The organism is Kaistia granuli DSM 23481 (genome assembly GCF_000380505.1).
Taxonomy (GTDB): Bacteria; Pseudomonadota; Alphaproteobacteria; order Rhizobiales; family Kaistiaceae; genus Kaistia; species Kaistia granuli.
The window spans coordinates 336,349-393,074 of the sequence record NZ_AQYH01000006.1 but is presented as its reverse complement, the minus strand read 5'-3'; the positions used below and the strand labels follow the sequence as shown (position 1 = coordinate 393,074).

Genomic DNA, 56,726 nt, shown 5'->3' with positions numbered 1-56,726 from the left:
ACTTCATCTACGTCTTCAACTCTTTCCCGCTGATCTGGGTGATGACGCAGGGCGACCCCGCCAACAGCACCGACATCCTGGTCACCTGGCTCTACAAGCTCGCCTTCCGCTATGGCGAACTGGGCATCGCCTCGGCGCTGTCGATCGTGATGTTCGTGATCCTGCTGGCCCTGACGATCACCTACGCAGCGCTTGCGATGCGCAATGAGCGGAGCCAAGCCTGATGGAAAAGCCCGTCCGCAAATCCCTGCTCATGTGGCTGCTGCTCTCGCCGCTGGTGATCGTCATCCTGTTCCCGTTCGCCGTCATGGTGTCGACGGCGGTGAAGCCACGGGTCGAGGTGCTGATGTATCCGCCGAGTTGGCTGCCGTCGGAAATCCGGCTGCAGAACTTCGCCGACATGTGGGAGGCGACACGCCTCGGGCCGGCCGTGCTCAACAGCCTCGTCGTCAGCATCGTCGCCACGGTGCTCTGCCTGCTCGTCGCCATTCCGGCCGCCTATGCCGCGGCGCGCATGGAGTTCACCGGGCGCAAGCTATTCCGCCAGTTCCTGCTCGTCACCCAGATGCTGTCGCCGATCGTGCTGGTGCTGGGCATCTTCCGCCTGATGGCGAAGATGGGCTTTGTCGACCAGTTGCCGGCGCTGGTGCTCGCCTATGTCGCGTTCAACCTCGCCTTCTCGGTCTGGATGCTGCAGGCCTATTTCCAGACCATTCCGAAGGAGTTGGAGGAGGCGGCGACGCTGGATGGCGCTTCGACCGTGCAACGGCTCCGCCTGATCTTCCTGCCGCTGGCAGCACCGGCGATCGGCATCAGCGCCGTGTTCATCTTCATCTATTGCTGGAACGAATTCGTCCTGGCGATGACGCTGCTGCGATCGCCGGAGAAGAGCACGCTGACGCTGCAGACCTTCTCGCTGGTCGGCGGGCGCTATCAGGTCGAATGGGATCACGTCATGGCGGCGACGCTGGTGGCCAGCGTTCCCGTCGCCGTCATCTTCGCGCTCCTGCAACGCTCGCTCGTCAGCGGGCTGACGGTCGGCGCCGTGAAATAATCGCCCGAAGGGCTTCCAATGCGCGGCGGGCGCCCAGCCCGCCGCTTCAACCACGCCAAGATCATCGGAGACCGAAATGGGACTGAAGGATTGGTTCGGGCTTGAGGGCAAGCGGGCGCTGGTAACCGGCGCGAGCCGCGGCCTCGGCCGCGAGATGGCGCTGGCGCTGGCGGAAGCGGGCGCTGACATCATCATCACCGGCCGCACGCAGGAGACCCTCGACGCCACGGCGGCCGACATCCGCGCGCTCGGCCGCCAAGCCTGGACCGTGAAGGCTGACATGTCCAAGGCCGATCTCTGCGAGGCAGCCTGCCAGGCGATCCTCGCGCAGCATGGTCCGGTCGACATCCTGATCAACAATGTCGGCAACCGCATCGCCAGCATGCCGATCGTCGAGGAGACGCTCGCGACCTGGCAGGAATCGCTCGACATGAACCTGACCAGTTGTTTCCTCGGCACCAAGATCTTCGGCGCCGCCATGCTGGAGCGCGGGCAGGGCGGCCGTATCATCAACATCGCCTCGATGAGCGGCCTGATTGCCAATCGCGGTATCGGCGGGCGCGATTACGAGACCGGCAAGGCGGCCGTCATCCATTTCACCCGCTGCGCCGCCGCCGACTGGGCGCCGCATGGCGTCACCGTCAATGCGATCTGCCCCGGCCTGTTCATGACCGATACCAACCGCAGTTGGAACGAGCGCCGACCCGATGTGATCGAGGCGATCGTCGCGCATATCCCGATGGGCCGGCCCGGTAATCCGCCGGAGATCGGCCCGCTCGCGGTCTATCTCGCCAGCCCCGCGGCGGCATATGTGACGGGCGCCGCCTATCTCATCGATGGCGGCTATACGCTCTGGTAAGCTCAACGGCTGGAAGAGGAGTTCGCCCCTCCCTCAGGGAAGGGGGCCGCGTTTTGCTCCGCGCCTCGATCGGGCGCGACATTTCTTTTAGGGAGACACCGTGTCGATCCATTTCTTCGGCCGCCTGCCAGACGGCACGACCATCTCGGAGATCCGGCTATCCAACGCCGCCGGGGCGACGGCCTCGATCCTGACCTTCGGCGCCGCGCTGCGCGATCTCGTCGTGCCGGTCGAGGGTGCCGCACCGCGCCGCGTCGTGCTAGGTTTCGAGACGCTCGACGGCTATCTCGAGAACAACCGCTATCTGGGCGTGACGGCGGGCCGGCATGCCAGCCGCATCGATCGCGGCCGGCTGGTGATTGACGGTGTCGAGCATCAGCTGTCGTTGAACGATGCCGGCGTGCATCTGCATGGCGGCGTTGTCGGCTTCTCGCGCAAGCCGTGGCGGATCGTCGAGTCGGATGAAAGCTCGGTGACGCTTGGTCTGGTATCGCCGGATGGCGATGATGGCTATCCGGGCGAGCTCGACGTGCGTTGCACCTATCGCCTGTTGGGACCGGGCACGCTTTCCGTCACCATGACCGCCACGACCGACGCCGCGACCATCGTCAACCTCGCCCATCATTCCTATTTCACGCTGCTGCCGGGCGAGTCGCTACGCCAGCACAGCCTGAAGGTGGACGCAGTCGGCTATACGCCGTTCGGATCTGATCTCGTGCCGACCGGTGAGATCGCCGATGTCGCCGGCACGCCCTATGATTTCCGCGCGTCGCGCCCGGTTGCCAATCCGTTCGGTGACCCCGACTTCTTTTATGACTGCGCTTTCGTCATCGACCGTGCCGGCCACGAGGACGGCAAGGGACTGGTGCGCGCCGCCCGCCTCGAGGCGCCGGACGGCAGCCTCGCGATGGAGGTGCACACCACCGAGCCCTGCCTTATCGTCTATGACGGCGCCGGGCTCGAGCCGGGCTGGCCCCCAACCGGTGGCATCACGCATGTCGCGCATGCCGGCATGTGCTTCGAGCCCATGCGCTATCCCGACAATCCCAACCAGCCGGCCTTTCCCTCGGCGGTATTGCGGCCCGGCGAGATCTACCGGCAGGTGACGGAGTACCGCTTCCTCTGACGGCGAACCTAGCGCGCCAGACCGGCTGCGATGGCCGCCATCGGATGGGCGGCCGTCGTCTCCGACAGGCGATTTACCTGGCAGCGACAGGAGAAGCCGGTGGCGAGGACCTCGGCTTCGCCCGAGATCACCGGGGCCCAGGAGGCGTCGAACAGGGCCCGGCTGACCGTCTGGTTGCGCGCCTCGTGGCCGAACAGGCCGGCCATGCCGCAGCAGCCGGTCGGATGAGGCTGGACCGGCAGGCCGAGCGCCGCGAAGATCTCCTGCCAGTGCCGCAGTGACTGCGGCGCTGCCGACGCCTCGGTGCAATGGACCATCAGCTTGCGCGATGCTGTGCCCTCAGCCACGACTTTCGGCCAGGGATCGCCGGCCACCAGGCGCTGGCGCAGGAATTCCTGCACCAGCAGGACCTTCGGCATGCGGCGTTCCACTTCGAGGAATTCCTGGCGCGTCATCAGCACGAAGGCGGGATCGACGCCGACCATCGGGTGTCCCGTCTGTTCCAGCTGGGCGAGGGCGGCGATCTGGCGGCGCGCCAGTCTCTCGAACCGGCGGCGCATTCCCTTGACGTGGCTCGCTTTCGAGCCGGCCGGCAGGGTGACGATGACCGGCCGGTAGCCGAGCCCGGCGAGCCCGTCGCAGACCGCGCCGATGGCGCCCGTATCGAAGGAGGCGGTAAAGGCGTCCTGCAGCACCAGCACGGTGTTGTCGCCGGCAATGGCCTTCTGCACCTTCGTGAAGCCGACGACCGGGTGGCCGAGTTCGCGCAGGCCCAGCCGTGCGATCGCCGGCAGATCGACGAAGCCCAGAAGCGGCATGGCGAGACGATAGGCCAATGGTGCCAGCCGGCGCGCCAGCGGCCGCAGCGCCTCGATGGCGGGCGCCATGACCTCGACGGCGATAGCCGCATAGTCGCCCAGCGGCCGGCGATGCGTCGCATGATAGGCGTCGAGGAACCGCGATTTCAGCGAGGGAACGCTGACATGCACCGGGCAGGCGCTGCTGCAGGCATTGCAGCCGAGGCAGCTGGCGAGCGCCGCATAGGTGTCGCGCCCGATTGCCTCCTGCTCCGGCGCGCCGGCAGCGACGGCCTGCCGCCACTGCCGGACAGCGTCGGCGCGGCCCTTCGGCGACTGGGTGAGATCGCGCGTCGCCTTGAAGGACGGGCAGATCGGTACGGCTTTGCTGTAGTTCAGGCAGGAGGCATTGCCGTTGCAGTGATACGCCTTCTCGAAGGCAGGATCGCCGGGAGCATTGCCCTGGCGGAACGGCATCTCGACGATGCCGATCGGTTGGCGGCGAACGGCGACCAGCTTGCCGGGATTGAAACGTTCGTCCGGATCGAAAGCGGCCTTCACCCTTTGCAGCGCGGCATAGGCGACCTGGCCGACATAATCGGGCAGATAGGCGCCGCGAATGCCCTTGCCATGCTCGCCCCAGAAGATGCCGCCATGCGTGTTGCAGAGCGCATAGACCGCGTCGGAAACGGCCTTGAAGGTCGCCCGATCGGCGGTGTCGTCGAGATCGAGCGCCGGGCGGACATGCAGGCAGCCGACGTCGATATGACCGTAGATGCCGTAGCGCAGGCCATGGCGCTTCATGATGGCGTCGAAGCCTTCGACGAAGGCGACGAGGCTCTCGACCGGCACGACGCAGTCCTCGACGAAGGCGACCGGGCGTTTGGCGCCATCGCGCTTGCCGAGCAGGCCGACGGCGGCCGCGCGGGTCGACCATAGGCGCGCGCTGTCGGCCTCGTCGACCGCGCAATAGGTGCCAATGGCGCCCGGCAGGCCTGCGGCATCCTCGATCAACCGCTGCACAGACGCATCCAGGCTGGCTTCGTCCACGCCGACGAACTCGACGAAGAGATAGGAAATCCGCGCTTCCGCCTCGCCTCGGATCGCCAGCGGCAGGCTGTCCATCAGGCCCGCCTCGCGGGCGAGGCGCTGCACCCAGTCGTCCATGATCTCGATCGCCAGCGGCTCGTGCCGGAGGATCGGCTCGCCTGCCGCCAGTGCATCGGCGAAGCGCTCGAAGGCGACGACGACGAGACGCTTATGGGCGGGCTTGCGGGTCAGCTTCAGGCGAATCCGCGTCACGAGGCCGAGCGTGCCTTCGGCGCCGAGCAGCAGCCGCCACCATTCGAGCCGGTCCGGCGCGGGGCGGGCGCGCTCGAGGTCGTAGCCGGTGAAGCGTCGCGAGATCCGTGGCGTGTTCTCGATCAGCGCCGTCCTTCCCGTGTCGCAAGCGGAGGCGATCTCCGCGAGCAGCGGCGCGGCCCAGTCCGGCTCGGGGGCAAGGCTCGAGAGCGTCCGGCCGCCGGCTAGGATCAGATCGAGGCCGAGCACGTTGTCGCTGGTCTTGCCATAGAGGCGCGAGCCCTTGCCGGAGGCGTCCGTGCTCACCATGCCGCCGATGGTGCAGCGGTTCGACGTCGATGTGTTCGGCGCGAAGAACAGGCCGGTATGACCGATCAGGCCGTTCAGCTCGTCGAGCACGATCCCCGGCTCGACGTCGACCCAGCCCTCGGCCGCGTTCAGTTCGAGGATCCGCGTCATGAAGCGCTGGAAATTGACGATGACGCCGCGATTGAGGCTCTGGCCGTTGGTGCCGGTGCCGCCGCCGCGCGCCGTCAGCGTCAAGCCGCGAAAGGCCTCCGCCTCCGTGACGCGCAGGAGGAGCGCGACATCCGCCGCATCCTTCGGCGCGACGATGAGGTCCGGCGTGATCTCGTAGACGCTGTTGTCGGTCGACATCGCCGCCCGCGCGGCATGGTCGGAAGCGATGTCGCCGGCAAATCCCGCGACGTGTAGCGCCTCGGCGAAAGCGGCAAGGGAGGGGCCGGCGAGCGGCGTCGCGGATTTCGATGGGAGCATGGGAGACCTCGGCAGGGGCCCCATTGAAGCATGCTGCGTTCGTTCGTAACATTGGAATGAAATGAACATACATTCGAAAAATACGAATATCGGCATTCGCCATTTCCGCGCCGCCCTGGCGCTGGCGGCGGAGCAGACGTTTGCCCGCGCCGCCGAAGCCTTGGGCGTGGTTCCCTCGGCACTGACCGAGACCATCCGGCAACTGGAGACGGAATGCGGACTGCGTCTCTTCGATCGCCAATCCCGCCCGGTGATGCCGACCGAGGCAGGAATGGAATTCCTGGTGGTGGCGCGGCGGGTCGTTTCGGATTTCGATGCCTCGTTGCACGAGCTCCGGCGCGTCGGTGGCGTCGAGCGCGGCTCGGTCAGGGTCGCGGCGGCGCCGTCCGTCGTCCTCTTTCACCTGGCACCGGCGTTGAAGGCGTTCCGCGCCGCCCATCCGGCCGTCGAAGTCACCGTCCATGACGACATCGCCGCGCGGGTTGGTGGGCTGGTGCTCGAACGGGAGGTCGATTTCGGCATCGCCGAGCGCTGGCACGAGGGCGACCAGCTCGCTTACGAGCCGTTCCATGCCGATCCCTTCGTGTTCGTCTGCCACCGGGACCATCCGTTGGCCGGTCGGCAGGCGATCCAGCTCGCGGATATTCCGGCCGATCAGGTCATCGCCCTCGATCAGGGCACCGGAACGGGCAAGCAGATCGCGGCGGCGCCCGGCATTCCGCCGAGCTTCCTAGCCGGCCGGCTCCGGGCGCATGGCACGATCGCGCAATTGACGATGATCGCGCAGGGCATGGGCGTCGGGCTGATGCCAGAGCTCGCGGCCTCCGTTGTCCAAAGCCCGGACATTCGCTGCATTCCGCTTCGCGATCTCTCACTGCAGCGAACGCTTTGCATCGTGACGAGGGCCCGCACCGGCCTGTCGCCGGCGGCCGAGTCCCTGCTCGCGCATCTGCGGCCGCTCGGGTCGCTGGCGACCTCCTGACAGCCGGACGCCTAGCGTGCCGTGACCTGGATCCTCTGGCCACCGCGTCGCCGTATCGTGGCGCCCCGATCGAAGGCGAAGGGGAGGGCATCCGTCACCGGATCGCGCCCTGCATTGTGTCCCGACCGCCGGGCTCGTTCGCGGGTCATTACGCGCTATTGCCGGGTGGTGGGCGTGGGCAGGGGACGATTCCGGGTTTCCGTCCGTCCACGCTTGAGTTTCAATCCATGAAACACTGTCAAGAATGGCGATTCGTCCGGCATTATTGTTTGAACTCATATGAGTTTGAGTGTAGTGGACGAGAGGTGCCTGACTATTGCACGCATGGAGAAGCGCGATGTCCCACGATCCCGTCTCGGCGCAGCCGAAGGGCAAACTCGTCATTCGCAACATCGGGATGGTGCTCAGCGGCGCCATGGAAAACCCGATCCTCGAGGCGGATACGGTTGTCGTGGTGGATGGCAAGATCGCAGCCATCGGGCGTTTCAAGGACGTCGATACCGACCATCCCGACCAGGTGATCGACGCCAACCAGGCGGTATTGGCACCCGGCCTGATCGACAGCCATGTCCATCCCGTCGCCGGTGACTGGACGCCTCGCCAGAGCCAGCTCGGCTGGATCGACAGCACCATGCATGGCGGCGTCACCACCATGATCTCGGCCGGCGAGGTGCATACGCCGGGCCGCCCGACCGACATCGTCGGCCTGAAGGCTCTGGCGATCGCCGCCCAGCGCACCTTCACCGCTTTCCGTCCGGGCGGCGTCAAGATCCATGCCGGCGCGCCGATCATCGAGCAGGGCATGGTCGAGCAGGACTTCAAGGACCTCGCCGACGCCGGCGTGCGCCTGCTTGGCGAAATCGGCCTCGGCAGCGTCAAGGACGGCGAGACGGCCGGCAAGATGGTGGCCTGGGCGCGGAAATACGGCATCCAGTCGACGATCCACACTGGCGGCCCTTCGGTTCCCGGTTCCGGCCTGATCGGCGCCGACGTGGTTCTGGCGGCCGGCACCGATGTTGTCGGCCATATCAATGGCGGCCACACCGCGCTGCCCGACCGTGAGATCCGTTGCATCTGCGAAGGCTGCAAGGCGGGCCTGGAGATCGTCCATAACGGCAATGAGCGCGCCGCGCTCTTCGCCCTGCGCACGGCGCGCGAGATGGGCGAGATGGAGCGCGTCATCCTCGGCACCGACGGTCCGGCAGGTTCTGGCGTGCAGCCGCTCGGCATCCTGCGCATGGTCTCGCTGCTGTCGTCGCTCGGCGACGTGCCCGCCGAGATCGCCATCTGCTTCGCCACCGGCAACACGGCCCGCATGCGCAGCCTCGACAGCGGTTTGATCGAGGTCGGCCGTCCCGCCGATTTCGTCTTCCTCGCCAAGGCGATGCATTCCGCCGGTCGCGACATGCTCGACAGCATCCAGCTTGGCGATCTGCCGGGCGTCGGCATGATCGTCATCGACGGCATCGTCCGCTCGGGCCGCAGCCGCAACACGCCGCCGGCCGAGCGCCTGCCCTTCGTCTGCAACTAGTCACCGCGTCCAATCTCTTTCAGGAGCTTGATATGACCGACGTCGTCGTCCGGAAGTTCGTCATCCGCATCGAGGAAATCTTTCACGAAGGCGGCCCCGTTGTCGCCAATCCCCCCCGCCGGGGCACGATCATGGCGGTCGTCAAGAACCCCTATGCCGGTCGCTATGTCGAAGACATTACCGGCATGATGGAAGACATGAAGCCGCTCGGCCTGCAGATGTCGACGCGCCTGCTCGAAGCGCTCGGCGGCGACGCGTCGGCGATCGAGGGCTACGGCAAGGGCGCGATCGTCGGCGAGGGCGGCGAGCTCGAGCATGGTGCGCTCTGGCACGTCCCCGGCGGCTACGCGATGCGCGAGCTGCTCGGCGAGGCCAAGGCCATTGTTCCGTCGACCAAGAAGGTCGGCGGCGTCGGCGCCACCATTGATATCCCGATCACCCATGTGAACGCTTCGTATGTGCGCAGCCATTTCGACGCGATCGAGGTCAACATCCCCGACGCGCCGCGCGCTGACGAGATGGTCGTCATCCTGTCGATGACCACCGGCTCGCGCGTCCATGCCCGCGTCGGCGGCCTGGCGGTTGCCGACATCAAGGGCGAGGACGGCCTTCGATGAGCCGCGTGATCCGCAAGATCGTCACCACGCTCGAAGAGACGTTGATCGAGGGTGATACGGTCCTGCCGGCGCCGGTGCGCAAGGTGTCGGCCGCCGCGGTGGTCTCGAATAGCGGCTCCGGCCGCTATGTCGAGGATCTGGCCGAGCTGATCGACCTCGGCGAGCAGCTGGGCGATTTGCTGCCGCGCCACGCCGTGGCGCTGCTCGGCATCCCGGGCGACCAGGTCGAGAGCTTCGGCAAGGCGGTCATCGTCGGCGCCGAGGGCGAGTTCGAGCACGCGGCGGCGATCATGCATCCGAAGCTCGGCGCACCGTTCCGCGCCGTGCTTGGCAAGGGCGATGCGCTGATCCCGTCGGCGAAGAAGCGCGCCAAGATCGGCGCCGTCATTGACGTGCCGCTCGGCCACAAGGACCATGCGCGCGTGCGCAGCCATTTCGATGCCATGGAAATCCGCATTCCGGATGCTCCCAAGGCGCATGAGATGGTCGTGGCGATCGCCATCACCGATTCCGGCCGGCCGCTCGCCCGCGTCGGCGGCATGCGCAAGGAAGATATCGGCAAGGCCTAGACCGTCTGAGCCTCGTCGAGAAAGAAAAGGGCCGCTGCTCGCGCAGCGGCCCTTTTTGTTTGCGGCTATGGGAGCCCTCAGGCCCTGGCGGCGATCTCGGCGCGGATCTCGTCGCCATGCTCGCCAAGACGGGGCGCGCGCTTGTCGAGCGACAATTCCGCGCCCGACAGGGTGATCGGCGTGCGGACGCCCGGCACGCCGTCGAGATCGAGCCGCATGGCGCGCGCGACGACCTGCGGGTCGGCGAAGACGTCTTCCAGCGTGTTGATCGGTCCGGCCGGCACATGCGCCACTTCGAGCTTGGCCAGCAGCGCATCGCGCTGCCAGTTGGCCAGTTCGCCGGCGATCAATTCCGTCAGCGCGACGCGGTTGGCGACGCGGCTGGAATTGGTCAGGAAACGGGCGTCGGCGGCGAGTTCCGGCTTGCCGATGACCGTGGCGAAACGGGAAAACTGGCCGTCATTGCCCACCGCGAGGATCAGGTGGCCGTCGGAGACCGCGAAGGTCTGGTAGGGCGCGATGTTCGGATGCGCGTTGCCGAGCCGGCGCGGCGGCGTGCCGGTGGCGAGGAAGTTCATCGCCTGGTTTGCAAGTACGCCGACCGAGGTGTCTAGCAGCGCCATGTCGATGTGCTGGCCGACGCCGGTGCGCGCACGCTGGGCGAGGGCGGCCTGGATGGCGATGACGCTGTAGAGGCCGGTGAAGATGTCGGAGAAGGCGACGCCGATCTTCTGCGGTTCGCCGGCGGGATCGCCGGTCAAATCCATGATCCCGGCCATGCCCTGGATGAGAAAGTCGTAGCCGGCGCGCTCGCGATAGGGCCCGGTCTGACCGAAGCCAGTGATCGAGCAATAGACGAGGCGCGGGTTGATCGCCTTCAGGCTCTCATAGTCGAGGCCGTATTTGGCGAGGCCGCCGACCTTGAAGTTCTCGATCACCACGTCCGCGTCGCGGATCAGCGCGCGCACGAGCTCGACACCCTCCGGCGTGCGGAAATCGGCGACGATCGAGCGCTTTCCCCGGTTGCAGGCGTGGAAATAGGCGGCGGATTTCTCGCCGCCATCCTCGATGAAGGGAGGTCCCCAGGTGCGGGTGTCGTCGCCCTCGGGGCTTTCGACCTTGATGACGTCGGCGCCGAGATCGGCCAGCGTCTGACCGGCCCAGGGGCCGGCCAGAATGCGCGCCAGCTCGATGACCTTCAGTTCCTCGAGCGGCTGCATCAGAAGAACGCCTGGAGGCCGGTCTGGGCGCGGCCGAGGATCAGCGCGTGCACGTCGTGCGTGCCCTCATAGGTGTTGACCGTCTCGAGGTTCTGCGCGTGGCGCATGACGTGGTACTCGATCTGGATGCCGTTGCCGCCATGCATGTCGCGGGCCTGGCGGGCGATATCGAGCGCCTTGCCGCAATTGTTGCGCTTGACCAGCGAGACCATTTCCGGCGCCGCCTGGCCCTCGTCGAACAGGCGGCCGACGCGCAGCGACGCCTGCAGGCCGAGCGCGATCTCGGTCTGCATGTCGGCGAGCTTCTTCTGGTAGAGCTGCATGCCGGCGAGCGGCTTGCCGAACTGCTTGCGGTCGAGGCCATACTGGCGAGCGCGGAACCAGCAATCCTCGGCGGCTCCCAGCACGCCCCAGGAAATGCCGTAGCGGGCGCGGTTCAGGCAGCCGAACGGACCCTTGAGGCCCGACACGTTCGGAAGCAGGGCGTCCTCGGGGACCTCGACGTCGTCCATCACGATCTCGCCGGTGATCGAGGCGCGCAGCGACAGCTTGCCGCCGATCTTGGGGGCGGAGAGACCCTTCATGCCCTTTTCCAGCACGAAGCCGCGGATGGCGCCGTCATGCGCCTCGGACTTGGCCCAGACGATGAACACGTCGGCGATCGGCGAGTTGGAGATCCAGGTCTTGGCGCCATTCAGGACGTAGCCGCCCTCGGTCTTCTTGGCATTGGTCAGCATGCCGCCGGGATCGGAGCCGGCGTCGGGCTCGGTCAGGCCGAAGCAGCCGATCCATTCACCGGTGGCAAGCTTCGGCAGATACTTCTGGCGCTGTGCCTCGCTGCCATAGGCGTAGATCGGATACATCACCAGCGACGACTGCACGCTCATCATCGACCGGTAGCCCGAATCGATCCGCTCGACCTCGCGCGCCACCAGGCCGTAGGCGACATAGGAGGCGCCGACGCCGCCATATTCGGCCGGCACGGTGACACCGAGCAGGCCGGTCTCGCCCATTTCGCGAAAAATCTCGGGATCGGTCAGCTCGTCCAGATAGGCCTTTTCCACGCGGGGAAGCAGGCGGTCGGCGGCGAAGGCCTTGGCCGTGTCGCGGATCATGCGCTCTTCATCGGTGAGCTGCGTTTCGAAGTGGAACGGATCCTCCCAGACGAAGCGCGAGAGCGCCGGCTGATCCTTCGGCTTCAGGGTCGGGTTCTGAGCGGACATCGATCTCACCTTGCAGTTCTGATGGGGCAGGGCGCCGGCGGGCGCCCTCGTGGCGGAAGCCTGCGCAATTTCGTCTGAAACTAGCAAATCGAGCCGGGTCGGGATAACAAGGGTTTCAGCGAAGTTGATGAGTATTAGTTATAGACTGGCGGGGCGGCGGGCCGATGCGCGAAGGCTACATACCCACGATCACCGAGCTCCAGGCCTTCTCGGCCTGCGCCCGCCTTGGCGCGACGACGCGCGCTGCCCAGGCCCTCAATCTGACCCAGAGCGCCGTCAGCCGTTCGGTCGGCACGCTGGAGGAGCGGCTCGGCGTCCGGCTGTTCCATCGCGTCAAGCAGCGCCTGATTCTCTCGGACGCCGGACGCGCCCTCCATCGCGACGCCGATCGCCTGCTCGACGATCTCAGGCAGGCGGCGATGACGGTGATGGCGTTCGGCGGCCACGCCGATGTGCTGCGGCTGGCGGTGCTGCCGACCTTCGGCAGCTCCTGGCTGGTGCCGCGCCTGGCGCAGTACCGCGCCATCGCGCCGAACCTCACCTTCGACATCTCGGCGCGGCTCGACGTCGTCGATTTCGAGACCGAGGGCTTCGACGCCGCAATCCAGCGCGGTGACCATCGGCCGGGCGGCGCCTATGCCGACGTGCTGATGGCGGAGGAACTCGTGGTCCTGGCGGCGCCATCGCTGCTCGGCGGGCGACGCGTGCTGCCGGACGAGGAACTGGCCCGCTTGCCGCTGCTGCAGCAATCGACCCGGCCGACGCTCTGGCTCGACTGGTTCCGCGATGCCGGGCTCGACAGCCGCACCATCCTGCGCGGCGCGCGCTTCCAGCATTTCGACATGGTGGTCAACGCGGCGATCGCCGGGCTCGGCGTCGCGCTGGTGCCGGAGGTGGTGGCTCGAACGGCGCTGGCGTCGGGCGACCTCTGCCCGGCCTCCGAACGCCGGCTCGTCGGCGACCAGCCCTATACGCTGATCTATCCGGCGCGCAGCCGCCAGATGGACGGCTTCCTGCGCTTTCGGGCCTGGCTGCTCGAGCAGGTCAAGGCTCGGCCAGAGGAGGGTGGGGCGTCGGCAGGCTGATCCGGTCGATCGGGTCGCGCGCCGGAGCCGGCTGTCTATTCGTCGCCGATCCGGCGCAGCAGTTCGAGCAGCATCGCCTGCTCGGCCGCAGAGAGCGGCGCGAGCAGCAAGTCGCCCACTTCCTTGCTTTTCGCCAGGCGATCGAGCGTGTAGTCGACGCCCTTGTTGGTCAGAGTGATGATCACCATCCGCTGGTCGGTGCTGGAGGCGCCGCGCGTCACCAGGCCGAGCTTGCGCAGTTTTCGCACGACGAGGCTGATGGTGGACGGGTCCATCGCGGTCAGCCGGCCGAGATGGTTCTGCGAGACATCGCCGTGGCGAAGTATCGTCGCCAACGCAGCGAACTGCGTCGGCGTCAGATCCTCGCCGGTCATTACATGCTGGAAGCAAGTCGTCGCGCGCTGATGGACCTTCCGGATGATGTGGGCTGGATGCAGGTCGAGGTCATATCCGACCGCGGCGAGCCTCGCGTCGATCTGCGCCCGCGTGTATCGGGCGCTTTCGACTTGGGCGTCGTCTGTCCGGATATTTCCGCTGCTATCATCAGTCAAAGGATTGGTGTCCCATTCATCCGGCTTGCCGCAAAGACAAGCCTCAAACTTGTTGCAGCGCAAGGCCGTTCGTAAGCGAAGCCACAACATCCGCTGCGTTGGTGACGACGCCGAAATGCGTGGCGATGTCGTACAGCGAGCTTTCCTGTTCGCGGGCGCCGGTGGCAGCGCAGCAATCCTGCGGGACGACGACGTCATAGCCAATGAAGAAGGCGTCGTGCACGGTCGAGCGGACACAGATGTTGGTCACCACGCCGAATACGACGAGCTGCGTGATCTGCATGTCCTTCAGCGTCAGGTCGAGATCGGTCTGGAAGAATGCCGAATAGCGCCGCTTGATGATGTGGATCTCGTCGTCGCGCGCGCCGAGATCCTCGATGATCTCGGTGCCCCAGGTGCCCTCGACGCAATGCGGCGTTCGCTTCACCCATTCGCGGTCGCGGCGCATGTTGGCGCGGTGCACGTCATGCACCCAGAGGACTGGCGCTCCGACGGCGCGGGCGGCATCGATGACGGCCAGCTGCTGTGGCACCAGCGTCTCATAGCCCGGCAGGACCATGGCGCCGCCCGGCTTGCAGAAATCGTTGATCATGTCGACGACGATCACCGCCGTGCGGGTCTTGTCGAGCGACATGGTTTCGCCATGACGGTGCGACGAGAAAACGTCTGAACTCATATGATCCTCCATGCCGGCCGCGACACGCGATCACGAATGTCTGGCCTTCAATGTGCCCTACTGCATTTGGCTAATAGGTATATTGTCTATCCAAGTCAATCACGGCCAGTTGCACAAAAATCGTTCACCATTCTGCCGGAAATCCTGGCCTTCCGGGCCTGTTCCGAAACCCGGACCGGCGCGTGACCGCGCATTGACAATGGTCGAGATTCGATCGAATTATCGTATGACCATCAATGAATGAACTGGCCTTGGCATGGGGCATCCTCACTCCGGATCTTGTCGCGTCGCGCGCTGTCCGGGAAGAATGCCTCAACCATCCGGGGCCGACGCAGACTATCATCCAGGCGCAGTCGTCGCGCCCGAAGGAGCTTTTTATGCGGATCGTCATCACCGGCTCCAGCGGTCTGCTCGGTCGCCACGTCGCATCTGCCGCGGTCGCCGCGGGCCATGACGTGCTCGGCATCGACACGGCGCCGCCGCCGGAGGGCGGCTGGCAGCATGTCAGCGCCGATCTGACCGATCTCGGCGTGGCGCTGCAGCTGGTGCGAGACGCCGACGCGGTCTTTCACATCGCCGCCATTCCGCGCCCGACCGGCCGTGCCGCGGCGGAGGTCTTCCGGACCAACATGGCGCTCGCCTACAACGTCATCGAGGCGGCGGCGCTGTCCGGCGCGCGCCGCTTCGTCTACGCCTCGTCCTTCAGCATCTTCGGCTATCCGTTCTTCACCAAGCGGCCGGAGCAGCAGTATCTGCCGATCGACGACAATCATCCGGCCGGGCCGCAGGATGCCTATGGCGTCTCGAAATGGCTCGGCGAAGAGATGGTCGACGCGGCGGTGCGCCGTGGCGCCTTCACCGCCGTCAGCCTGCGCATGCCCTGGGTCCAGACGCCGGAAAGCTTCGCTCGCGATATCCTCCCGCGCCGTGCTTCCGGCGAGGCCTGGAAGGATCTCTGGGCCTATGTCGACGCGCGCGACGCGGCGGCGGCCTTCCTGCTGGCGCTAGAAGCGCCGGTCGAGGGACACGCCCGCGTCATGATCAGCGCCGCCGACAGCTATGCCGACGAGCCGTCGGCGGAGCTCGCGGCGCGCCATTTCCCGAAGGCGCGGCAGGGCGCGCTGTCCGGCTTCGCCAGCACCTTTGATCTCGACAATGCCCGGCGGACGCTGGGCTACGAGCCCCGCCATTCCTGGCGCGAATACCCTGCAAACTGATTGGAGACCGTCGATGACGAGGTTCGTGGACAAGATCGTTGTGGTGACGGGCGGTGCCGGTGCGATCGGCCAGGCGTCGGTGCGCCGCTTTCTCGATGAGGGCGCGAAAGGCGTCGCCATCCTCGACCAGAACGTCGACCAGGCGGCCGCGCTGGCGACGGAACTGGGCGAACGCGCCTTCGCGGTCGCTGCCGACGTGACCGATCCGGCGGCGGTCGACAAGGCGCTCGCCGCCGTCGTCGAGCGTTTCGGCCGGATCGACGTCCTGTTCAACAATGCCGGCATCTCCGGCACGCCGGCGCCGATCTACGATCTGCCGCTGGAAGAATGGGACCGCGTCATCCGCATCAACCTGCGCGGCATCTTCATCGTCCAGCAGGCCGTGGTCCGCATCATGATCGCGCAGAAGCAGGGCGGCGCCATCGTCAATATGGGCTCGTCCATGGCCGGCTGGGACGTCCTGTCGGGCGGCTCGCCCTACACCTCCAGCAAGCACGCGGTGGTCGGCCTGACCAAGGTCGCGGCGCTCGACTGCGCCGGCTACGGCATTCGTATCAATGCGATCTGCCCCGGCGTCATCCAGACGCGGCTCGGCGTGCCCGCCGCCGACGAGACGGGCTTCGAGGAAAGCACCAAGCGCTTCTCCGATCGCATTCCGCTGCGCCGCATCGGCCAGCCGGAGGATGTCGCGGCGACGGTCGCGTTCCTCGCCAGCGACGATGCCAGGCACATCACCGGCTCGGAGCTTCTGATCGATGGCGGCCAGACGCTGATGAGCTGGGCCAACGCGCCCGATGCCGACGCCTATCCGCGCTACATCTGAGGCGTGGAGTAAACGCCAGGCAAGAAAAAGGGGCAGTCATCGACTGCCCCTTTTTGATTCAGCCCGATGGCAGGAGTGGCTGATCAGCCCTTCTTGGCGATCGCGATGCACTCCACCTCGTAACGCAAAGCCGCGCCGAGGCAGTTGGTGATCGTCGTGCGGGCCGGGAAGGGCTCGCTGAAATACTCGCGATAGAGCCTGTTGAAGAGTGGGATGTCGGCTGGATCCTGCACGTAGTTGCGGGTCTGCAGCACATGCTTGAAGTCGCTGCCGGCCGTCTCCAGCACCTTGCGCATGTTTTCCATGGAGCGGCGCATCTCGCCCTCGAAATCCTCCGAGATGATCTGGCCGGTGGCGTCGACCGACGCCTGGCCCGACACGAAGATCAGGTCGCCGAACTTGGTCGACGGGCTGAACGGCAGGTGCGAGCGGGGGGTGTCCGGTTCGCTCGGATATTCGATCATCTTGGGTCTCCTTGGGTGGGTGTATTTCAACCTCTCCCAGAGGGGAGAGGGCGGGGCGCTTGCCGGGCGTGGTCGCTACGAGCTGATCGGGAAGACGGGCGCGCGCAGCCGGCGATAGGGCAGCGAGGTGATGACGCTCGTGCACGGTCCGGGGGTCGCCACCGTGTAGCTCTTCACGGTGATCGGGTCGTAGGCGCGGCGGTGGGCGACGGCCGCCTTGACGCCGATCGCCTTCAGCTCTTCCGGCACGATGCCCTGCGAGCGCAGCTGGCCAAGGTCGAAGGGCGGCGTCTTGCGACTGTTGACGAGAATTTTTACCCCCTCGGCTTCCAGGACGACCGAGGCACCCATGCTGATATGGACCCCCTGCATGGCGGCGAGATGGCTGTTGCGATCCTCGAGCTCGAACTCGCCGTCGCTGCGGCTGACGAAGGTCGCCTCGATCTCGACCGGGCCGGCGCCGAGCCGGCTGCCCTTGCCGCCGAGCGAGACCTTGCGCGTCTCGCCGGGCCTGGCGTCGGCAAAGAGGTGCACCGCCTCAGCATCAGCGATGGCGACGGCGGCATTGCGGATGCCATGGCGCAGGAAGCCGCGCAGCACGGCCGTGTCGTCGCCCGGCGCGCCGCCGCCGATATTGTCGGCCGGCTCAACGACGATGTAAGGGCCGCCCTCGGCGGTCTGGATCTCAGCGAGTGCCGCGTCGAGGTCCCATTCCTTCGGCTGGCCGAGTTCGCGCAGTTCCCAGGCGAGCGCCTCCAGCCGGTCGAGCGCGGCTTTCGCCCGCTCGGCGCTGCCGGTGGTGATCAGCGAGAAGGCGACGCCAGCGTCCGGCACATCGGAGAAGGAGTAGCCGCCGATGATGTTGACGGTCCAGATTTCGGCGTCCTCGGCCTCGATCTCACGGGCGAGCGCCTCGAGGTCGCGCATCGGTCGGTCGGCCGTGCCGGTGCCGGGTGGCGCCCAGAGAATGGCCGCGTTGCGGGTATGCATGACCGGCGAGGCCTTTTCGCGCAGCGCCCGTGCGAGGTGCTGAGCGGAAAGGACGGCGGAATCGCGCGCGTCGGTATGCGGGTTCTCGCGATAGGCGACGAGGCCGTTGGCGTTCTTCGCCATGGCGGCGGTGAAGGTCGCGTGCAGGTCGAACACGCCGTAGAGCGGCAGCGCCTCGGCGCCGGGAACCGCGCGGATGCGGGCGAGCAACTCGCCCTCGGGATCGACGGATCCGGTCGTCACCATGGCGCCGTGCAGCGCCAGCCAGATACCGTCCAGTCCTCCGTCCGCCAGCGCCTGCCGAAGCCCGGCTTCCAGTTCCTGCCAGAACTGCTCGAACACGGCATGGTCGGTCGTGCCGGAGGGCAGGGCGGAATACTCGACGACGGGAACGACGTCCCAGCCTTCGGCCTCCGCCACTTCGAGGAAGCCGTCGACCGTCGAGCCGTCGCCGGTCCGGGCGGTCAGTTCCACTCCACGCAGGATCTCGTAGTCGGCGAGGGTGGTGATCTCATCCACGAAGGTGTGGGTCTCGTGATAAAGCCCGGCCAGCAGGATGCGGGGACGCTTGTTCATAAGGGACTACCTGTTGCGTGACATGTTCGCCGTGATCTCGGCGAGGGTGGCGACGAGAAGCCGGCCGAGCCGCTCGATGGCGTCCGGCTCGAAGCGGGCCGAGGGACCGGCGATGGAGACGGCGGCAATGGCCTCGCCGCCGGGTGCGAAGATCGGCGCGGCGACGCAGGCGCCGCCGATCTCGTTTTCCTCATATTCGGTGGTCCAGCCGACGCTGCGGCATCGCTCCAGCACTTCTTCGAGTGCCTGCGGATCGGTGATGGTGCGGTCGGTCGCGGCGGGCAGCGAGCCTAGATTGTAGATGATGCGCCGGAAGGTCAGCGGCTGGTAGGCGAGGAGCGCGCGGCCGCAAGCGGTCGAATGATAGGCGGCGCGGGTGCCCGAATAGGAGGAGACGCGCAAAGTCTGGCTGCCTTCGAGGCTTTCGACGATGACGGCGTCTGTCGGCCCCGGCAGCGCCAGATTGACGGTCTCGCGCGTCTCGGCGCAGAGGCGCACCAGATAGGGCTGCGCCAGTGCCGCGATGTCGAGCCGCCGTTCGACGGCCTTGCCGTAGACGAGATGCTGCAGGCTGAGCCGATAGGCGCCCGCCTTGGCATCGCGCTCGGCCAGGCCGACATCGACTAGCGCCGTGACGAGATTGAACGCCGTCGTCTTGGCCAGTCCCGTCCGGGTCGCCAGGTCGCGCAGCGAAACCCAATCGCCGGTCGCCATGGCGTCGAGAAGGGCCTTGGCCCTGGCGACGGACTGGATGCGCGCGGCGACGGCGCTACCGGCCGGTTCGCTTTCTCGCTTCGTCATGCTGGTTCCGACCTGCTCCTGAATGAGGGGGAGAACATCATTCCATATTGTAGGATGTTTTTCGGCGCGACTTCGCCACATTTAGACAGGAAGTCGGGAAAACGTGCAAGGTGAACATCACGTTTCCTAGGAGTAGGCTCTGGCTGGTGTTGACAGCGCGACCTCGCATCCCTTTAACTTTGCGCAAGCGATCAAATCATTGTTCCATAATGTAGAATAAAGCTGGCGATGAGCGGATCATCGCGGCGGGGGAAGCGGAATGCGGGTTTTTGTGGCGTCGCTGGCGACGGAGACGAACACGTTTGCACCACTTTTCGTGGATCGCAGCGCCTTCGAAGGGGCGTTCTATTGCCCGCCCGGCACCCATCCGGAGACGCCGACGCTCTGCTCCGGTCCGATGGTGGCGGCGCGTCGCCGCGCTCGTAGCGATGGCTTCACCCTGTTCGAAGGTACGGCGACGTGGGCCGAGCCGGCTGGGCTGGTGTCGCGCGACGCCTATGAGAGCCTGCGCGACGAGATCCTCGACCAGTTGAAGGCGGCGATGCCGGTCGACGTGGTGCTGTTCGGTCTCCATGGCTCGATGGTGGCGCGCGGTTATGACGACTGCGAGGGTGACCTGCTGGCGCACGCGCGCGCCATCGCCGGGCCGAAGGCCATTGTCGGCGCAGAACTCGACATGCATTGCCATCTGACCGACCAGATGGTCGAGGCGGCGGACGTTATCGTCGCCTTCAAGGAATTTCCGCACACGGATTTCCTTGAGCGCGCCGAAGATCTGGTCGAGCTCTGTCTCCAGGCGGCGCGTCGCGAGATCGCGCCGGTGAGCGCCGTCTTCGACTGCCGCGCCATCACCGGCTTCATGACCAGTCGCGAGCCCGGTCGCAGCTTCGTCGATCGGATGCTGGCGCTGGAAGGGCAGGACGGCATTCTCTCGATCTCCGTCGCGCATGGCTTCCAGGCGGCGGACGTCTATGACGTCGGCACCAAGGTCCTGGTCGTCGCCGATGGCGAGGCCAATCGCGACAAGGCAGCGGCGCTGGCCGAAAGCCTGGGCCGCGAGATCCTCGGCTGGGGCGCCTATGGCGGCGGCCCCTATCACTTCAAGCCGGAAGAGGCGATCGATCAGGCGATGGCCGAGCTCGGCCAGCCGGTCGTGCTGGCGGACCGCTGGGACAATCCCGGCGGCGGCGTGGCCGGCGATTCGACCGTCATGGTCGAAGCGCTGCTGCGCCATCCCGAAATTCCGGCCGCGATTGGTGCGCTCTGGGATCCCGTCGCCGTCGCCTTCTGCCGCGCCGCCGGTGTCGGCGCCGAGATCGACTTGCGCTTCGGCGGCAAGGCGGCACCGACCTCGGGCAAGCCGATCGATGCTCGCGTGGTCGTGCGCGGCATTACCGATGACCTGCTGGTGCCGTTCGAGCAGAGCTGGGTCTCGCTCGGGCCGGCCGCCGCCGTCACCATCGGCAATCTCGACGTCGTGCTGGCCTCGACCCGCGCCCAGACCTTCAGTCCCCCCGTCTTCACCGATCTCGGCATTGACCTCGCCGCCAAGAAGATCGTCGTCGTGAAGTCGTCCAACCATTTCCACGCCGCCTTCGCCCCGATCGCCCACAAGGTGCATTACCTCGATACGGGCGGGCCTTATCCGAGCGACACAGCCAAGATCCCCTATACCAAGACCCGTCGCCCCCTCGCACCGATGGACCCCAATCCATGGCTCTGATCCCCCGCCTCGACATCGCATCGCTTGATGCCCTCGAACTCGATCCTTCCACCAAGGGGCTGCCCTTCGATGCGCCGCGCCTGACTGTCGGCGATGTCGCGAGCCAGGGCTGGAGCCTGCTCGACGGCGACCTGCCGCTGCCCGTCGCCGTCATCCGGCAGGACATTGTCGCCGCCAACAGCGCCTGGATGAGCGCCTTCACGGCCGAGAACGACCTCGTCATCGCGCCGCACGGCAAGACGACGATGTCGCCGCATCTGTTCGATCTGCAGATCGCCGACGGCGCCTGGGCCATCACCGCCGCCACCGTGCAGCAGGTCGAGGTCTGCCGGCGCTTCGGCGTCAAGCGCGTGCTGATGGCCAACCAGCCGGTCGGCAACCAGGCGATCGATGCCTGCTTCCGGGCTCTCGCCGGTGACGATGCGATCGAGCTCTATTGCCTGGCCGACAGCCTCGATGGCGTTGCTCTGCTGGTCGAGGGTGCCCGCCGCAATCCGCCGCCAGCCGGCAATCCGCTGCGGGTGCTGGTCGAGATGGGCTTTGCCGGCGGCCGCACCGGCGTCCGTTCCCGCGAAGGCGCCATCGAGCTTGCCCGCGCCATCGCGGCGGCGCCGGGCTTGGAGCTGGCCGGATTCGAATGCTTCGAGGGCATGTTGCCGACGCCGGAGACGGCCGACGTCCTGATCGACGACGTCGCCGCCATGGCATTGCTGGCGCTTAACGAAGGGCTGTTCCAGTCCGATGCGCCCGTGGTGATCAGCGCCGGCGGTTCGGCCTTCTTCGACCGCGTCGTCGAGCGGTTCGATCTTGTCGCCTTCCCCCGCCCGGTGCTGCGCGTGCTGCGATCCGGCTGCTATCTCACCCATGATTCGATCGCCTATGCGGCGGCGTTCAAGCGCATCGTCAGCGAGACCTCGCTCAAGCTGCCGCAAGGCGGACTGGAGCCGGCGCTCGAAGTCTGGGCGATGGTGCAGTCGCGCCCCGAGGCAGGGCGGACCATGCTCACCATGGGCAAGCGCGACGTCAGCCACGATGCCGGCCTGCCGGTGCCGCTGCGCTGGTATCGCCCCGACGGCAGCATGGCCGCGCCGGCCGAAATGCTGCCGGGCCACGAGGTCGTCGCCCTCAACGATCAGCATTGCCATCTCGTCACGCCGGAGGGCAGCCCGTTGAAGCCCGGTGACATGGTCGGCTTCGGCATCAGCCATCCCTGCACCACCTTCGACAAGTGGTCGGTGCTGATGCTGGTCGACGAGGATTATCGCGTCACCCGCGCACTGAAGACCTTCTTCTGATCAAGCTTGCGCCGCCACGCTCCGCGCGTGGCGGCGTTTGAAATGCCGGGAGTGTAGAAGTTATTCCGCCTGACGAAACGTCACGACATTGACGCGAAATTTGACGGTTTATAGCCTTCTCGACGACTGGGCGCCCTGTTCTGTTCTGCCCGATAGCTCATTGAGCTTCAGCCTATACCGGCCAAACGCGGCGGATTTCATCCGCGCAGACGTCGGCGCGGTAAATCTATTCGTTCGCATCGAATACAAATTCTCATGGAGACTGACTTGCGTATCGCCGTCATCCACGTCGCGCAGGAAACCAACGACTTCAATCCGGTGCTGACCACGCTGGACGATTATCGTTCCTTCGGCATTTTCGAAGGCGCCGAGATGATCGAGAAGCAGCGCGGCTATGGCCAGGTCGGCGGCCATATCCAGGCGATCGAGGAGAGCGGTCTCGACATCGAGTCGGTCCCGATCATCCGTGGTTATGCTGTCGCTGGCGGCCGTATCTCGACCGAGGCGTTCCAGTTCTTCCAGGACAAGATCCGCGACGGCCTGCTGGCGGCGGGCAAGATCGACGGGCTGGCGCTGCAACTGCATGGCGCCTGCTCTGCCGAGGGCATCGACGATGTCGAGGGCGAGCAGATCGCGCTTTGCCGAGAGATTCTCGGACCCGACGTGCCGATCGTGCTCGGCCTCGATCATCATGCCAACGTCACGCAGAAGATCATCGACAACGCCACCGCCATCGTCGGCCATCGCACGCAGCCGCATGATCCCTATGACACCGGCCTGATCGGCACCAGGCTGCTGCTGCGGATCCTTACCGAGGGCCTCAAGCCGGTGACGGCCTGGCGGAAGATCCCGCTCGTCTCGCATCAGGAGCAGTTCCTGACCTCGCAGGGGCCGATGAAAGTCTGGTTCGACGCGGCGCGGGCCGTCGAGGCGGATACCCGCGTGTTGCAGGCTTCGAACTATCCGATGCAGCCCTGGCTCGACGTCGCCGAGGGCGGCTGGTCGGTCATCGTCGTCACCGACAACGACCCGGATCTGGCGGAAAAGCTGGCCGACGACCTCGCCGATCTCTGCTGGTCGCTGCGCGATGATTTCCAGATCCGCGAGGCGGTCCCCGTCGACGAGGCGGTCCGGCTCGCGGACGCCTCACCGGGCCGGGTGGTGCTGAGCGACACCGGCGACACCGTGTTCGGCGGCGCTGCCGGCGACAGCAATCTGCTGCTCGAAGCCATGCTGCGGCTGGGAATCAGCAAGCGCGCCCTGGTGCCGCTGATCTCGCCGCAAGCGGCGGCGACCCTGGTCGCGGCGGGCGAGGGCGCCACGGTGACGCTGCCGCTCGGCGGCGACGCGGCGACGGAGTTCTTCACCCCGCTCGAGGTGACCGGCACGGTGCGCACGGTCGGCGGTGGCGTCGTAATCGTTGCCGACTACAACCAGCAGTCCGAGGTCGACCTCGGCCCGTCCGTCATCTTCGACGTTGGCCCCGTCACGCTGATGATCACGACCTTGCGCGGCGTCGCCGGCAATGTCCCCGGTATCTACCGGGCGATGGGCGTCGATCCGGAGGACTACGGCATCGCGGTTCTGAAGACCGCGTCGAACTTCCAGTATTTCGCGCCGATCGCGCCGACGGTGGTCCGTGCCGATACGCGCGGGCCCGGCCAGTCGGACGTGTTCACGCTGCCGTGGAAGCGGATCCCGCGCCCGATCTACCCGATCGAGCAGTTCGACGACTGGCGCGCGCACTCGTCGCAGCCGGGCGGGCGCGTCGACGCCTGAGCGGTCGCGGCCCCGGCCGCGACGGACACCTTGTTAACCAATCGTTAGCCATAAAGCGCAACAGCGGGGACCCCAGCATGAAGACCCAATTCCTCCGGACACTCAGGCGGCTGGGGTTCCTCTTTCTCGCCGCGACGGCACCCGTTGCCATCGGCGGCGCCGGCTGGAGCGCTCCGGCGCAGGCCGAGGAGGCGGCGCTGAAGGGCGGCACCCTCCGCGTCGCCGTGCTGAGCGACCTGACCAATTTCGATCCGCAGCAGTTCTCGACGGTGAACTTCCACCTGATCAAGAACCTCTATGACAGCCTGATCGAATACACGCCGGAGGGCGAGGCGGTGCCGAGCCTGGCGACCGCCTGGACGATCGCCCCCGACAACCAGTCGGTCACGGTGACGCTGCGCGACGACGTGACCTTCCACAGCGGCGCCAAGCTGACCTCGGCCGATGTCGCGGCGACGCTCGCCAAGGCGGCCGATCCCGAGCGCGGCAAGAACGTCTACGCCACCATGTCGATCGTCAAGGACTGGGCGACCCCGGACGACCAGACCATCGCCATCAACTTCAAGGCGCCGGTGCCGCAGCGCCAGATCACCGACCTCCTGCAGTTCACGATCCCGATCGAAGCCAAGGGCATCGATACCGTCGAGACGGTGCCGGCCGGCACCGGAGCCTACCTGCTCGAGAGCCGCGCCGTCGGCCAGGGCCTGACGCTGAAGGCCAATCCGAACTACTGGCGCAAGGGCCAGCCGATCGCCGAGAAGGTCGATTTCACCATCTTCAGCGAAGACTCGTCCGCCAGCGCCGCGCTCGAATCCGGCGCCATCGACCTCGTCTATGGCGGTTCCTCGCGCAGCGCTGTCCGCCTGCAGGACGCCGGCTTCCAGGTCCTGCGTGGCCCCGGTCCCCTCGTCCAGGTGTTCCGGATGAATTCGACCCGCGGTCCGTTCCAGAACGCCAAGTTCCGCCAGGCCTTCAACTATCTGATGGATCGCGAGGGCATGCTGCGCGTCGGCTATGCCGGCCTCGGCGAGGTCGTCGCCCTGCCATGGGCGCCGGCGAGCCCGGCCTATGACGCCGCCTATGGGGCCGAGTTCGGCTACGATCTCGACAAGGCCAAGGAGCTCTTCGCCGCTTCGGGCCTGACGCCGGAAGAGCAGAGCAACTGGAAGATGCTGGTCTGGGGCAATGACGAGCCCAGCGTCGTGCTGAGCCAGATCGCCCAGAGCGCGCTGGCCGAGATCGGCATCAACATCGAGCTCGATGTCCGGCAGGGCGCCGAATACACCGAGGCGCAGCTCGCCGGCGACTATGACGCCACCTTCGGCGCCGTCGGCAATGTGCAGAAGTTCCCGTCCCGCGTCGCCACCAACAGCATCTACCGCGTCGTCAAGAACCCGGTGCTGAAGGACCCGCATCCGCATCCCGAATATGTCGACGCCATCAATCGGGTGAACACCACCTCGGGGCCGGACGCCGATGTGAAGGCTGCCTACGACCATCTGAACCGCGTGCTGGTCGAGACCTCGTTCGCCGTGCCGATCAATTCCTACGACACCGGCCTCGTCGTCGCCGCGCCGAACCTCGGCGGCCTCTCGCTCGACATTGACAATCTGTTCGTCGCGCGCACGGTGGGCTTCCAGTGATGCAGGCGGGCACCGCAGTTCCAGTCGTCGGGTCCGCCCATGGTTGACCCGGTTCTCTCCGTCCGGGGACTGAAGGTGGATTTCGGCGGCGAGGGGCGTTCGGTGCCCGTCGTCCGCGGCGTCGATTTCGACGTCTATCCGAATGAGGTTCTCTGCATCGTCGGCGAGTCCGGCTCGGGCAAGAGCGTCACCTCCCTCGCGGTCACCGGCCTTCTGTCGGAAACCGCGCGGGTCGATGGGTCAATCCGGCTTTGCGGTATCGACGTCACCACGGCCGCGCCGGAAACGCTGCGCCAGATGCGAGGCCGCGATGTCGGGTTCATCTTCCAGGACCCGACGACGACGCTCAATCCGGTGCTTACCGTCGGCCGCCAGATCACCGAGGGCGAAGTCGCGCATGGCCGGCTGAAGAAGGCCGACGCGCACGCCCGCGCGGCGGAACTGCTGCGCGAGGTCGATATCGCCGATCCGCAAGGGCGGGCGGGGCAATATCCGCACCAATTCTCCGGCGGCATGCGCCAGCGCGCCGTCATCGCCATGGCGATGGCCGGCCAGCCGAAGCTGATCATCGCCGATGAGCCGACGACGGCGCTCGACGTCACCGTGCAGGCGCAGGTGCTCGCCGTTCTGGCGCGCCGCCAGGCGGAGCTCGGCTCGGCGGTCATCCTGATCACGCATGATCTCGGCGTGGTCGCCGAAGTCGCCGACCGCGTCGCCGTCATGTATGGCGGCCGCATCGTCGAGACCGCGCCGGTCGCCGAGATCTTTGCCAGCCCGCGCCATCCCTATACGAGGGCGTTGCTGCGCAGCGTTCCGCGCATCGACACGTCGGACTCGCGGCTCGATCCCATCCCGGGCCAGCCGCCTATTCCCGGCGCGCTGCCGAAAGGCTGCGCCTTCCAACCGCGCTGCGCCGTCGGCCGCGATCAGCCGCTCTGCGTAGCGGAGGAGCCGTCGCTCAGCGCCGTCGGCGACAACCGCCAGTCGGCCTGCCATTTCGCCGAGAAGCTTCCGGCCGAGACGATGGCGGCCGAGCCGCGCATCCATGCCGAAGCGCCCCCGTCTAAGCCCGAACCGCTGCTCGCCGTCGAAGGGTTGAAGGTGCATTTTCCGGTCAAGACCGGCGTGCTCCGGCGCACGACCGGCTGGGTCAAGGCGGTCGACGGCGTCAGCCTCTCCGTCAATCCGGGCGAAACGGTCAGTCTGGTCGGCGAGTCCGGCTGCGGCAAGACCACGACCGGCCGCGCCATCATGGGGCTGATCAAGGCGACCGGCGGCAGCATCCGCTTCGCTGGCCGCTCGATCCGCGATCTCGACGGCGGCGCCATGCGCAAGGCGCGGCGCGAGATGCAATATGTCTTCCAGGATCCCTATGCGTCGCTGAACCCGGTCAAGTCAGTCGAGGACATCGTCGCCGAGCCGCTCCGCATCCACGGCATCTATGACGAGATGGGCGGCGCCCGCCGCATCGCCGAATTGTTCGACATGGTTGGCTTGTCGCGCACCATGCTCGGGCGATTCCCGAGCGAATTCTCCGGCGGCCAGAAGCAGCGAATCGGCATCGCCCGCGCGCTGGCCTTGCAGCCGAAGCTCCTGATCCTCGACGAGCCGGTCGCGGCGCTCGACGTCTCGATCCAGGCGCAGGTGATCAACCTGCTGCAGGATCTGCAGCGCGAGCTCGGCCTCGCCTACCTGTTCATCGCGCACAATCTTTCGGTGGTCCGCCACGTCTCGGACCGTGTCGCGGTCATGTATCTCGGCCGCATCGTCGAGGAGAGTTCGCGCGACGGGCTCTATGATCTTCCCGTCCACCCCTACACGCAGAGCCTGCTCTCGGCCGCCCCCGTACCGGATCCCGCAGTCCGCGACACAAGACGGCGGATCGTGCTCGAAGGCGAGATCCCCAACCCCGCTTCGCCACCGACCGGCTGCACCTTCCATCCGCGCTGCTTCCGCGCCACTCCGCTCTGCTCGGCCGAGGCGCCGGTGTTCGACCGCTATCTCGACTTCCCGACGCGGACCGCCTGCCATCATGCCGGCCCGCTGGCCGAGGGCCATCGCAACATCTTCGCCCCGGGCGTGCTGGAGGCCGCCACATGAGCCGTTTCCTCCGCAAGACGCTCTCGATCCTCGCCCGCCTGATGGCGAGCAAGGGCTCGGCTCTGGCGCTGATCTTCCTCGCGACCATCACGCTCCTGGCTGTGTTCGCCGACTTCCTGCCCCTCAATCCGGTGGCGCAGAAGCTCGCCAATGCGCTGAAGGGGCCGTCCGCCACCAACTGGTTCGGCACGGATGAACTGGGCCGCGACATCCTCGCCCGCGTCGTCTTCGGCGCGCGCACCTCGCTTCTGACGGCGGGCGGCGCCGTGGCGATCGCGGCACTCGCCGGCGTGCCGATCGGGCTTGTCGCCGGCTTCTTCGGCGGCTGGCGCGACGCGGCCCTGATGCGCTTCGTCGACGTGCTGCTGGCGCTGCCGGCGATCCTGTTTGCCATGGCGATGATCGCCGTGCTCGGTCGCAGCCAGGCGGCGGCGCTGATCGCGGTCGGCCTCACCGGCATTCCGAGTTTCGCCCGCATCACCCGGGCGCAGGTGCTGACGCTCCGCAAGCGCGACTTCGTCACCGCCGTCGAGGCATTCGGCGGCACCGCGACCTACAACATGTTCCGCACCATCCTGCCGAACTCGTGGAGCCCGATCTTCGTGCAGGTTGTCGTGCTCTGCTCGGTGGCGATCCTGCTGGAAGCCGCGCTTTCCTTCCTCGGCGTCGGCGTGCCGCCGCCGACACCAAGCTGGGGCGAGATGCTGCGGACGGGAAAATCCTACCTGCATGAAGCGCCTTACTATGCCGTGCTGCCCGGCATCGTGCTGACGCTCACCATCCTTTCCTTCGACGTGCTGGGCCGCGCGCTCTCCGGCCTGCTCGAAGGCCGTCGCGATGCGGTCGTCGCTCCCAAGGCCGAAGAGGTCACGTCATGATCGGCTTCGTGCTCCGCCGCCTGCTGCAGCTGGTGCCCGTCCTGCTGCTCGCCTCGACCGCGATCTGGGCGATGATCTACGCCGTTCCCGGTGGGCCGATCGGCGCGATTGCCGGCGACAATGCCAGCCCCGAGCAGATCGCCGCCGCCACCGCCCAGTTCGGTCTCGACCGGCCGGTACTGGTGCAATATGCGGACTGGCTCTGGAATGCGATCCGGGGCGATTTCGGCATGTCGATCCGCGGCCGCGCCCCGGTGCTGGAGCTGATCGGCCAGCGCCTGCCGGCGACGCTGCAGCTCGCCGTCGCCGCGACGATCGTCTCGCTCGTCATCGGCATTCCGGTGGCAATCGCCAGCGCGCTGCGTCCCGGCTCCTGGCTCGACCGCGTGCTCTCGGCCTGGAGCGCCATGGCGCTCGGCGTGCCGACTTTCTGGCTCGGTATCCTGCTGATCCTCGTCTTCGCGGTCGAACTGCGTTGGCTGCCCTCGGCTTCGGCCTATGTGCCGATCTGGGAAAACCCGATCGGTGCGCTGCGCAATCTGGCGCTGCCGGCGCTGACGCTTGGCATCTATGTGTCGGGCATCCTGGCGCGGTTCCTGCGCGCCTCGCTGGTCAGCGAACTCCGGGCAGACTACGTCCGAACGGCGCGCTCCAAGGGGCTGCCGGAGCGGCAGATCGTCGGGGTCCACATCCTGCGCAACGCGCTGCTGCCGTTCATCACCATCGTCGGCCTGATGATGGCGAACTTCATCGGCGGCGCCGTCGTGACGGAGGCGGTGTTCACTTATCCGGGCATCGGCCGTTTGCTGATCCAGGCGATCACGACGCGCGACTACCCGCTGATCCAGGGCTGCATCGTCGTCATCCTGGTGCTCTACATCGCGATCAACCTCGCCGTCGACGTGCTCTACGCCTATATCGACCCGCGGATTGACTATCGGTGAGGGCTGTTGCCGACCGTTCTCTCCCTGCCGCCCCAGCCTCGCCGTCATCCCCGGCTTGACCCGGGATCGATCCAGCCGGGTGCTGGCCGCGCGAAACGCCCAAAAAACCGGCTGCATGGATCCCAGCCTTCGCGGGGATGACGGCGAGGGCGGGGTCGGGGCTCGGATCGGGCGGCGAAAGTCTTTCTTCGCCCGTCCCTGAGAGACTTGGCACAGCGCCGGCGTCCCCCCGCGCCGTCATCCCGGCGAAGGCCGGGATCTAGACACTCAGGCCTGTGACCAGATGCGGGCACGGTTTGCTCGGCTGGTGTTTATGGGCCCTGGCCTCCGCCGGGGCGACGCGGCGACCTTCCCGTCATTCGAAAGATCTTGAGGGCAAGGTGCGCAGGGGCGCCGACGGTCCGCCCAGAACTCAGTCCGACAGGCCGCGCGCCTCGATCGGCCAGATGTCCTCCAGCCTGTCGGCGCGCACGACATGCAGGAAATCGTGCAGATTGGCGGTCGGGTCGCAATGCGGCACGGTGCATTCGAGGCGGGTGCCGAGCGCCGGGGCCGGCTTGCCTGGTGCCGTCTCCAGCCGGCCGAATTCGTCGCCGACAAAGGTGATGGTGCCGATCTCGCGGCCGTCGAGATAGGCGCGTGGCAGCGGGCCGTCGACGGCAAAGCTCTTGGTGCCGGCATCGACGATGGCATCGCCATGCAGATTGTGGGCGATGACGGTGACGACGACGAAAAGGGCGGTGCCGAACACGTCCGCACCCGATCCGTGCAGGTCGACCCGGCGATAATCCTCGTCCATGAAGACATAGGAGCCGGCCTGGACCTCGGTCAGCACCTTGTCCTCGAGATCGAGCAGGTGGCTGCCGGTGCCGCCGCCGGTGACGATCGCCGGCGGCAGCCCCGCCTCGTCGAGGGCGTTGACGATGGCGAGCAGGCGGCCCATGGCCTGGCGGTTCTCCGCCCTGCGGGCCTCGTGGTCGAAGACATGCTGGACGAAGCCGGCATAGCCCTGCACGCCGGCGAAGACGAGCGAGTCCTGTTCCGCGATCTGCCGGGCGAGCGCGACGGCGGCCTCCGGCTTGGCGACGCCAGTGCGGCGCTGGCCGACATCGCACTCGACCAGCACGGCGAGACGGACGCCGGCCTCGCGCGCGGAGGCCGCGTAGTCGGCGATCTGGGTCGGATGGTCGACGACGACGGTGATCTCGGCGCCGCGGGCGGCCGCCTCGGTCAGCCGATCGATCTTGCGGCGGCTGACGACCGGGGCCGTCAGCATCAGCTCCTGGATGCCCGCCTCGAACAGGGCCAGCAATTCGCCGGTCTTGGCGCAGGCGATGCCGAGCGCGCCGGCGTCCATCTGGCGCTTGGCGATGGCAGCGCATTTGTGGGACTTGGCGTGCGGGCGGAGGCCAAGGCCGGCGGCGCGCGCCATGCCGGTCAGCGCCTGCAGATTGGCCTCGAACGCGTCGGCGTCGAGCACCAGCGCCGGGGTTTCCAGCCTGGTGCGGCCGCCGCGCGCGCCGATCAGCGTTTCGTTCAGCCCGGCGACGCCGCGTCTCATTCCGTCTCTCCCCCGCGCCATCCGGCGCGAAGGCGCGGAGTGCGTCTCGTGTTTTCGTTCAGCCGACCTTGTGGCCGGGCCAGCCCATCAGGAGCTTGGCGTCCTTCTCGGCCGCGCGCGCCTTGGCGGGATCCTTGAAGATCCTCGTCACGCATTGCGGCTTCTTGCGGTCGATCACGTCGTAGACCATGTGGTAGCCGGTCTTGTCCATGATCGGCCCGATCCAGCCGGCGCAGTGATCGCAATAGCGCTCCATCGGCGCGGCGTCATTGTCCATCACCTTGGAAAGGCTCGGACAGACATTCATCCGGAGTTCCAGCCGGTCCTCGTTGAAATCGAGGTCCATGTCGCAGTTTTCCTCGATCTTGATGTGCGACCAGTACTCGTACATGCCGGCGAGGCCCTGGGTCTCGATCAGCTCGAGGATGTGGCGTTCCTGGTTCTTGGAGATCGCCAGCCAATAGGCTTCGAGCGCCTCCTCGCCCTGGCTTTCCAGGAACTTGAAGACCTCGTTGTAGAAGCGCGTGAAGTGGTCGCTCGGGATCATGCCCGCCTCCGGATGACCTGCCGGCACGAACCCTCGCCGGTGATTTCGGTGTCGATTGCATAGGGGGAGCCTTCGGCCATCGCTTCATTCGTGCGGCTGGTCTGGTCGCAGAAATGCGGCGAGACGTGACCGACCAGGCCCTTCACATGGTGCCAGGCCGGGCAGCGGCGCACCGTCAGCACGATCTGGTCGTCGCCGACTTCGATGTCGTAGTCGCCGCTCTCGCGGTCGAAGAAATGGCGCCAGTGGCGCACCAGCTGGCGCGTGTCGCCGGCGATCAGATCGTTGCGGATGCTGACATAGACGTCGCGGCCGACCTTGCGGAAGATCTCGTCCATCGCCTCGACGCCAAAGCGCTCGACGATGAAGTCGATCGTCGTGTTGGCGGCGCCGTGGAAATCGAGATGGACGTTGCCGTCCTCCTCGTAGCGCATCGGGCTCTCTTGGCTCGCCATGCTCACACGCTCCCGTACAGGACTTCGCCGCCGACACAGGTAGCCTTGACCGACAGTGTTGTCGGATCGAGCACCGCGAAATCGGCACGCTTGCCACGTTCGAGGCTGCCGATCTCGTTTTCCAGCCCCAGCACGCGGGCCGGCACCAGGCTGGTCGCATGGGCGGCGCGGACGAGGTCCTTGCCGGAGAAGGCGAGATAGTTGCGCATCGCCTCGTCGGGCGCCAGCGACGAGCCACAGAGGCCGCCCTTTGTGTCGCGCACCGCCTTGCCGGGCGCGCTGGTGACGACGTAGCCCGGATAGAATTCGAAGGTCTTGCCGGGCGTGCCGGCATATTTCATCGCGTCGGTCTCGAGGAAGACTCGGTCCTCGGGAAGCTGCGCCAGCAGGCGGACCAGCTGCGGATCGACATGGATGCCGTCGCAGACCAGGCCGAGCGCCAGCGTCGGCTCGGAAAGCAGCGCGTCGGTCAGCGACACGACATGCATGCCCATGCCGACGGGCGGATAGGTCGGCATGACGTTGTACATGTGCGTCACCGCGTCGAGCCCCCACGAGACATAGCGCGGCACATGTTCCGGCCGCGCGAGGCTGTGGCCGAGATGGATCGAGACGCCGGCGCGCTTCAGCACGCGGATGAAATCCTCGGCGCCTTCGCGCTCCGGCGCGACGGTGACGGCCTTGAGCCTGCCCGCCGTGGCGGAGAGCATGCGCTCCGCGAGATTGGCGCTCGGGGCGACGATGTTTTCCGGATTGTGCGCGCCGGGCGAGCCGAAGCAGGGCCCCTCGCTGTGCACGCCGAGCGCCCGCGCACCCTTGGCCTCGTCGCACTGGGCGGCGAGGCGGGCGAGCACGCCCTCCATGCTCGCCGGCGGCAGGCAGCTGATCGAGGGCAGGAAACCGGTGACGCCGTGGCGCAGCAACGCTAGCGAATTGGCGGCGACCGCGCCCGTTTCGGTGTCGTTGTAGAGGTGCTCGCCGAAGCCGTGCTGCAAGAGGTCGATCATGCCGGGGAAGAGGACAGCGCCCTTGCCGTCGATTGCCTCCCAGTCGTCGCTAACGACCGTGCTGCGCGGCACCAGGCCGGCAATGCGCCCGGCCTCGACGAGCAGGTCGCTCGCCAGATGGCCCTCGGGCGTGACGATTGTGACCTCAGACCATCTCTGCTTGACGCGCATCGGAATTTCCATCGTTATGATGTTATCATGCTAACAAAATAATCTGGTCCAGCAAGGAGAAAGAAATGGCGCAGCCCTGCGTTCTGGTGACGGGTTCGACCCACGGCATCGGATATGGAATCGCCGAGGCGTTCGCCCGTCAGGGCGCCCGGCTGGTGATCAATTCGCATCTGCCGGACAATGGCGCTCTCGCAAAGCTTCAGGCGCTGACCGAGTGCCATTTCGTCCAGGCTGATCTCTCCACGGCGGACGGCGCACGGTCGGTGGTCGAGCAGGCGCACGAGAAGCTTGGCCGCCTCGACACGCTGGTCAACAATGCCGGCACCTTCCTCGATACGCCGTTCGACGATCTGACCGAGGAGCTGTTCGACCGCACCTTCAATCTGAACGTGAAGGCCTATGTGTTCGCGACGCAGGCCTTCGTCCGCAAGTTGGCACCCGGCCAGGAAGGGGCGAGCGTCGTCCTCGTCGGCTCGACCAATTCGGTGATGGCGGAGCGCCACAGCGTCGCCTATGACGCCTCCAAGGGCGCCGTGCTGATGATGGTGCGCTCGCTCGCCGTATCGCTCGCCGGTCGCGGCATTCGCGTCAACGGCATCGGGCCGGGCATCGTCGAGACGCCGCTGACCAAGCGCGGCCTCGACACACCGGGCGTGCGCAAGTCGCTCAACGCGCAGATCCCGTTCGGCCGCATCGGCCAGCCGGAGGATGTTGGCGGCGCGGCAGTCTTCCTTGCTTCGCCGGCCGCGGGCTATATCACCGGGCAGATGCTGTTCGTCGATGGCGGCATCCTCGCCATCCAGAAGACGTGGGAACCGCCGGTTTGACGATCGAAGCCTCGCCTCGCCATCTCCAGCTCCGCGACACGCTGTTCCGGCGCTGGAAACAGGCCGGGCTGAAGGCGGGCGACCGGATCGAGTCGCAGAACGAGATCGTCCGGTTCTGCGATTTCTCGCTGATCACCGTCGTGAAGACGCTGAAGGATCTGGAGAGCGAAGGGATTATCCGCCGTCAGGTCGGCCGGGGCTCCTTCCTGGTCGCGACGCCCTGGGCCGAGGCGCACCGGCGCATCGGTTTCTTCTACAATCGCGACATCGTCGGCGGCGGCATCTTCGATAACGCCTTCTACACCCGTCTCGTGATGGCATTCGAGAAGGGTATCGTCTCGGCGGGGCACGAATTCGTCATGGGCTCGTTCACCGACGAGCGCATGCCTACCGGCATGTGGGACGCGCTCGACGCCGTCGTGCTGACGGGCTTCACGCGAGAGACCCGGCTCGAGGCGCTCGACGTCGTTTCGAGCCAGGTCAGCCTGATCGATGCCAGCCTTGACGGCGCGCGCTTCCACACCTACCGGCTCGACTATGGCCCGGCCTTCGCCGCGATGTTCGCAGCGCTCGGCGGCGCGCGGCTGAAATTCCTCTATCTCGATTCCGAGATCGGCTCGAACGAGCAGGCGGCGCGGCTTTCGGCGTTCCGCGCTGCGGCGGCGGATGCACCGACGCCGCAGGACATTGAGATCATCGCCGTCAACCAGGAGATCGACGTCGGCAATACGGCGACGCTGCTTTCGGCGGTCGAGCGCCTGCGGCCGGACATAGTCTGTGGCCACGTGCACGAGAGCTGGCGGCCGCTGATCCGAGGCGTGTTGCCGGAGGCGAAGATCTATCCGTTCCTGCTCGACCAGAAGGGCCCCGGCTTCGTCGTCGACAGCGCGCCGTGGATGGCGGAGATCCTGCCCAGCATCGAGGCCAACCTCGCCGACCGGCAAAGACCGCCGGCGGTGCATAGTTTTGCGGCGCGGTTTCAGGCGTAGGGATACGCTCGCCGTCATCCCGGCCCCCGAGCCGGGATCCATTCAGCTGGATTGGTGGACGAGTGAAACTGCCAAGGCTTCGGCTGTATGGATCCCCGCCTTCGCGGGGATGACGGGGAGCGTGAGGAGAGGGCGGAACCACCTCGGCGGAGGCGGACCACGACGGGGCAGGGAATGAACTACCCCAGCGCGTTCCCCGCTAGCCCGGCCTCGACCGTCAGGATGGCGCCGACGAGGTTGCGCGTCGCTTCCGCCTGCGGGCGGGTGAACAGGTCCATCGGCTTGCCGACCTCGACGATTTTTCCCGCCGACATTACCGAGACGCGGCTCGTCGTGTAGGCGACCACCGAGAGGTCATGCGCGATGAAGACCAAGCTGAGGCCGAGCTCGTTGACGAGGTCCTTCAAGAGGTTCAGCACCTGCGCCTGGATCGAGACGTCGAGCGCCGAGACCGGCTCGTCGGCGATCAGCACCTTCGGCGCCGGCATCAGCGCGCGGGCGATGGCGATGCGCTGCAGCTGGCCGCCAGAGAACTCGTGCGGATAGCGCTCCAGCGCCTGCCGGGTCATGCCGACCTGGTCCAGCACCTCGTGCACGCGGGCGACATGGTCGCCCTCGATCTTCAGCGCCCGCAGCGGCTCGAGGAGTGACAGGCCGATGCGCATCCTCGGGTCGAGCGACGAACGAGGGCTCTGCATCACCACCTGAACCGAACGACGGAAATTCCGCCAGCGTTCGGCGTCACCGGCCCAGACATCGGCGCCATTGTAGAAGACGTGCCCCTCGCGCGGCTTCTCCATGCCGGTCAGGATGCGCGTCAGCGTCGTCTTGCCGGAGCCGGACTCGCCGACCAGGCCGACCGCCTCGCCGGGGCGGACGTCGAAGCTGACATTGTCGAGCACCGTCAGCGACGGCCGCGCGCCGAGCAGCGTCTTGCGGCTCAGCATGTAGGTCTGCGTCACCTGCCGCATCTCGAGCAGCGGCGGCGTCAGCTTGTTGTCGTGCAGGGTGGCGTTCATTGCGCTTTCACCTCGGCGTCTGCGGCGGCCTCGGCCCCGAGCGGGTGCCAGCAGGCGGCGCGGCGCTGATCGCCTTCGAGCGTCGGGATTGTCGTGCGGCACTTTTCGGTTGCGGCGGCGCAGCGCGGATGGAAGGCGCATCCCTTCGGCAGGCTCTGCAGGGGCGGCACCATGCCGGGGATCGAGGCGAGCCGCGAGCTGCCGTCGAGGGCGATGTTGTCCATCGTCGGCTGCGAGTCGAGCAGGCCCTTGGTGTAGTGGTGCCGGGGCGTGCGGAACACCTCCGCTACCGGGCCGATCTCGACGATGCGGCCGGCATACATGACGGCGACCATGTCGCACATCGCGGCGATGATCGGCAGGTCGTGCGTGATCATCATCAGCGCGCAGCCGCGCTCCTGCACCGCATTGTTGAGCAGGCGCAACACCTGCTTCTGCACGGTGACGTCGAGCGCCGTCGTCGGTTCGTCGGCGATGATCAGCTGCGGATAGCAGGCGAGCGCCATGGCGATCATGATGCGCTGACGCTGGCCGCCGGAGATCTCGTGCGGATAGGCCCGCATCAGCTGTTCCGGCCGCGGCAGCGACATCTGGCGGAACAGCTCGAGCGTCTGCCGATCGGCCTCCTGCTGGCTCGCCTGGGTATGGCGGCGGATGACCGACGAGACCTGGAAGCCGATGCGCCGCACGGGATCGAGCGACGAAAGCGGATCCTGGAACACCATGGAGATGGTGCGGCCCCGGCGGCTGGAGAGCGCCTTGTCGGACTGGGTGACGAGGTCGACGCCGTCGTGCAGCACGCTGCCATTCGCCTGCCAGCCCATCGGCAGCAGGCCCATCAGCGACAGCGCGGTGAGAGTCTTGCCCGAGCCGGATTCGCCGACGAGGCCCATGCGGCCGCCGGCCGGCAGGGTAAAGTCGAGGCCGCGCACGGCCGTCAGCGCCGAATTGTGGACGACGAGGTTCCTGACCTCGAGAGCGTTGGCCCGGCCTGGGTTGGTCTGGGTCATGACGCCCTCCGGGCGAGCTTCGGGTCGAGCACGTCGCGCAGGCCGTCGCCGAGCAGGTTGAGGCCAAGCACCATCAGCACGATGGCGAGACCCGGCCAGATGGCGAGCGGCGACGACACGCCGACCTGCTGCTGGGCTTCGTTCAGCATCAGCCCCCAGGAGATCGACGGCCGGTGCACGCCGACGCCGAGATAGGAGAGGCCGGCCTCGGTCAGGATGCCGGCGGCGAAATAGAGCGTGAACTGGACGATCATCACGCCGGCGATGTTGGGCAGCACATGGCGCGCGAGCACGAAGATTTTGCCGCGGCCATAGAGCTTGGCGGCGGTGATGAAGTCCTCGTTGAGCACGCCCATGGCGGCGGAGCGGATGACGCGGGTGAAGGAGGGGGTGAAGAAGGCGGTCAGCGCCAGAATGGTGGTGAGCGCTCCCGAGCCCATGGTGGCTGCGAGCACCAGCGCCGTCACCATGCCGGGGATCGACAGCATGATGTCGGCGCCGCGCGAGATCGCCTCGTCGGTGATCTTGCCAGAGGCGGCCGCCGCCAGGCCCGCGATGGTGCCGAGCAGCAGGCTCAGCGTCGCGCCACCGGCGCCGACCAGGATCGAGGTCCGGGCGCCGACCATCAACTGGGCGATGATGTCGCGGCCGAGCACGTCGGTGCCGAGCCAGTGGCCGGGCGTGCCGGCCGGCAGCAGCCGGTTGCGGATCACCGGGATGTTGGGGTTCGACGGCAGGTAGAACAACGACACCAGCGCGACCGTCAGGAAGATCGCCGTCAGCACGAGGCCGATGATCAGCGAGGCGTTGCGCGGCAGCCTGCGGCGGCGCTTGCGCGCCGGCGGCGAGATCGGCACGCCGGAGGTGGCGGGACCGTCGGCCGGGGCGGCGGAGGGCGTGGATTTGCTTAGGGTCATCATGGCGTTCTCCCGCTTACCGTGTCGACCGGACCCGGGGGTCCAGGATGCCGTAGAGGAGATCGACGAGAAGATTGACGCCGATGACGAAGATGATGATCAGCATCACGGTCGACTGCACGACGATCACCTCGCGGGCGGCGACGTTGGCGAGCATCATCCGGCTCAGGCCCGGCAGCGAGAACACGGTCTCGATGATGACGGTGCCGCCGATCAGCTCGGCGATCTGCAGGCCGACGATGGTGACGAGCGGCAGCGAGGCATTGCGCAGGCCGACCTTCAAGAGCGCCTCGGTGCGGGTCATGCCGACGGCGCGCGCGGTGCGCAGATAGTCCTGGTTCATGACGTCGAGCACAGCGGAGCGGACATAGCGGATCAGCACGGCGGCCATGATCAGGCCGAGCGACAGCACCGGCAGCACCAGCGAGCGGATGGCGCCCCAGGGGCTCACCGACCACTCGGTCCAGCCGCCAGTCGGCAGCCAGCCGAGGCGAACGCCGAACAGCAGCGACAGCAGGATGCCGGCCCAGAACACCGGCACGGCGACGCCGATCTGGCTCACCAGCGCCAGGATGGCGCCGGACGGCGTGCCGACATTGCGCGCGGCATAGGTGCCGACGGGAATGGCGATGATCAGGCCGAGGATCAGGCCGGAAAGGGCGAGGGGAATGGAAACGGAAAGCCGCGCGGTGACGAGATCGGCGACGCGCTCATTGGTGCGGAACGAGCGGCCGAGGTCGCCGGAGAGCATGTTGCCGACCCAGTCGAAATACTGGACGAAGAGCGGGCGATCGAGGCCGTAGCTGTGCGCCAGCGCGTTGATCGCCTCGGGCGTCGCGCCCTTGCCGAGCACGACCGCGGCGACGTTGCCGCCGGCGCCCCGGATCAGGAGAAAGATCGCCACGGAGGCGATGAAGATGGCGCCCAGGAAGAACACCAGTTTGCGCAGGACGTAGATCGCCATTCAACTCTTCCAGCTGGAGCTCTGGTCGGCGGGTCGCAGCCGCCACCACTCGGTGCGGTGGCGGCTGGATGTCTATCGAGGCAAGCCTACCAGTGCAGCTTGCCCATCTCGATCGCCACGCCGACGCGCGGCTCCTGGAAGCCCTTCAGCTCCGGATTGAAGAGGCCGACGCCCTTCTTGGCGATGAGCGGGACGATGACGGCGTCCTTGCGCAGGATGTCGGCCGACTTCTTCATCTGCGCCGCATAGTCCTCGTCGGTCAGGGCGACGTCGGCGTCGGCCAGCGCCTTGGTGTACTCGGCGGAGCAGTAGGTGCTCCATCCGGCCTTGGTCGGATCCGGGCAGGCCCACTGCACCGGGTTGGCGTCACCCGACATGATCGTCACGTCGAACTGCGGCGGCCGGCCCTGGAAGATCAGCTGCGAATAGCGGGCGAGGTCGATGGCGTTACGGGTGACGTTGAAGCCGGCGGCCTGCATGGCGGGCACCATGATGTCGGCCGGCAGCGACAGGTCCGGCACGTCGCTGAGGGAGGCGTATTCGAGCGGCGTGCTCGCATAGCCCTTCTCGGCGATCGTCGCCATGGCGCCTTCCATGTCATAGGGGAATGGGCAGGTTTCCGCGTTTTCGGGCGAGTACCAGACCTGGTTCGGCAGCGCGAAGGTGCAGGTGTTCTCCGCGCCCCAGGCGGCGCCGAAAGCGTCGTTGTAGGACTGGCGGTCGAGCGTCCTGGCGATGGTCTCGCGCAGGTCCTTGTCGAGCTTCTGGTTCAAGACCGCGTAGGTCGGCTCGCCGACCTGCGGATAGGTGACCAGCGTGAACTTCTTGTCGAGCTCACGCTTGGAGAGCTGTTCCCAGAGGTCGATGGTGATGACGGGCAGCGAATCCACTTCGCCGGCTTCGAGCGCGTTGAGGCCGGCCGTGCCGTCGGTGATGATACGGACGGTTACGTTGGCGACCGCCGGCTTCTCGCCCCAGTAGCTCGGATTGGCTTCGAACTCGAACGTGCTGTTGGTGGTGTAGGTCTTCAGCTTGTACGGGCCAGTGCCGATCGGATTGGTGGCGATCGTTGAGGCCGAGGCTTCCGGCTGGATCAGGCCAGAGATGGCGCCCATGCCACGCCAGAAGTTCTGGCTCGGGCGCGACAGCGTCACCTTGACGGTGCGGTCGTCAACTTTCTCGATCGCCGTCACCGCCTCATAGGCAGCGGCGTAGTCGACGACCGGGCTCGCCTTCATGGTGTTGAGCGAATAGATGACGTCCTCGGCCGTCACCGGCGCGCCGTTCGAGAAGGTCGTCTCGCGGATCTTGAAGGTGTAGGTCTTCTTGTCGTCGCTGATCGTCCAGCTCTCGGCGACGCCCGGCGAAACGCTGCCGTCCTTGTTGAAGAAGACGAGCGGCTCGACGACGTTGGCCGGGATCCACAGCCGCATGGCGGTCAGGTTGCTCTTGACGAAGTCGAGCGTGCCCGGATCCTGCCTGGCGACGAGGACCATCTTGTTCTCGGCCGCGCGCGGCGAGGCGGCTTCGGCCATGTCGGCGGCGCCGAAGGCGCTCGCGAAGATCGCCGCCGCCGCGCTCATCAGGCCGAGGCGCTTGGCAATCGGATTCAGTTTTCCCTGCATGTCCCAATTTCCCTTCTGGAAGTACCGGACGCTCAACGTCTCTCGGTGGTGTGATCTATCGGGTCACATTCATTTTCGTCCGCATCTTGCGACGCGGTCGTTTCGCTAGCGCGAGGGCAATCCCCGTGACCATGGATCTGACGATCCCGGCGGTGATATCCTGTTGGTGAAACCCAACTCCTCCCGACACGACAATCATTCCGTTCCATTATGTGGAATAGAAATTATTGATACACTGGAACAGTTTGAAGAGGATGCGGCGGAATTGCAAGTAGCTTCCCGGAAGCGGCGTTCCACGCGCCCGCGAGCCGTAAGTGGTTGCGATCCAGCGTTCCATTATATGGAATAATCGGGTGGCTTTGCCCTAGGCCGCCGCAGCGCGGCACACGACCTCGCGCATCCGGCGCCGGAACATGCCGAGCGCCGGCGAGGCCGGAATCGATTGTGGATTTCGCGGGGGCCGTTGCGCAATGCGCTGGATCGGGGAGGGCGCGCCGGGCGCTGCCGCCGCGCCGGCCTAGTCCTCGTCGCTGCCTTCGATCGCCGATTTCGGCATCAGGAAGCGGACCGCCACCAGGCACAGAATAGTTGTGAACAGCAGCACCAGCGCCACCAGGGCGTTGATGTCGGGCGTGAAACCGAGCCGCATCATCGCCCACAGCCGGACGGGCAGGGTGCTTTGCGTGCCGGTGACCAGCAGCGTGATCATCGTCTCGTCGAAGGAGAGCGCGAAGGCGAGCACCGCCGCGCCGACCATGGCGCTGGAGAGGTTGGGCAACAGCACGAGGCGGAAGGTCTGCCAGCGGCTGGCGCCGAGGTCGTAGGACGCCTCGACCAGGCTTTCGCTCAGCGATTGCAGCCGCGTCAGGATGGTGCGGTAGACCAGCGCCAGCACGAACACGGTATGGCCGATGATGATGGTGACCAGCGAGCGCTCGAACTCGACCTGCCGGAAGAAGATCAGGAGTGCCAGGCCGGTGATGATCGGCGGCATCAGGAAGGGCAGGAAGATGATGAACTGCAGGAAGGCGCGCCCCTTGGCATGGGGCGAAGTGTAGTAGAGCGCGATGCCGGTGCCGAGCGCGACCGAGCAGATGACGGCGCCGGCGCCGACGATCAGCGTGGTCCAGAGCGCGTTCAGGACGCTCTCGTTCGCCATCAGCGCGACATAGGCCGAGAGGGTCGGCTGCGACCAGTCGACGGCGCCGCGGCTGACCGTGAAGAAGGACGAGACGATCGGCACCATCAGCGGGCCGTAGAGCAGCACGAAGACGACAAGCGTCATCAGCATCAGCAAAGCGGGGGCGAGCCGGTCGGCGAGGCGCATCATCGGGCGCCTCCGTGCCGGCGTTCGGCATGGCCGCCGAGACGGATCGCGACGATCACCACGGCGGCGAGGATGACCGAGAGCGCCGCGCCAAAGGGCCAGTTGAAGGCGGTTCCGAACTGGCTGTAGATGATGCGACCAAAGGTGAAGCCGGACTGGCCGCCGACCATTTGCGGGGTCAGGAAGTCGCCGATCGCCAGTACGAAGACGAAGCTCATCGCCGACAGCGTGCCCGGCATGCTGAGGGGCACGGTCACGCGCCAGAAGGTTTGCGCGCCGCTGGCGCCGAGATCGGCAGAGGCATGGCGCAGCGCCTTCGGGATCCGTTCGAGCGACAGGAAGATCGGCAGCACGGCGAACGGAATCAAGAGCACGGTCAGCGTCAGCAGCACCGCGTTCAGATTGAAGACAAACAGCATGGACGGCTGGTCGATCAGCCCGGTCGCCAGCAGCGCCTTATTGAGCATGCCGTTGCCGCCGAGAATACTGCGCACGGCATAGATCTTGATGACGTAGCTCATCAGCAGCGGCACCAGCAGCAGCACCAGCAAGGTGTAGCGGCGGCGGCCGCGCAGCGTCGTCAGGAAATAGGCGACCGGGAAGGCGAACAGCACGCAGAGCACGGCCACGGCGAGGCATAGCAGGCAGGTGCGCCAGAAGATCGGCAGGAAGATCGGATCGGTGAAGAAGCGGACATAATTGGCGATCGTCGGCGTGAAGACGATGTCGCCCTGGTCGACGCTGAAGAAGGAATAGCCGAGGAACAGCGTCAGCGGCGCCAGCACGAAGAAGACCGGAACGGCGTAGGCCGCCAGCATCGCCAGCCAGGGTGCCAGCCGGCTGGGACCGACATGGGCGCCGGGATTGGTGGCGGCGTCGGCGACACGCCCGCTCATGCCGGCACCAGGCGGCAGGCATTGGCCGGTACGACGAAGGTGACGGCGTCGCCCGGCGACAGCGTCGATCCGTCCGGTCGGCTCGGGATGCGGGCCTTGAGCGACAAGGTCGGGTCATCGACGGAACTGGCGGTCGCCATGGTCGAGGCGCCGGCGAAGGCGACCTGGTCGATCGACACGACGAAGCGGTTCTCGCCCGCCGCCTCGTCGCCGATCGCCACCGCCTCGGGGCGACAGACGGCGAAGGCCCGGCTTCCCACGGGCGCCGCCGCCATGTCGGGCTGGCCCTCGACGGAGCAGAGGACGCGGCCGGCCCGGGTCTCGATCGCCCGCGTCAGGCCGTTGGCCGGCCCGAGCGTGCCAGAAATGAGGTTGTTCTCGCCGAAGAACTTGGCGACGAACTCGCAGCTCGGCCGGTAATAGACCTCGTGCGGCGAGCCGATCTGCTGGATGCGGCCGGCATTCATGACGCAGATCCGGTCGGCCATGGCGATCGCCTCTTCCTGGTCATGCGTGACGAACAGGAAGGTGGTGCGGATCTCGGTCTGGATCGACTTCAGGAAAGTCTGCATGTGGCGGCGCAACTCGACGTCGAGGGCGGCGAGCGGTTCGTCGAGCAGGATCAGGCGGGGTCGGCAGATGATGGCGCGGGCGAGCGCCACGCGCTGGCGCTGGCCGCCGGAAAGCTGGGCCGGATAGCGCTTGCCGAGCGGGCCGAGTTGCACGAGTTCGAGCGCGTCGGCGACGCGTTTGGCGGTCTCGGCGCGCGGCGTGCCGCGCACGGCGAGGCCGTAGCCGACATTGCCCTCGACGGTAAGGTGCGGGAACAGCGCGTAGTCCTGGAACACCGTGTTGAACGGGCGCTGGTTGATCGGCATCGCGGCGATGTCGCGGCCGTCGAGCAGGATCTCGCCGCCGGACGGCTTCGTGAAGCCGCCGATCAGGCGCAGGATGGTGGTCTTGCCCGAGCCGGAGGGCCCGAGAATGGTGATGAACTCGCCGTCGCGGACATCGAGATCGACATTGTGCAGGATGGCGGTCGCGCCATAGGATTTCGAAACCGACCGCAGTTTCAGGAGCACACCGGCTTCGTTCATCGTCATTCCGGACCATCGGCAGGGAGAAGGACCCGTCCGCGCCAGGCGGACGGGTTGGATTATCGTTCGGAAACGCTACGGCGCCGCCTTGATCTCGTTCCAGAGGTCCGACCGCTTCAACGGGTCTTCGACGCTTTCGAGCCAGACCAGCTTGTCCTTGTCGTTGGCGTTGGCGCTGGCGACGACGGTGTTGCCGAAGCCGGTGCGCTCGGAGAGTTGGGCGCCGACCTTCTTGTCGAGCAGGAAATTGACCCACTTCGCCGCCGCGGACTCGTCCTTGACGCCGCTGGTCATCGCCCAGTTGTCGAGCCAGGAGAGCGAGCCTTCCGTCGGCGCGACATAGGCGACATGGGCGCCGGCCTTCTGCATCGCCTTCAGCTGCTGCTGGCCGTAATTGGCCCAGATCAGCGCGACGTCGTTGTTCTGGTAGATCTGCAGCGCCTCGTCGGCCGTCGTGTAGAAGCTGAGCACGTTCGGCTTCAGCTCGATCAGCCTCGCCTTGATCTTGTCGAGCTGTTCGGGCGTGAGCTGGAACGGGTTCTCGATGCCTTCGGTCAGCGCGGTGAAGGAGAAATTGTGCTCGCCATTATCATAGGCCAGCACCTTGCCCTTGTATTGCGGATCCCACAGCACGCTCATCGAGGTCGGCGGTGTCTTCACCTTGTCGGTATCGTAGATCAGGCCGATCGAATCGAAGCAGAACGGGATGCCGTAGACCTTGCCGTCGCGGGTCATGCCGGTGATCTTGGAGAGATCCTGGAAACGCGGCAGCACGTCCTTCTGGTTCGGGATCTTGGAAAGGTCCCAGGGCTTGACCAGGTCGGCGTCGATATAGCGCTGCAGCTGGGCCGTGTTGACGGCCATGACGTCGAAATCCTTGCCCTCGCTGCCCTTGATCTTGGCCCAGATCTCGTCGTCGCTGCCGACGAAGACGACATCGACGTCGATGCCGGTCTCCTTGGTGAAGTCCTTTACCCAGTCCGGGTCGGCATAGCCTTCCCAGGCCAGCACGCGCAGCGTCTCGGCCGAGGCGGTGGAAGCCCACAGCCCGGCCGCCAGCGCTGCGGCGCCTAGAATATGTTTCAAACCGGTCACGACAAATCTCCTCTGGCTGGTGTTGGGTGTTGCGGAGCGCCTTGGCCGCGGTGAAGGCTGGCGCTCTCGTCTGTTTCCGTCAGTCCAGGCTCCGCCGCCGTCAGAGCGGCGTTACGGAGACCCGCTTTTCCTCGGGCCCGGCCACCATGCGGTTGCGCAGCGGCTTGCCGAAGGTTGGCGAGACGATCTCGAATTCGTCGTTCACCTCCGTCTTGACGTTGGAGGCGTAGCTCATCGCGTCCGCGCCGAAGAAATAGGCGTGCAGGTCGCCCGGCCGGCAGAACATCGGATAGCGGAAGTGGTAGTGCTCGAGATTGGCGATCGAGTGCGACATGTGGCTTTCGCCGGACAGGAACGTCTCGTCCCAGACCACCTTGCCGTCGCGGATGACCCGGACATGGCCGGTTACTTCCTCGGGCAGCTCGCCGAGCAGAAGCTCCGGGCCGAGCGAGCATTCGCGCAGCTTGGAATGGGCGAGGTAGAGGTAGTTCTTGCCCTCGGTGATGTGGTCGGAGAAGTCGTTGCCCAACGTGTAGCCGATGCGGCGCGGCTGGCCGTCGAGGCCGACGATGTAGAGGCCGACGATCTCGGCCTCCTCGGCGCCGGCGAGCGCGAAGCCCGGCAGTTCCAGCGGCGCGCCGGTCGGCACGACGCAGGTGCCGACGCCCTTGAAGAACCATTCCGGCTGGATGCCGATCTCGCCCTCGGCCGGCTTGCCGCCCTCGAGGCCCATGCGGAAGATCTTCATGGAATCGGATTCGTCGGCGTCCGGTCCGTGCGTGACCATGTGCATGCGGTTGCGGGCCGTGGCGCTGCCGGTATGCGTCAGCCCGGTGCCGGTGATCAGGAAGCGCGCCGGCTCCGGATGATCGAGCGGCGGCAGCACGCGCCCGGCCTTCAGGACGGTTTCATAGTCGATCGCGGCCTCGCGCGGGAGGGCTGCGACCAGCGCCTCCAGCCCGGTGCCCGTCTCCAGGCTGCGCGTCGCCAGCTCGTGCACGGTCGCGAAGCCCTGCAAGGGCGACAGCGTCTCGCCGTCGGCCCCGACGACGGCGACCTTGCGCGCGCCGGCCTCGGTCTTGAACTGCACCAGACGTGTCTGGCCTTGCTCTACGCCGCGCATCAAACCCAACCCCCGTCCACGATGAAATTCTGCGACGTGCACATCCGGCTGTCGTCGGCCGCCAGGAACAGCGCCATCCGCGCGATGTCGGACGGCTGGACCCGGTCCTGCAGGCACTGGCGATCGGCGATCTGGCGTTCGCCTTCCGGCGTCAGCCAGAGCCGCATCTGGCGTTCCGTCATGACCCAGCCCGGGATCATGCAGTTGACGCGGATGCGCTCCGGACCGAACTCGCGCGCCAGCGCTCGGGTCAGACCGGTGATGGCGGCCTTGGAGGTGACATAGGCCGGGCAATCGGCGTCGCCCACCATCCAGGTGATCGAGCCGAAATTGATGATCGAGCCGCCGCCGGCGTCCCGCATCATCGGCCTGACGGCCTGCGCCGCGAAGAACTGGTGGCGCTGGTTGACCGCGACGCGGTCGTCCCAATAGGCGACCGTGACGTCCTCGGTGCGATGGCGGTCGTCATTGCCGGCATTGTTGAGCAGGACGCGGATGGCGCCGTGCTTATCCTGCGTGGCACGGATGGCGGCCTGCAGCGCCTCGATGTCGCGCAGGTCGCAGGGGATGAAGTCGGGGGCGCGATGGCCCTCGGCCTGCACGCTCTCGACCACGGCGCGCGAGGCTTCCTCGGCCATGTCGACGAAGGTGACGATCGAGCCCTGGGCGCAGAAATGGCGGACCAGGCTTTCACCTATGCCGCTGCCGCCACCGGTGATGAAGACGACGCGGCCGTCCAGGCTGGGATACACCGCGAAGGGGAAGTCGTGTTCCATCAGCGCCTCAATGGGAATGGCGGGGAATGCCCGCTTCACGTTTGCCAAGCAGGAAGTCGAAGTCGCAGCCTTCGTCGGCCTGCAGAACGTGTTCGACGAAGAGTTTCTGGTAGCCGTTGACGCCTTCATGCGCCGGCGGGCTCCACTCGGCCCGCCGCGCTTCCAGCTCCGCGTCGGAGACGTCGAGATGCAGGCGGCGGCCGGCGACATCGAGCTCGATCATGTCGCCGTCGCGCACCAGCGCCAGCGGACCGCCGGCGGCGGCTTCCGGCGCCGTGTGCAGGACGACGGTGCCATAGGCGGTGCCGCTCATGCGGGCGTCGGAAATCCGCACCATGTCGGTGACGCCCTGCTGCAGCAGCTTGGCGGGAAGCGGCATGTTGCCGACCTCGGCCATGCCGGGATAGCCCTTCGGGCCGCAGTTCTTCAGCACCATGATCGAGCTGGCGTCGATGTCGAGATCGGGATCGTCGATGCGCTGGTAGTAGTGCTCGATGGTCTCGAACACGACGGCGCGGCCGCGATGCTGCATCAGCGCCTCGGTCGCCGCCGACGGCTTGATGACGGCGCCGCCGGGGGCGAGGTTGCCACGCAGCACGGCGATGCCGCCCTGCGGCGTCAGCGGCTCCTCGAAGGAGCGGATGACCTCGCCATTATAGTTGGGCGCATCGGCGACGATCTCGCCGATGGTCGGGCCGGCGACGCTCGGCGCGTTGCCATGCAGCAGGCCGTGCTCGTCGAGCACGCGCATGACGGCGCGCAGGCCGCCGGCGTAATAGAAGTCTTCCATCAGGTAGCGGCCGGACGGCATCAGGTCGACGATGGTCGGCACGTCGCGGCCGAACTTGTCCCAGTCGTCCAGCGACAGGTCGATGCCGAGGCGGCGGGCGACGGCGATCAGGTGGATGACGGCGTTGGTCGAGCCGCCGATCGCGCCGTTGACGCGGATGGCGTTCTCGAACGCCTCGCGCACGAGGATCTTCGACATCCTCACGTCGTCGCGCACCAGTTGCACGATGCGGCGGCCGGATTCCTGCGCCAGGATGGCGCGGCGGGAATCGACGGCGGGGATCGCGGCGTTGTCCGGCATGCCAATCCCCAGCGCCTCGACCATCGAGGCCATCGTCGAGGCGGTGCCCATGGTCATGCAGCTGCCGGCCGAGCGGCTCTGGCCCTGCTCGGCGGCGAGGAAGTCGTCGACCGACATGCGGCCGGCCTTCACGTCCTCGTAGAACTTCCAGACATGCGTGCCGGAGCCGATCGCCTTGCCGCGGAAATTGCCGTTCAGCATCGGGCCGCCGGAGACGGCGATGGTCGGCAGGTCGCAGCTGGCCGCCCCCATCAGCAGCGCTGGCGTGGTCTTGTCGCAGCCGACCAGCAGGATGACGCCGTCGATTGGGTTGGAGCGGATCGATTCCTCGACATCCATCGAGGCGAGGTTGCGGAACAGCATCGCCGTCGGACGCATGTTGCTCTCGCCGAGCGACATCACCGGAAATTCGAGCGGGAAGCCACCTGCCTCGTACACGCCGCGCTTCACATGCTCGGCGATCGTTCTGAGATGCGCATTGCAGGGCGTCAGCTCGGACCAGGTGTTGCAGATGCCGATCACCGGGCGGCCGTCGAAGACATCCGGCGGATGTCCTTCGTTCTTCATCCAGCTGCGATGCATGAAGGCGTTTTTGCCCGCCCCGCCGAACCAGGATGTGGAGCGATATTTGCGCGGCTCGTCAGCCATGTTGCCTCGGGAATTTGTTTCTTATTGAAGAACACTATTTTGTATTACATGATGCTGAGCCCTTTCCCGATCCAAGTCAACAGAGCTTCCGCAAGGGAGCGCGGGCTTGCAAAAGCGCTTGGCCCGGCAAAGCTTGGCTGTTAGAAGTTCCGCATTGAAAAATATTGTTCTCTGATGCCAAAGGCCGGCGACGAGCCGTGGGCCAGGACGCGGCACGAAAGACGTGGGAAGAGGAGCGCGAGGCAGGCATGACCGATGAACGCTACAGGGTGCAGAGCCTGGGCCGCGCCCTCGATCTCCTCGACAAGATCGCCGAAAGCGGCCAGGCCGGCGCGCGACTGACCGATCTTGCCCGCGACATCGGCCTCTCCAAGCCGGCCGCCTACGCCATTCTGGTGACGCTCCGGGCGCGCGGCGTCGTCACCGATGTCGGCGAGGGCATGACGCGCCGCTATCGCCTCGGCCTGTCGCTGCTGCGGCTCGGCGATCTCGCCGTCGCCAATACCGGGCTCGCCGAAGTCGCGCTGCCGGTTTTGCGCGACCTGACCCAGATGATCGGCATGACTTCGCGCGTCGCCATGATGGATGACGGCTTCGCCGTGGTGATCGGCCGCGTCGACGCGCCCGGCGCCATCCGCTTCGACGCCGCGCTCGGCCGTCGCGAACGGCCGCATTGCTCAGGCGTCGGCAAGGTGCTGCTGGCGGCCATGCCGCGCAACAAGGCGCTCGAGCTGGTCGAGCGGGTCGGCCATCCGGCCCGGACGCCGCATACGTTGAGCACGCTGGAGGCACTCGACGCGGATCTCGACCGGATCGTCGCGCGCCACTACGCCCTCGACGACGAGGAAGATCACGCCGGCATCATCTGCGTCGCCGCGGCGGTGTTCGGGCGCGGCGGCCAGACCGTCGGCGCCATCTCCGTGACGACGCTCAAGCAGCTGCTGCCGCTGGAATCGGTCGACAAGATCGCTGGGCCGCTGGTGCAGCACGCCGATCTGATCTCGCGGGCACTGGGCGGGCCGAGCGCGGCCGAGGCCTGGGCGGCCCGGCCATGGGCGGAAAGCCAGACCTAGCCGAATTCTTCCGATCGACCGGTCACACGCGGACCGTGCCGAAGGACTGGGCAGGGCGTGGCGGTCGTGGCTTCCGGTTCGGAGTGCTCCGAGCCGGTCGACGCCGCTTTTCGTCTCAGCGCGTGTGCCCACACCGCTGCTGGCGGTCGCTTCCTGTCGTTACGTGCGTATCCGCTGGGCTTTCGGGCTCGCGGCGCGGGTTGCTTGCGCCTGCCGGTTTCCGAGGCTGCCTGCCGAGTTTTAAAGCAGGTGTCCGAACTATATATCCCGCCGCCCAACGTTGTTTGCCTCGACCTTCCGTGCAGGAAAATGGCGCGTTGACATTCGTCTTCTGCGAACCTAGCATTGAATTACAGAACACTGTTCTGCATTACAGAATAAAAGTCGGATCCAGACGGAGCTTCTCGCGGGGCGCCGAGGGAGCCGGCTTGCCCGAAGAACAAGCTGTGCATCTTTCCCGGATCCGGAAGGCGTCCCGTGCTGACGACATTCATCAATCTGTTCAATTTCGAAGGCATCGGTGACTATTTCCCCGATCTGATGCGCGGCGCCGCGATCAGCTTGCAGTTGACCTTCTGCGTGATGTTGATTGCGCTGCCGCTCGGGCTTCTGCTGGCCCTGGCAAAGATCGGCCGCTCGCGAATTCTTCGGATCGCTGCCTCGTTCTATATCGAGGTGGTGCGCGGAACGCCGTGCCTGCTGCAGCTCTTTTACATCTACTTCGTGCTGCCGGCCTTCGGCATCCGCTTCGATCCGTTCATGGCCGGCGTCATCGGCCTGTCGATCAACTACTCCGCCTATCTGGCCGAGGTGTATCGCGCCGGCATCGTCGCCATCCCGCACGGCCAGGTCGAGGCCGCCAAGGCGCTCGGAATGTCGCGTCGGAAGATGTTGCGCCTGATTATCCTGCCGCAGGCCATTCGTGTCGTCGTGCCGCCGCTCGGCAATTATTGCATCTCGTTGTTCAAGGACACGTCGCTGGTGTCGATCGTCACGGTCCGCGAGCTGATCTTCACCGGTCAGATCATCTCGTCGACGAATTTCCAGTATTTCACCGTCTTCACCATCATCGGGGCGATCTACCTGTTCTTCTCCTATCCGGCGGCGCTGCTGGTGCGCTGGCTGGAGAAGCGGATGGCGATCGGCGCCCGGCGTCCGCCCGTCGTGGTGTCCGATGTCGCTCCCGTCGCGGGGACTGAAGCCGTCGAAGGGACGACCAAGTCATGATCCGCCTCGAAAGCATCAACAAGAGCTTCGGCTCGCACCACGTCCTCAAGGACGTCTCGCTGACCGTCGATAGGGCGGAAGTGGTCTGCGTCATCGGCCCGTCCGGCTCCGGCAAGTCGACCATGCTGCGCTGCATCAACAACATGGAAGACATCAGCAGCGGTACGATCTCGATCGAGGGTCAGCCGGTCTATCGCTACGAGAAGGACGGCAAGCTCATCGTCGACAGCGAGAAGCAGATCGAGGCGATCCGCGCCAAGGTCGGCATGGTGTTCCAGTCGTTCAACCTGTTCCCACATCTGACCGTCACGGAGAACATCACGGTCGCGCCGGTCCATGTCCTCGGCCGTTCCCGCGGCGAGGCGACCGACATCGCGATGGCGCTGCTGGAGAAGGTCGGCCTGTCGCAGAAGGCGCAGGCCTATCCGCACGAACTCTCCGGCGGCCAGCAGCAGCGTGTCGCCATTGCCCGCGCGCTGGCGATGCGGCCGAAGGCGATCCTGTTCGACGAGGTCACCTCGGCGCTCGATCCGGAGCTGGTCGGCGAGGTGCTGCGCGTGATGCGGGCGCTGGCCGACGAGGGCATGACCATGGTGGTCGTCACGCATGAGATGGGCTTTGCCCGCGACGTCTCGGACCGGGTCGTCTTCATGGCCGATGGCCGCATCGTCGAGACCGGCAAACCGCACGAGCTCTTCTCCGCCCCCAAGCAGGAGCGGACCCAGGATTTTCTTCGATCCGTTCTGGAACGGAACAGGGAAATGGGCGCAGCGCCCAGTCGATAGACGCTGCTCAATCAATAACAACGAGGGGATATGGCAGTGAAATTCAAGGGCTTGGTTCTCGCCTCCGTCGTGGCCGGCATGATGACGGGTTCCGTCGCCATGGCCGGCGACATCGGCGTCGGCAATGCCACCTATCATGGCGGCGACGGTTCCTATCAGCGCGCGATCGACAATGGCATCACCCTGTTGATCGCCGCCGATCCGCCGAACACGTTCCAGGACGAGAAGACGAAGGAATATGACGGCACCGACGTCCGCATCTTCCGCGAGATCACCAAGCGCCTCGGCATCGACAAGGTCACCTGGTCGCTGATCCCCTTCGACGCCATGGTGCCGACGCTGCTTTCGAACCGGGGCGACGTCATCGTCGACAATCTGCACGAGAACGAGAAGCGCCTGAAGGTGCTGGCCTTCACCGGCCCGTCCTACTGGTACGGCTCGGGTGTCACGGTGGCGAAGGGCAATCCGCTCAACATCCACAGCTGGGACGATTTCGCCGGCAAGACGGTCGGCACGCTGCGCGGTTCGGTCAATCACGGCCTGCTCGAGAAGCGGACCGATCTGAAGGAACTCAAGCTTTACACCAGCAACGAGGCCGAGTTCTCCGACATCATCGCCGGTCGCCTCGACGTCGGCATGGAGGATGACATCAAGGTCGGCCAGTTCCTGAAGAAGCATCCCGACGCCGCCATGGAGCTGGTTGCCGATTACGAGCCGCTGCCGGAAGAATACGGCTATGCCCGCTACGCGCTGCGCAAGGAGGATGTCGATCTGAACAGCGCGATCTCGCGCGCGCTCGCCGAAATCCGGGCCGACGGCACGATGTCGGCCATCATCAAGGAGTTCGGTTACACCGACCGCAATCTCTGGTTCTTCCCGGTCAAGAACTGATCGGCTGCCGCCGCCTTCCCGCACGGCGGCGTTCCGCACAATGTCCTTGCAGGCCTGCTCCCGCCGGCCTGCATTGCATTTGCTTCCTGGTGCAAGTCGCGCAAGGGTAGGCGCGCGCCGTCCGGCCGCCTTCCCCGGCGGCCGGCCCGCGGAAGCCGCCCGGCTTTCGATGCGCTGAGGGAGAGGCGGCGCTCGCCGCGCGGAACACGAAGAAAGAGCAAGACATGAAGAACCGTCAGCTGGGGCGCACGGGCGCCTCGATATCGGAAATCGGCTTCGGCGCCTGGCAGATCGGAGGCTCCTGGGGCGACGTCAGCGAGGCGGATGGCAAGAAAGCGCTGAACGCCGCGCTCGATGCCGGCGTGACCTTCATCGACACCGCCGACGTCTATGGTGACGGTCGTTCGGAAAAGATCATCGCCGAGGTGCTGAAAGAGCGCGGCGGCGTCCGCCCGTTCGTTGCCACCAAGGCCGGACGGCGGCTCAGCCCGCACGTCGCCGACGGCTATACCGGCGCCAATATCGAGGCCTTCCTCGATCGTAGCCTTAGGAATCTGCAGGTCGAGACGCTCGACCTCGTCCAGCTGCATTGTCCGCCGACCGATGTCTATTACCGTCCGGATTTCTTTGGGGAACTCGACGCCCTCGTCGCCAAGGGCAAGATGCGCCACTACGGCGTCTCGGTCGAGAAGGTCGAAGAAGCGCTGAAGGCGATCGAGTATCCGAACGTCGCCACCGTCCAGATCATCTACAACATCTTCCGCCAGCGCCCGCAGGACCTGTTCTTCGCCGAGGCCATCAAGAAGAATATCGGCGTCATCGTCCGCGTGCCGCTCGCCTCGGGCCTGCTCTCCGGCAAGATCACCCGCGACACGGCGTTCAAGGCCGATGATCACCGCAACTTCAACCGTCACGGCGAGGCGTTCGACGTTGGCGAGACCTTCGCCGGCGTGCCGTTCGACGTGGCGCTCGCGGCGGTCGAGGAGTTGCGGCCGTTGCTGCCGGCGGGGATGGCGATGTCGACCTTCGCGCTGCGCTGGATCCTGCAGCAGCCGGCCGTGTCGGTGGTGATCCCGGGCGCGCGCAACGAGGCGCAGGCACAGTCGAACGCGGCCGCGAGCGATGCAGGGGCCATCGCGCCCGAGACGCTGGCCCGGATCTCCGAGATCTACGACCGGCTGATCAAGCCGCACGTCCACCAGCGCTGGTAGGTTTCCCGCGCTCCGGAGCCGCCGTGCGGTTGCGAAGCGGCGGCTCTCGATTTTCGTCTTGGAGACGTGATCGACTTGGGAAGAGATTGTCGGCAAGGCGGCGAGGGAGGGATGAACTCGCCGCCTTGCCGAGCAACGCGCCGGTCTGGGACCGGCGGGCGTCAGGCGGGCACGCCGGGGCGTGCCGCCTTCGCATCCTGGTCACGCCGCCAGGCCTGGTATTCCTCCTCGGCGGCGGCCGACAGCGGATAGTATTTGCGCAGATCGGCGCCCTGGGAGAGCTTCAGCTTCGAGAACTCTTCCCATTCCGTGTGCTTGCTGGCGCGCGCCAGCAATTCTTCCGCCATGGCGATCGGCACGACGACGACGCCGTCATCGTCGGCGAGGATGATGTCGCCAGGCATCACGAAGGCGTCGCCGCAGGCGATCGGCACATTGACGCCGAACGGCATCAGGTTGGTCTGGGTGTGGAAATTCGGCGTTCCACCGCGGATCCAGTAGCCAAGGTCGAGCTTCATCGCCTCGCTGCAATCGCGGATGCAGCCGTCGATGATGACGCCGGCGCCGCCGCGACCGGCGAAATAGGTCAGCATCATCTCGCCGAACACGCCGCTCGCCATGTCGCCGCGCGCGTCGACCACGACGACGTCGCCGGCCTGGGCATTGTAGAGAACGTGGCGGTGCAGCTGCTTTTCCGGGTCGTCATATTCGCTGGCGCCGTAGACATCCTCGCGCTTCGGCATGAACTGCAGCGTCAGCGCCGGGCCGGCGATGCTGCGGCCCTTGGTATGAGGCACCGGGCCGCGGATCTGCGTGTCGCGCAGGCCCATCAGGTGCAGTTCGCCCGCCGCGGTCGCGGTGCCGACCTTGGCGAGGGCATCGACCAGGGCGCGGGGCGGTCTCTGGATGTCGGGTACGTTCGTCATCTTGTCGTTCCATCATGCGCCCTCTGGCGCGGGGAGGGGAGCCTGTGCGCGGCTGGAAGTCCGGCCCGGTCGTCCGGGCCGGACCTTGCCTCACTGCGCAGAAGCGACGCGTTCCATCTCGGCCTGGGCCCAGGCGACCGCCTTGTCGGCCGGCTCGCCGTCGACCAGCATGCGCTGCAGCGACTGGGTGACGATCTTGGCGTTGAAGATCGCCGCGGCCGTCGCCGACGGCGGGCCGGCATGGCCGTCGACCAGGCCGTTGCGGGCCATCTCGTCGAAATTGGCGAAGGCCGGCGTGTCCTTGAACAGCGGCATCGACTGGGTCTGCGCCGGGTAGATCGGCAGCCAGCGACCGCCAACCGTGGCGATGATTTCCTCGTAGCGCGCCGGCTCGAAGAAGTGGTTCAGCCACGCCTTGGCGTCGTCGGGACGCTTGGTGTCCTTGCTGACCAGCCAGGAGAAGGACGAGATCAGATTGGCCGAGCGGCCCTTTTCGCCGGGGCCGACCGGGATCGGGATCATCGCCGTGTCGGCGAGCAGATCGGGGTCGTTCTGCGTCATCCACTGGTAGATGCTGGGCGGGTTGATGGTGAAGGCGGTGCGGCCCGTCTGGTAGGCGGTGTTGTTGCCGGCGTCGTCCCAGGTCAGCGTCGAGCGCGGGATGGTGCCCTCGGCGAACATGTCGGCGATGTACTGGTAGGCGGCGACCGTCTCCGGAGAGTTCCAGGTGATAGTCTTGCCGGTCTTGTCGAACATCTCGCCGCCGAAGGACAAGACGACCATGCGGGAGAAGGACTCGGCGTCGTTGGCCGAGGAGAGTGTCATGCCGAACGGCGTGATGCCCGGGTTGGCCTTGAGGATCGCCTGCGATGCCGTACGCAGGTCCGCCCACGTCTTCGGCACTTCCATGCCGACGTCTTTGAGCAGGTCGGTGCGGGCGAACATCGGCACGATGTCGACCTCGAGCGGCAGCGCGTGCGCCTTGCCGTCATACATGACCTGCGAAACGGTGCTTTCGTAGATGCCGCCCGGCACGGCCCGCATGGTGGCCAGGATGTCGTCGAGCGGCAAGGTGACGCCGAGCTTGGCGTAGTACTGCGCCTGCGGGCCGACCTGCATGAACACGTCCGGCGGCGCGCCGGCCTGCAGGGCCGCGGCGAGGCGCTCGGTCATCGCATTGCCGGGGACGACGACATATTCGACGTCGATGCCCCGCTCCTTGCCGAACTGCGTGGCCATTTCGGTGATCAGGTCGTCGGCCTGCTGGTTGAAGGCCTGCAATCCCCAGATCGTCAGATCGGCGGCCTGCGCGGTGAACGGCAGCAGGGTCGCTGCCGAGACCAGCAGGGTCATGGCGAGTTTCTTCATGGTTTCCTCCTCCTCTTATTTGTTGCAGTTCGTTTTCGGGCGGGCGCTATCCCTTGACGCTTCCCGCCGCGAGGCCTTCGACGATGTAGCGCTGCGCGCCGATGTAGATGATCAGGATCGGCACGATCGCGATGACGGAGCTCGCCATCAGCTGGCCCCAGATGAAGGTGTCGCCCATGATCAGGCCGGTCAGGCCGGCGGTGAACGTCTTGGTGTCGTTGGAATGGACGAACACCAGTGCGTACAGGAACTCGTTCCAGGCGTGGGTGAAGGCGAACAGCGCCACCACGGCGAGGCCGGGCTTGGCGATCGGCAGGATCACCTTCAGCAGGGTCTGCAGGCGCGTCGCCCCGTCGACCGTCGCCGCCTCGTCCAGTTCCTTCGGGATGGTGCGGAAATAACCGATCAGCATCCAGGTGCAGAACGGTACCGTGAAGGTCAGATAGGCGAGCACCAGGCCGGTCTTGGTGTTGATCAGGCCGAGGTTCTGCAGCACCAG

At 66.4% G+C, this 56,726-nt stretch carries 52 protein-coding genes (2 of these 52 only partly in view); 25 read left to right on the top strand and 27 right to left on the bottom strand.

The genetic code is table 11. The features are described from left to right. The 4 genes from G342_RS0109455 to G342_RS0109440 all read left to right on the top strand — a co-directional run. Window positions 1-224, top strand: partial view of a carbohydrate ABC transporter permease gene (locus G342_RS0109455; RefSeq protein ID WP_026304288.1) — the final stretch only. It extends 652 nt beyond the left edge of the window; 224 of the gene's 876 nt are visible here — the last part of the coding sequence; the start codon falls outside the window, past its left edge; its stop codon occupies window positions 222-224. Then, the gene (locus G342_RS0109450) at window positions 224-1,054 is read left to right on the top strand and encodes a carbohydrate ABC transporter permease (RefSeq protein ID WP_018182891.1); all 831 of its coding nucleotides are present in this window, start codon (window positions 224-226) and stop codon (window positions 1,052-1,054) included. The genes G342_RS0109455 and G342_RS0109450 overlap by 1 nt, the downstream gene beginning before the upstream one ends. Window positions 1,055-1,130: 76 nt before the next feature. Further along, window positions 1,131-1,913 (top strand): SDR family NAD(P)-dependent oxidoreductase, encoded by a 783-nt coding sequence (locus G342_RS0109445; RefSeq protein WP_018182890.1) that lies wholly within the window; start codon window positions 1,131-1,133, stop codon window positions 1,911-1,913. Window positions 1,914-2,013: 100 nt separating this feature from the next. After that, window positions 2,014-3,039: an aldose epimerase family protein gene (locus G342_RS0109440; RefSeq protein ID WP_018182889.1), complete on the top strand. Its 1,026-nt coding sequence runs from the start codon at window positions 2,014-2,016 to the stop codon at window positions 3,037-3,039. Between the two features lie 8 nt (window positions 3,040-3,047). On the opposite strand, the gene G342_RS0109435 is transcribed toward G342_RS0109440, so the two are convergent. Next, window positions 3,048-5,915 (bottom strand): FAD-binding and (Fe-S)-binding domain-containing protein, encoded by a 2,868-nt coding sequence (locus G342_RS0109435; protein WP_018182888.1) that lies wholly within the window; start codon window positions 5,913-5,915, stop codon window positions 3,048-3,050. Between the two features lie 61 nt (window positions 5,916-5,976). Between G342_RS0109435 and G342_RS0109430 the strand changes: the two genes are divergently transcribed. From G342_RS0109430 to G342_RS0109415, 4 genes are all read left to right on the top strand, one after another. Then, entirely contained in the window at window positions 5,977-6,897 is a 921-nt protein-coding gene (locus tag G342_RS0109430) for a LysR family transcriptional regulator (RefSeq protein ID WP_018182887.1), read from the top strand. 337 nt (window positions 6,898-7,234) lie between these two features. Beyond that, entirely contained in the window at window positions 7,235-8,428 is a 1,194-nt protein-coding gene (locus G342_RS0109425) for an amidohydrolase family protein (protein ID WP_018182886.1), read from the top strand. Between the two features lie 32 nt (window positions 8,429-8,460). After that, window positions 8,461-9,045: an amino acid synthesis family protein gene (locus G342_RS0109420; RefSeq protein ID WP_018182885.1), complete on the top strand. Its 585-nt coding sequence runs from the start codon at window positions 8,461-8,463 to the stop codon at window positions 9,043-9,045. Beyond that, on the top strand, window positions 9,042-9,614 hold the full coding sequence (locus G342_RS0109415) for an amino acid synthesis family protein (protein ID WP_018182884.1): 573 nt from the start codon (window positions 9,042-9,044) through the stop codon (window positions 9,612-9,614). The genes G342_RS0109420 and G342_RS0109415 overlap by 4 nt, the downstream gene beginning before the upstream one ends. A 77-nt stretch (window positions 9,615-9,691) precedes the next feature. Here the strand turns inward: G342_RS0109415 and G342_RS0109410 are convergent, their stop codons facing one another. After that, complete coding sequence (locus tag G342_RS0109410) at window positions 9,692-10,834, bottom strand: CaiB/BaiF CoA transferase family protein (protein ID WP_018182883.1); 1,143 nt, start codon at window positions 10,832-10,834, stop codon at window positions 9,692-9,694. After that, window positions 10,834-12,057, bottom strand: coding sequence for an acyl-CoA dehydrogenase (locus G342_RS0109405; RefSeq protein ID WP_018182882.1), 1,224 nt, complete (start codon window positions 12,055-12,057; stop codon window positions 10,834-10,836). The genes G342_RS0109410 and G342_RS0109405 overlap by 1 nt, the downstream gene beginning before the upstream one ends. A 164-nt stretch (window positions 12,058-12,221) precedes the next feature. Between G342_RS0109405 and G342_RS0109400 the strand changes: the two genes are divergently transcribed. After that, window positions 12,222-13,142: a LysR substrate-binding domain-containing protein gene (locus G342_RS0109400; protein ID WP_018182881.1), complete on the top strand. Its 921-nt coding sequence runs from the start codon at window positions 12,222-12,224 to the stop codon at window positions 13,140-13,142. Window positions 13,143-13,177: 35 nt separating this feature from the next. On the opposite strand, the gene G342_RS0109395 is transcribed toward G342_RS0109400, so the two are convergent. Both G342_RS0109395 and G342_RS0109390 read right to left on the bottom strand, forming a co-directional pair. Next, window positions 13,178-13,693 carry a MarR family winged helix-turn-helix transcriptional regulator gene (locus G342_RS0109395; RefSeq protein ID WP_018182880.1) on the bottom strand — a complete coding sequence of 172 codons (516 nt, stop codon included), beginning with the start codon at window positions 13,691-13,693 and terminating at the stop codon, window positions 13,178-13,180. A 43-nt stretch (window positions 13,694-13,736) separates the two neighbouring features. Then, on the bottom strand, window positions 13,737-14,369 hold the full coding sequence (locus G342_RS0109390) for a cysteine hydrolase family protein (RefSeq protein WP_018182879.1): 633 nt from the start codon (window positions 14,367-14,369) through the stop codon (window positions 13,737-13,739). A gap of 377 nt (window positions 14,370-14,746) precedes the next feature. Between G342_RS0109390 and G342_RS0109385 the strand changes: the two genes are divergently transcribed. After that, window positions 14,747-15,586, top strand: a complete 840-nt coding sequence (locus G342_RS0109385) for an NAD-dependent epimerase/dehydratase family protein (protein ID WP_026304285.1) — start codon at window positions 14,747-14,749, stop codon at window positions 15,584-15,586. A 13-nt stretch (window positions 15,587-15,599) separates the two neighbouring features. Next, window positions 15,600-16,409 (top strand): SDR family NAD(P)-dependent oxidoreductase, encoded by an 810-nt coding sequence (locus G342_RS0109380; RefSeq protein WP_018182877.1) that lies wholly within the window; start codon window positions 15,600-15,602, stop codon window positions 16,407-16,409. 83 nt (window positions 16,410-16,492) lie between these two features. Here the strand turns inward: G342_RS0109380 and G342_RS0109375 are convergent, their stop codons facing one another. The 3 genes from G342_RS0109375 to G342_RS0109365 form a co-directional block, all read right to left on the bottom strand. Beyond that, window positions 16,493-16,873, bottom strand: coding sequence for a RidA family protein (locus tag G342_RS0109375; protein ID WP_018182876.1), 381 nt, complete (start codon window positions 16,871-16,873; stop codon window positions 16,493-16,495). A 75-nt stretch (window positions 16,874-16,948) separates the two neighbouring features. Continuing rightward, complete coding sequence (locus G342_RS0109370; protein WP_018182875.1) at window positions 16,949-18,439, bottom strand: M81 family metallopeptidase; 1,491 nt, start codon at window positions 18,437-18,439, stop codon at window positions 16,949-16,951. A 6-nt stretch (window positions 18,440-18,445) separates the two neighbouring features. Continuing rightward, window positions 18,446-19,240, bottom strand: a complete 795-nt coding sequence (locus G342_RS0109365) for an IclR family transcriptional regulator (RefSeq protein ID WP_018182874.1) — start codon at window positions 19,238-19,240, stop codon at window positions 18,446-18,448. 259 nt (window positions 19,241-19,499) lie between these two features. On the opposite strand from G342_RS0109365, the gene G342_RS0109360 reads away from it, so the two are divergent. The 7 genes from G342_RS0109360 (at window position 19,500) to G342_RS0109330 (ending at window position 29,602) form a co-directional block, all read left to right on the top strand. Beyond that, the gene (locus G342_RS0109360) at window positions 19,500-20,963 is read left to right on the top strand and encodes a M81 family metallopeptidase (RefSeq protein WP_018182873.1); all 1,464 of its coding nucleotides are present in this window, start codon (window positions 19,500-19,502) and stop codon (window positions 20,961-20,963) included. Continuing rightward, window positions 20,954-22,258 (top strand): type III PLP-dependent enzyme domain-containing protein, encoded by a 1,305-nt coding sequence (locus G342_RS0109355; protein ID WP_018182872.1) that lies wholly within the window; start codon window positions 20,954-20,956, stop codon window positions 22,256-22,258. The genes G342_RS0109360 and G342_RS0109355 overlap by 10 nt, the downstream gene beginning before the upstream one ends. A gap of 267 nt (window positions 22,259-22,525) precedes the next feature. Continuing rightward, entirely contained in the window at window positions 22,526-24,037 is a 1,512-nt protein-coding gene (locus tag G342_RS0109350; RefSeq protein WP_156830868.1) for a M81 family metallopeptidase, read from the top strand. Window positions 24,038-24,114: 77 nt separating this feature from the next. Continuing rightward, window positions 24,115-25,680, top strand: coding sequence for an ABC transporter substrate-binding protein (locus tag G342_RS0109345; RefSeq protein ID WP_018182870.1), 1,566 nt, complete (start codon window positions 24,115-24,117; stop codon window positions 25,678-25,680). A gap of 39 nt (window positions 25,681-25,719) precedes the next feature. Then, on the top strand, window positions 25,720-27,780 hold the full coding sequence (locus tag G342_RS0109340; RefSeq protein WP_051094161.1) for an ABC transporter ATP-binding protein: 2,061 nt from the start codon (window positions 25,720-25,722) through the stop codon (window positions 27,778-27,780). Then, complete coding sequence (locus G342_RS0109335) at window positions 27,777-28,658, top strand: ABC transporter permease (protein ID WP_018182868.1); 882 nt, start codon at window positions 27,777-27,779, stop codon at window positions 28,656-28,658. Before G342_RS0109340 ends, G342_RS0109335 begins: the two co-directional genes overlap by 4 nt. Continuing rightward, the gene (locus tag G342_RS0109330; protein WP_018182867.1) at window positions 28,655-29,602 is read left to right on the top strand and encodes an ABC transporter permease; all 948 of its coding nucleotides are present in this window, start codon (window positions 28,655-28,657) and stop codon (window positions 29,600-29,602) included. Before G342_RS0109335 ends, G342_RS0109330 begins: the two co-directional genes overlap by 4 nt. A gap of 412 nt (window positions 29,603-30,014) precedes the next feature. Here the strand turns inward: G342_RS0109330 and G342_RS0109325 are convergent, their stop codons facing one another. Genes G342_RS0109325 through G342_RS0109310 form a run of 4 tightly spaced genes read right to left on the bottom strand, consistent with a single transcriptional unit; the run spans window position 30,015 to window position 33,343 of the window. Then, on the bottom strand, window positions 30,015-31,163 hold the full coding sequence (locus tag G342_RS0109325; RefSeq protein WP_018182866.1) for a DSD1 family PLP-dependent enzyme: 1,149 nt from the start codon (window positions 31,161-31,163) through the stop codon (window positions 30,015-30,017). 58 nt (window positions 31,164-31,221) lie between these two features. Beyond that, window positions 31,222-31,710, bottom strand: a complete 489-nt coding sequence (locus tag G342_RS0109320; protein ID WP_018182865.1) for a hypothetical protein — start codon at window positions 31,708-31,710, stop codon at window positions 31,222-31,224. Then, window positions 31,707-32,165, bottom strand: a complete 459-nt coding sequence (locus G342_RS0109315) for a hypothetical protein (RefSeq protein WP_156830867.1) — start codon at window positions 32,163-32,165, stop codon at window positions 31,707-31,709. Before G342_RS0109315 ends, G342_RS0109320 begins: the two co-directional genes overlap by 4 nt. 2 nt (window positions 32,166-32,167) lie before the next feature. Further along, window positions 32,168-33,343: an N-acetylglucosamine-6-phosphate deacetylase gene (locus G342_RS0109310; RefSeq protein WP_018182863.1), complete on the bottom strand. Its 1,176-nt coding sequence runs from the start codon at window positions 33,341-33,343 to the stop codon at window positions 32,168-32,170. A gap of 65 nt (window positions 33,344-33,408) precedes the next feature. Between G342_RS0109310 and G342_RS0109305 the strand changes: the two genes are divergently transcribed. Next, on the top strand, window positions 33,409-34,170 hold the full coding sequence (locus tag G342_RS0109305) for an SDR family NAD(P)-dependent oxidoreductase (protein WP_018182862.1): 762 nt from the start codon (window positions 33,409-33,411) through the stop codon (window positions 34,168-34,170). Continuing rightward, window positions 34,167-35,159, top strand: a complete 993-nt coding sequence (locus G342_RS0109300; RefSeq protein ID WP_018182861.1) for a GntR family transcriptional regulator — start codon at window positions 34,167-34,169, stop codon at window positions 35,157-35,159. The genes G342_RS0109305 and G342_RS0109300 overlap by 4 nt, the downstream gene beginning before the upstream one ends. A gap of 179 nt (window positions 35,160-35,338) precedes the next feature. On the opposite strand, the gene G342_RS0109295 is transcribed toward G342_RS0109300, so the two are convergent. From G342_RS0109295 to G342_RS0109235, 12 genes are all read right to left on the bottom strand, one after another. Next, window positions 35,339-36,178 carry an ATP-binding cassette domain-containing protein gene (locus G342_RS0109295; RefSeq protein ID WP_018182860.1) on the bottom strand — a complete coding sequence of 280 codons (840 nt, stop codon included), beginning with the start codon at window positions 36,176-36,178 and terminating at the stop codon, window positions 35,339-35,341. Continuing rightward, window positions 36,175-37,188, bottom strand: a complete 1,014-nt coding sequence (locus G342_RS0109290; RefSeq protein WP_018182859.1) for an ABC transporter ATP-binding protein — start codon at window positions 37,186-37,188, stop codon at window positions 36,175-36,177. The genes G342_RS0109295 and G342_RS0109290 overlap by 4 nt, the downstream gene beginning before the upstream one ends. Beyond that, the gene (locus tag G342_RS0109285) at window positions 37,185-38,108 is read right to left on the bottom strand and encodes an ABC transporter permease (RefSeq protein ID WP_018182858.1); all 924 of its coding nucleotides are present in this window, start codon (window positions 38,106-38,108) and stop codon (window positions 37,185-37,187) included. Before G342_RS0109285 ends, G342_RS0109290 begins: the two co-directional genes overlap by 4 nt. A 13-nt stretch (window positions 38,109-38,121) precedes the next feature. After that, the gene (locus G342_RS0109280; protein WP_018182857.1) at window positions 38,122-39,069 is read right to left on the bottom strand and encodes an ABC transporter permease; all 948 of its coding nucleotides are present in this window, start codon (window positions 39,067-39,069) and stop codon (window positions 38,122-38,124) included. A gap of 86 nt (window positions 39,070-39,155) precedes the next feature. Then, entirely contained in the window at window positions 39,156-40,694 is a 1,539-nt protein-coding gene (locus tag G342_RS0109275; protein ID WP_018182856.1) for an ABC transporter substrate-binding protein, read from the bottom strand. Window positions 40,695-41,211: 517 nt separating this feature from the next. Further along, on the bottom strand, window positions 41,212-42,024 hold the full coding sequence (locus G342_RS0109265) for an ABC transporter permease (protein ID WP_018182854.1): 813 nt from the start codon (window positions 42,022-42,024) through the stop codon (window positions 41,212-41,214). Next, complete coding sequence (locus tag G342_RS0109260; RefSeq protein WP_018182853.1) at window positions 42,021-42,917, bottom strand: ABC transporter permease; 897 nt, start codon at window positions 42,915-42,917, stop codon at window positions 42,021-42,023. The genes G342_RS0109265 and G342_RS0109260 overlap by 4 nt, the downstream gene beginning before the upstream one ends. After that, window positions 42,914-44,014 carry an ABC transporter ATP-binding protein gene (locus G342_RS23710; protein ID WP_051094187.1) on the bottom strand — a complete coding sequence of 367 codons (1,101 nt, stop codon included), beginning with the start codon at window positions 44,012-44,014 and terminating at the stop codon, window positions 42,914-42,916. The genes G342_RS0109260 and G342_RS23710 overlap by 4 nt, the downstream gene beginning before the upstream one ends. Window positions 44,015-44,089: 75 nt before the next feature. Further along, window positions 44,090-45,109, bottom strand: a complete 1,020-nt coding sequence (locus G342_RS0109250; protein WP_018182851.1) for an ABC transporter substrate-binding protein — start codon at window positions 45,107-45,109, stop codon at window positions 44,090-44,092. A 100-nt stretch (window positions 45,110-45,209) separates the two neighbouring features. After that, the gene (araD1, locus tag G342_RS0109245; RefSeq protein WP_018182850.1) at window positions 45,210-46,232 is read right to left on the bottom strand and encodes an AraD1 family protein; all 1,023 of its coding nucleotides are present in this window, start codon (window positions 46,230-46,232) and stop codon (window positions 45,210-45,212) included. Next, window positions 46,232-47,008, bottom strand: a complete 777-nt coding sequence (locus G342_RS0109240; RefSeq protein ID WP_018182849.1) for an SDR family NAD(P)-dependent oxidoreductase — start codon at window positions 47,006-47,008, stop codon at window positions 46,232-46,234. The genes araD1 and G342_RS0109240 overlap by 1 nt, the downstream gene beginning before the upstream one ends. Window positions 47,009-47,015: 7 nt before the next feature. Continuing rightward, a complete protein-coding gene (locus G342_RS0109235; RefSeq protein WP_018182848.1) occupies window positions 47,016-48,746 on the bottom strand; it encodes an IlvD/Edd family dehydratase in 1,731 nt (576 codons plus the stop codon). Between the two features lie 248 nt (window positions 48,747-48,994). Between G342_RS0109235 and G342_RS0109230 the strand changes: the two genes are divergently transcribed. From G342_RS0109230 to G342_RS0109210, 5 genes are all read left to right on the top strand, one after another. Continuing rightward, window positions 48,995-49,819: an IclR family transcriptional regulator gene (locus G342_RS0109230; protein ID WP_018182847.1), complete on the top strand. Its 825-nt coding sequence runs from the start codon at window positions 48,995-48,997 to the stop codon at window positions 49,817-49,819. Between the two features lie 477 nt (window positions 49,820-50,296). Then, window positions 50,297-51,046 carry an amino acid ABC transporter permease gene (locus G342_RS0109225; RefSeq protein WP_018182846.1) on the top strand — a complete coding sequence of 250 codons (750 nt, stop codon included), beginning with the start codon at window positions 50,297-50,299 and terminating at the stop codon, window positions 51,044-51,046. Then, on the top strand, window positions 51,043-51,831 hold the full coding sequence (ehuA, locus tag G342_RS0109220) for an ectoine/hydroxyectoine ABC transporter ATP-binding protein EhuA (protein WP_018182845.1): 789 nt from the start codon (window positions 51,043-51,045) through the stop codon (window positions 51,829-51,831). Before G342_RS0109225 ends, ehuA begins: the two co-directional genes overlap by 4 nt. Before the next feature lie 30 nt (window positions 51,832-51,861). Then, window positions 51,862-52,722: a substrate-binding periplasmic protein gene (locus tag G342_RS0109215; protein WP_018182844.1), complete on the top strand. Its 861-nt coding sequence runs from the start codon at window positions 51,862-51,864 to the stop codon at window positions 52,720-52,722. A gap of 224 nt (window positions 52,723-52,946) precedes the next feature. Then, window positions 52,947-53,933: an aldo/keto reductase gene (locus G342_RS0109210; RefSeq protein WP_018182843.1), complete on the top strand. Its 987-nt coding sequence runs from the start codon at window positions 52,947-52,949 to the stop codon at window positions 53,931-53,933. Window positions 53,934-54,094: 161 nt separating this feature from the next. On the opposite strand, the gene G342_RS23705 is transcribed toward G342_RS0109210, so the two are convergent. From G342_RS23705 to G342_RS0109195, 3 genes are all read right to left on the bottom strand, one after another. Continuing rightward, window positions 54,095-54,859: a ribonuclease activity regulator RraA gene (locus tag G342_RS23705; protein ID WP_018182842.1), complete on the bottom strand. Its 765-nt coding sequence runs from the start codon at window positions 54,857-54,859 to the stop codon at window positions 54,095-54,097. A 90-nt stretch (window positions 54,860-54,949) separates the two neighbouring features. Next, complete coding sequence (locus tag G342_RS0109200; RefSeq protein WP_018182841.1) at window positions 54,950-56,227, bottom strand: ABC transporter substrate-binding protein; 1,278 nt, start codon at window positions 56,225-56,227, stop codon at window positions 54,950-54,952. Window positions 56,228-56,273: 46 nt separating this feature from the next. Then, window positions 56,274-56,726: the 3' portion of a carbohydrate ABC transporter permease gene (locus tag G342_RS0109195; RefSeq protein WP_018182840.1), read on the bottom strand. Its footprint extends 390 nt past the window's final position; only the last 453 of its 843 coding nucleotides appear in the window; its start codon lies beyond the right edge, outside the window; its stop codon occupies window positions 56,274-56,276.

Bases quoted from the DNA above. Each gene is read 5' to 3' on its own strand.
- G342_RS0109450 (WP_018182891.1), top strand. From the start codon at position 224: ATGGAAAAGCCCGTCCGCAAATCCCTGCTCATGTGGCTGCTGCTCTCG.
- G342_RS0109445 (WP_018182890.1), top strand. From the start codon at position 1,131: ATGGGACTGAAGGATTGGTTCGGGCTTGAGGGCAAGCGGGCGCTGGTA.
- G342_RS0109435 (WP_018182888.1), bottom strand. From the start codon at position 5,915: ATGCTCCCATCGAAATCCGCGACGCCGCTCGCCGGCCCCTCCCTTGCC.
- G342_RS0109430 (WP_018182887.1), top strand. From the start codon at position 5,977: ATGAACATACATTCGAAAAATACGAATATCGGCATTCGCCATTTCCGC.
- G342_RS0109425 (WP_018182886.1), top strand. From the start codon at position 7,235: ATGTCCCACGATCCCGTCTCGGCGCAGCCGAAGGGCAAACTCGTCATT.
- G342_RS0109420 (WP_018182885.1), top strand. From the start codon at position 8,461: ATGACCGACGTCGTCGTCCGGAAGTTCGTCATCCGCATCGAGGAAATC.
- G342_RS0109415 (WP_018182884.1), top strand. From the start codon at position 9,042: ATGAGCCGCGTGATCCGCAAGATCGTCACCACGCTCGAAGAGACGTTG.
- G342_RS0109410 (WP_018182883.1), bottom strand. From the start codon at position 10,834: ATGCAGCCGCTCGAGGAACTGAAGGTCATCGAGCTGGCGCGCATTCTG.
- G342_RS0109405 (WP_018182882.1), bottom strand. From the start codon at position 12,057: ATGTCCGCTCAGAACCCGACCCTGAAGCCGAAGGATCAGCCGGCGCTC.
- G342_RS0109400 (WP_018182881.1), top strand. From the start codon at position 12,222: ATGCGCGAAGGCTACATACCCACGATCACCGAGCTCCAGGCCTTCTCG.
- G342_RS0109390 (WP_018182879.1), bottom strand. From the start codon at position 14,369: ATGAGTTCAGACGTTTTCTCGTCGCACCGTCATGGCGAAACCATGTCG.
- G342_RS0109385 (WP_026304285.1), top strand. From the start codon at position 14,747: ATGCGGATCGTCATCACCGGCTCCAGCGGTCTGCTCGGTCGCCACGTC.
- G342_RS0109380 (WP_018182877.1), top strand. From the start codon at position 15,600: ATGACGAGGTTCGTGGACAAGATCGTTGTGGTGACGGGCGGTGCCGGT.
- G342_RS0109375 (WP_018182876.1), bottom strand. From the start codon at position 16,873: ATGATCGAATATCCGAGCGAACCGGACACCCCCCGCTCGCACCTGCCG.
- G342_RS0109370 (WP_018182875.1), bottom strand. From the start codon at position 18,439: ATGAACAAGCGTCCCCGCATCCTGCTGGCCGGGCTTTATCACGAGACC.
- G342_RS0109365 (WP_018182874.1), bottom strand. From the start codon at position 19,240: ATGACGAAGCGAGAAAGCGAACCGGCCGGTAGCGCCGTCGCCGCGCGC.
- G342_RS0109360 (WP_018182873.1), top strand. From the start codon at position 19,500: ATGCGGGTTTTTGTGGCGTCGCTGGCGACGGAGACGAACACGTTTGCA.
- G342_RS0109355 (WP_018182872.1), top strand. From the start codon at position 20,954: ATGGCTCTGATCCCCCGCCTCGACATCGCATCGCTTGATGCCCTCGAA.
- G342_RS0109345 (WP_018182870.1), top strand. From the start codon at position 24,115: ATGAAGACCCAATTCCTCCGGACACTCAGGCGGCTGGGGTTCCTCTTT.
- G342_RS0109340 (WP_051094161.1), top strand. From the start codon at position 25,720: ATGGTTGACCCGGTTCTCTCCGTCCGGGGACTGAAGGTGGATTTCGGC.
- G342_RS0109335 (WP_018182868.1), top strand. From the start codon at position 27,777: ATGAGCCGTTTCCTCCGCAAGACGCTCTCGATCCTCGCCCGCCTGATG.
- G342_RS0109330 (WP_018182867.1), top strand. From the start codon at position 28,655: ATGATCGGCTTCGTGCTCCGCCGCCTGCTGCAGCTGGTGCCCGTCCTG.
- G342_RS0109325 (WP_018182866.1), bottom strand. From the start codon at position 31,163: ATGAGACGCGGCGTCGCCGGGCTGAACGAAACGCTGATCGGCGCGCGC.
- G342_RS0109320 (WP_018182865.1), bottom strand. From the start codon at position 31,710: ATGATCCCGAGCGACCACTTCACGCGCTTCTACAACGAGGTCTTCAAG.
- G342_RS0109315 (WP_156830867.1), bottom strand. From the start codon at position 32,165: ATGGCGAGCCAAGAGAGCCCGATGCGCTACGAGGAGGACGGCAACGTC.
- G342_RS0109310 (WP_018182863.1), bottom strand. From the start codon at position 33,343: ATGCGCGTCAAGCAGAGATGGTCTGAGGTCACAATCGTCACGCCCGAG.
- G342_RS0109305 (WP_018182862.1), top strand. From the start codon at position 33,409: ATGGCGCAGCCCTGCGTTCTGGTGACGGGTTCGACCCACGGCATCGGA.
- G342_RS0109295 (WP_018182860.1), bottom strand. From the start codon at position 36,178: ATGAACGCCACCCTGCACGACAACAAGCTGACGCCGCCGCTGCTCGAG.
- G342_RS0109290 (WP_018182859.1), bottom strand. From the start codon at position 37,188: ATGACCCAGACCAACCCAGGCCGGGCCAACGCTCTCGAGGTCAGGAAC.
- G342_RS0109285 (WP_018182858.1), bottom strand. From the start codon at position 38,108: ATGATGACCCTAAGCAAATCCACGCCCTCCGCCGCCCCGGCCGACGGT.
- G342_RS0109280 (WP_018182857.1), bottom strand. From the start codon at position 39,069: ATGGCGATCTACGTCCTGCGCAAACTGGTGTTCTTCCTGGGCGCCATC.
- G342_RS0109275 (WP_018182856.1), bottom strand. From the start codon at position 40,694: ATGCAGGGAAAACTGAATCCGATTGCCAAGCGCCTCGGCCTGATGAGC.
- G342_RS0109265 (WP_018182854.1), bottom strand. From the start codon at position 42,024: ATGATGCGCCTCGCCGACCGGCTCGCCCCCGCTTTGCTGATGCTGATG.
- G342_RS0109260 (WP_018182853.1), bottom strand. From the start codon at position 42,917: ATGAGCGGGCGTGTCGCCGACGCCGCCACCAATCCCGGCGCCCATGTC.
- G342_RS23710 (WP_051094187.1), bottom strand. From the start codon at position 44,014: ATGAACGAAGCCGGTGTGCTCCTGAAACTGCGGTCGGTTTCGAAATCC.
- araD1 (WP_018182850.1), bottom strand. From the start codon at position 46,232: ATGCGCGGCGTAGAGCAAGGCCAGACACGTCTGGTGCAGTTCAAGACC.
- G342_RS0109240 (WP_018182849.1), bottom strand. From the start codon at position 47,008: ATGGAACACGACTTCCCCTTCGCGGTGTATCCCAGCCTGGACGGCCGC.
- G342_RS0109235 (WP_018182848.1), bottom strand. From the start codon at position 48,746: ATGGCTGACGAGCCGCGCAAATATCGCTCCACATCCTGGTTCGGCGGG.
- G342_RS0109230 (WP_018182847.1), top strand. From the start codon at position 48,995: ATGACCGATGAACGCTACAGGGTGCAGAGCCTGGGCCGCGCCCTCGAT.
- ehuA (WP_018182845.1), top strand. From the start codon at position 51,043: ATGATCCGCCTCGAAAGCATCAACAAGAGCTTCGGCTCGCACCACGTC.
- G342_RS0109215 (WP_018182844.1), top strand. From the start codon at position 51,862: ATGGCAGTGAAATTCAAGGGCTTGGTTCTCGCCTCCGTCGTGGCCGGC.
- G342_RS0109210 (WP_018182843.1), top strand. From the start codon at position 52,947: ATGAAGAACCGTCAGCTGGGGCGCACGGGCGCCTCGATATCGGAAATC.
- G342_RS23705 (WP_018182842.1), bottom strand. From the start codon at position 54,859: ATGACGAACGTACCCGACATCCAGAGACCGCCCCGCGCCCTGGTCGAT.
- G342_RS0109200 (WP_018182841.1), bottom strand. From the start codon at position 56,227: ATGAAGAAACTCGCCATGACCCTGCTGGTCTCGGCAGCGACCCTGCTG.